This is a genomic window from Rubrivirga litoralis (assembly GCF_031846415.1).
Classification (GTDB): Bacteria; Bacteroidota; Rhodothermia; order Rhodothermales; family Rubricoccaceae; genus Rubrivirga; species Rubrivirga litoralis.
In genome coordinates this window covers 57031-114535 of the sequence record NZ_JAVRHT010000004.1, presented here as the reverse complement: position 1 = coordinate 114535, position 57505 = coordinate 57031, and the positions used below count along the sequence as shown (strand labels likewise).

The following is a 57505-nucleotide window of genomic DNA, read 5'->3' as shown; positions in this document are numbered from 1 at the left end:
ACGCCGAACCCGTCCCGCCGTCGGTCCCCCCGGTGACGGGCGGCTCGAGCGCGCGGACCGGCCCCGTGCCCGGCGCCCCCGCCCTCTTCGCCGACGACGCCCTGTTCGTCGGCGACGTCCTCATCGTGGACTCCGTGAAGGTGGCCTCCGACAGCTGGGTCGTGGTGCACCCCGAGGCCGCCGGGGGCGGGGCGGACATCTCGCGCGTCGTCGGCCGCTCGTTCGTCCAACACGGGACGACCGAGCGCGTCCCGGTCGACCTCGACGCCGCCCCGCCCGGCCCGCTCTACGTCATGCTCCACGACGACTCCGGCGAGATCGGCCGGTTCGAGTTCCAGGGCGCTGGGTCGCCGGACCAGCCGGTTGTGCGCGGGGGGAACCCGGTTGCGGTCGAGATCCTCGTCCGGTAGCCCCAGGTCGGGGAGAGCGTGGTGTTCCAGGCCCTCCCCGTTCCGCCGCAACGGGTCAGACGGCGGTCCGCCTCCACCGTATAGCCACCTTGTCGACGGACCCGGCGAGCGGGCTACGCCGCTGCGCCCTGGGGCATCGCCTGGAGGAGCGACCGGCAGGCGTCGGAGCACTCGCGGCAGCACTCCATGCACACGCGGCAGTGGTCGTGCACGTCGGCGTGCTTTTCGCACTCGTCGGCGCAGGCGTCGCACGCGATCCGGCACGCCTCGAGCTGAGCGCGGAGAAGCTGCACGTTGGGCTGGGTCTGGCGCGAGAGCGCGCGGCCGGTCGTGGCGCAGATGTCGGCGCAGTCGAGGTTGGTGCGGATGCAGTACCGGAGGTCCATGTCGCCGTCCTCGTTGAGGCAGGCGTCGGCGCACGACGTGCAGCACTGCTCACAGGCAAAGGCCGAGTTGACGAGCGCGACGATCTGGTCGAGGTTCTGGGACGGATTGGGGTGCTTGGAGAGGATGTCCTGGGTGCGCATGGAAGCGTAGGGGTGGGTTGGAAAGGCTTCCGTCTCACAAGCGCCCGGGCCGATGGTTCGGCGGGGAGCCCTTAAAACCCACTCAGGTTCGAGCGGGCAGCGGGCAGCGACGATGGCCGCCCCGCCCACGCCATGGGCGGGGCGGTGTCGTGTAGGCGGCGTCGCATGGAACGCCGGCGGGCCGCAGCGTCCGGGCGGGGCGGCGGCGGGCCACCGAGTTGGCGGAGGCCGACGCGCGCCGCCCTGCCCCCGAGGCCGCCCCGCCCCTAGCGCGCCTTACGGTCGGTAACGCCGCGACTCCTCCCGCCCCGCCCGAACGCCGACAGGACGATCATTGCGAAAGCCGTCGAGAGGCGCGAGCGGCCCACGCCGGGCCTCTGGCGCGGCCAGACCCAACGGTCACGGCGGCGCCGGAGGGGAGGGCGGGGAGGTCCGTAGACGAGAGGGGCCGGACCCGGCCGCCGTGCGGGACGGCGGGGTCCCACCCAGGAGGAGCCTAACGTGCCGAGGACCAGTGGACGGCCGAGATCCGCCAGCCCTCGGGCGTCTGCTTCATCACGAGGAGCTCGGCTATCCGGGCGTCGCCGACCTGCTGCGCCGAGGCGACCCACGCCGACTCGGTGGCGACGGTCGTCCGGCGGAACAGGGGCTCGGGCGGGGCGCCGGCGAGGAGGGCCGCGTCGCGGGCAAAGCGGCCGCCGAGGTACTCGTTCCGGGCCTCGGCCTGACCGCCCCCGAGGACCACGGCGTCGGGGAGCAGGAGGACCCTGACCGCCTCGCGGTCCCCGGCCGCGAGCGCGGCGTGGAAGCGGTCGGCAGTCGCGGAGGCGTCGAACGCTTCCGGCCCGACGGTCGGCGTGGCGGGGCGCTCGTCGTCGTTGCGGAGGGCGCCGGCGTTCCGCCGCTGCATGGCGACGCCCGCGGCGTGGTCCGCGCCCGCGTGGCCCGTGCCCGGCATCTGGTCGTGATTCATGCCCTCCATCGAGCCGTGGTCCATCCCGTCGTGGTCCATCGAACCCTGGTCCGCCCCGCCCATGCCCGGCATCCCGCCCGGCATGTCCTCCATCATCCGGCGCAGCTCGGGGTCGGCCATCGCGCGCATGTGGACGGCGGGGCTGGCGAGGAGGCGCCGGTGCGAGGCCTCCATCTGGGCCATGAACGCGGCGTGCTCGTCGGGCGACAGCGCCGCCATCCGCTCGCGCATCCGGTCCATCGCGGCGGCGCGGGCGTCGGCGTTCATCGGCGTCGTGTGGTCCATGCCTCCGTGGTCCGTCGCCGACATCGCCCCGGCCATGAGCGCCCGCATCTCGGGATCGGCCTGCATGGCAGCGTGAATCTCGGGGTCAGCCATCATGCGCATGTGGAGCGCCATGAGCGCGTCGTGATCCATCGAGCCGTGATCCATCCCCTGCATCTGGGAATGGTCCATCTGGCTGTGGTCCATTTGCGAGTGGTCCATGTCGCCGTGCTGCTGGGCGAGGGCGGCGGGCGCGGCGAGAAGGGCGGCGCCTAGGAAGAGCGTGCGGGTCATCGGCAGGGGAGTCGAGTGGGAAACGTGGTCGGTTGGGGGGGCGCTCGCTACCGCCAGAGGCGGAGGCCGAACACGACAAAGGCCTCCGACGTGGGCTCGCCCTCGGCCCGGGCGATGTCGTGGGCCTCGCCAAAGCGGTTCAGCCAGCTCACGCCGACGTAGGGGGCCACCTCGCGCTGGATCTCGTAGCGGAGCCGGAGCCCGACCTCGATGTCGTTCAGGCCGGTCCCGACGCCCCAGTCCTCGACGCGCTGGACGGCCAGGTTCACCTCGGCCTCGGGCTGGAGCACGAGTCGCTGGGTCAGGAGGAGGTCGTACGAGCCTTCGAGGCGGGCGGACACGTCGCCCTTGTACGAGACGAAGAGCGCGGGTTCGACCTCGAAAAAGTAGGGCGCCAGCCCCTCCAGGCCGACGGCGAGCTGGGGGCGAGCGCGCACGTCGCCGTCGCCGAACTCGGTGTCGAGGCGGAGCCCGGCCTGGGCCTCGAAGTACTCCGTGACGAGCCGGCTGTAGAGGACCTGCGCCTCCACCCCGCCCTCGCCCTCGGCGACCAGCCCCTCGCCCTCGGCCTTGAGGTAGACCTTGTTGTAGTCGGTCCCGATCCGGTAGAACCCCTCGACGCGGGCCGGGACGCCCGCGCCGGCCGGCGCCACCTCGAACAGGTCGAGGAGCGCGAGGCTGTACAGCTTCTGGTCGGCCGCGGCGACGGCGCCGGGCCGGAAGTCGGGGTACTCGGGGAACGGCGGCGCGTTGGCTTCGCCGTCCCCCTCGGGGGTCTGGGCCGCCGCGAGCGGGGCGGCGGCGAGGAGGGCGGCGAGGGCGAGGCGTCGGGGCATGGAGCGTCGGGTCTCCCGCCCCGCCCTCGGGGGGCGGCCGGGCGGGGCGGGCGGGGCGGCTAGTGGCCCGGGCGGGGTGGTCGGGCGGGGCGGCTAGCCCTGAGGCGTGTACGAGGCGGCGAGCGCCTCGGGCGGCACCTCGCCGGGCCGCTGGACCATGGCCACCCTGAACATGCCGAGGTCCATGTGATAGAGGATGTGGCAGTGGAAGGCCCACGGCCCGAGCGCGTCCACGTCGATGAGGAGCGAGAGCCGCTCGGCCGGCTTCACGACGACGGTGTGGACGCGCGGGATCACGTCGCCGTGGCCGTTCTCGAGCTCCATCCACATGCCGTGGAGGTGCATCGGGTGGTTCATCATGGTGTCGTTCACCATCGTCAGGCGCAGGCGCTCGCCGTAGACCATCGGGATGAGCGGCTCCTCGGCGTACGTCTTCCCGTTGATCCCCCACATGTAGCGCTCCATGTTGCCCGTCAGGTGGAGCTCGACCTCGCGGTCGGGCGCCCGGCGCGGCTCGGGGTAGAGCGCCCTCAAGTCGGTGTAGACGAGCACGCGGCGGCCGTCGTCGCCCAGCCCGACGCCGGGCTCGTGGAGCCGGCTCCGCGTCTGGTCCGGGGCCATCGCGTTCGCGCCGCCGTGGTCGTCCGGGCCGTGCGGCGTGACCTCGGGGAGCGTGCCCGGCGGGCGGAGCCCGGTGCGGTCGACGCCGGGCTCGGCCACGTCGCCCGCGGCCACCGCGCCCGCCGCCGCCCCGCCCATCGCCGCCCCACCCATCGCCATCGCGCCGTGGCCGGCGGCGCCGTGGTCCATGCCCGCGTGCGCCGCCCCGCCCGCCCCGCCCGCGGCGGCGCCCTCGTGGCCCATCGCGCCGTGGTCCATGCCGCCCATCGACCCGTGGTCCATCCCCATGTCCATCATCGTGAGCGAGGGCCGCTCGCGCCGCTCGGGGACCGGCGCCGTCATGCCCGGGCGGGGCGCGAGCGTGCCGCGGGCGTAGCCCGAGCGGTCCATGGACTCGGCGAACACGGTGTAGGCCCGGTCGCCCGGCGTGACGACGACGTCGTACGTCTCGGCGATCCCCATGCGGAACTCCTCGACCGTGACCGGCTGCACGTGCTGGCCGCTCACCTGGACGACGGTGAGGTCGAGGCCCGGGATGCGGACGTCGTAGAACGTGCCCGCGCTCGCGTTGATAAAGCGGAGGCGGACCCGCTCGCCGGGCCGGAACTGGCCCGACCACCCCGGGTCGGGGGCCTGCCCGTTCATGAGGAACGTGTACGTCGCCCCGGTGATGTCGGCGATGTCGGTCGGGTCCATCCGCATCCGGTCCCAGTCCAGCCGGGCGCCCGGGTCCATGCCCTCCCCGGCCACGAGGCCGGCGACGGTCTGGCGCTGGAAGTTGTAGTAGTTCGCCCGCTTCTTGAGCGTGGCGAGCACGTCGTGGGGGTCCTCGAACGTCCAGTCCGACAGGACCACGATCAGCTCGCGGTCGAAGGCGTAGGGCTCCGGCCCGGCCGGGTCGATGACGAGCGGGGCGTAGTGCCCCTGCTGCTCCTGGAACGCCGAGTGGCTGTGACACCAGTACGTCCCGAACTGGCGGATCGGGAAGCGGTACTCGAACGTCGAGCGGGCCTCGATGCCGGGGAAGTTCACCTTCGGCACGCCGTCCATGGCGTTCGGGAGGATGAGCCCGTGCCAGTGGACCGACGTCTGCTCGTCGAGCCGGTTGTGGACGCGGATCACGGCCTCGTCGCCCTCGGTGAACCGCAGCAGCGGGCCGGGCACGCTCCCGTTCATGGTCACCGCCGAGCCGGTCCGCCCGTTGAACGTGACCGGCGTCCGGTCGATCGTCAGGTCGTACTCGACCAGCCCGCCCGCGCGCCGCGTGGGCGCGAGGCCGGCGGCGCGGGCCGGACCCGCCGCGAGCGCCGGGCGCGCCCAGGCCGGCGTGAGGGCGCTCAGGCCGGCGAGCGCGCCGACGGCGGAGGCGTTGCGGAGGAAGAGGCGGCGGTCCATGCGGGCGGGGCGGGTGCGGTCCTTCCAACGGGCGCGGCACGACGGCGTGCGGCGAAAGGCCTTAAAAGGCGCTAAGGTGGACGTCCAAGACTCGGTGAAGGCGCCCACCGTGTCCTGCGGGCGGGGCGGGGCGGCCGACCGCCCGGGGACGCCGGCGGAACGGTGGTAAGGTGCCCGACCGCCCCGCCCCCAGTTCACGCCGCCCCAGACCACCCCGCCCATGTGGATCCTGCTCATCGAAGACGAGGCCCGCCTGGCGGGCGCCGTCCAGCGCGGGCTGGAGGAGGAGGGCTACCGCGTGGACCTCGCCGCCGACGCCGAGGCCGGCGAGCGGCTCGCGCTCGCCAACGCCTACGACGCCTTCGTCGTCGACTGGCGGCTGCCCCGCGGCGACGGCAAGACGCTCGTCGAGCGCGTCCGGGCCGCGGGCAAGGACCAGCCGGTCCTCATGCTGACGGCGCTCGCCGACGTCGAGCACCGGGTGGCCGGCCTCGACGCCGGCGCCGACGACTACCTCCCCAAGCCGTTCGCTTTCGAGGAGCTCGTGGCCCGGCTCCGCGCGCTGCTCCGCCGCCCGCCGCTCTCGGACGTCGAGCGGACCGTCTCGGTCGGCCCGCTCACGCTCGACGCCGAGCGCCGCCGCGCGACGATGGACGGACCGGGCGGCGAGGCCGTCCTCACGCTCCGCCCCAAGGAGTACGCCCTGCTCGAGGTGCTCCTGCGCAGCGCCGGCGACGCGCTCTCGCGGACGGTCCTCGCCGAACGCGTCTGGGGCGACGCGCTCTACGTGACCGACAACGCCCTCGACGTGACCGTCAGCGGGCTCCGCCAGCGCCTCGCCGACGCCGAGGGCGCCTCGCGCGCCTCGCACCCGCCGCGCGTCGAGACGATCCGCGGCGTGGGCTACCGGCTCGCGCCCGCCGAGGGCGGGGCGGAGCCGGCGCCCTAGCTCCGCCCCAGAACCGCCCCCAAGCGCCGCCCCGCCCCGTGACCCGACTCTCCGCGCTCCCGATCTCGGCCCGGCTCGCGCTGTGGTACGCGCTGACGCTGTTCCTGCTGCTCAGCGCGTTCGCCGTGTTCTGCTACGTCGGGTTCCACGCCGCCGCGCACCGCTCGTTCGACCGCCACCTCGACCACGAGCTGGAGGCCGTCACCCCGCTCCTGCGCGTCGGGGCCGACGGCGTGGACGCGAGCGCCTTGGGCGGGGCGGCGCCCGTCGCCACGCGGCTGGAGGGGCCGAACGCCACGTTCGTCCGCGTGCTGACGCCGGGCGGGGCGGTCGCGCAGGCGTCGGCGAACGTGGCCGCGATGCCGCCCCTGGGCGTCGAGCTTCCCTCGGCGGGCGGGCCGCTCCGGCTCAGCCGCGAGTGGGCGGGCGAGCCGGTCCGCTCGCTCGTAGCGCCGCTCCGGGCGCCGGACGGGGCGGTCGTGGGCTACGCCGAGGTCTCGGGCGTCGAGTGGAGCCGGCACCGCGAGCTCCGCGACCTGGGGCGGACGCTGGCGCTGGGCGTCGCTCTCAGCGTGCTGTTCGCGCTCGGGGCGGGGTGGTGGCTCGCGCGCCGGGCGCTCCGGCCCGTCGCCGTGCTCACCGACGCGGCCGGGCGGCTCGCGGCCGACGGCGCGCGGCTGGGCGGCCGGCTCCCGTCCGACTTCGAGACGCGCGACGAGCTGACGGCGCTGGCCCAGACGTTCAACGGGCTCCTCGCGCGGCTGGAGGCGTCGGTCGAGCGCGAGCGGCGGTTCACGTCGAACGCGGCCCACGAGCTGCTCACGCCGCTGGCCACGCTGCGGAGCGAGGCCGAGGTCGCGCTCCGCCGCGACCGCGAGCCCGAGGCGTACCGCGAGACGCTGGGCCGCGTGGTCGAGGACGTGGCCGAGATGACGGGGACGGTCCGCGGGCTCCTCCAACTCGCACGCGCCGAGTCGCTGCCGCAGCCGCCGGGCGATCGCCTCGACCTGGGCGAACTCGTGGCGCGGCGGGCGGGGCGGGCGCGCGACGAGGCCGAGGCGAAGGGCGTCGCGCTGTCGGTCGACGCGGCCGCCGGCGTCCGCGTGCGCGCCGAGGCCGCCCCGCTCGCCGACGTCGTCGACAACCTGGTGGGGAACGCGGTCAAGTACACGCCGCCGGGCGGGCGCGTCGCGGTCCGCCTGAGCCACGCGGGCGGCGCGGCGCGGCTGGAGGTCGAGGACACCGGGGCCGGGTTCGACGGCCCAACGTGCGAGCGGCTGTTCGACCGCTTTTTCCGGGCCGACGCGCCCGAGGTCCAGGCCGAACCGGGCAGCGGGCTCGGGCTCGCCATCGTCAAGGCCATCGTCGAGGGCTACGGCGGCACGGTCGGGTGCGCGAGCGACGGCCCGGGGCGGGGCGCGACGTTCTGGGCCGTGCTCCCGTGCCTCGGCGGCGAGTAACGGCCCGCCCGCGACCGCTCCGCCCAGAACGCCACCGCCCCGCCCGAAGGTGCGGGCGGGGCGGCCTCGACGGGTGGACCCGAGGGACGGAGCGGTCCGCCCTCATGGACGGACCCACCGGCCTACGCCTCCACCGCCCGGAGCACCGCGAGCGCGTTCGGCCCGACGGTCGCCACCCCGCCCGGCGCGAAGCGGCCGCCCTCGGGCGGGGCGGCCAGGGCCTCGTCGAACGGGGCCGCGGCGACCCACGCGGCCGGGTCGCCGGCCTCGGCCGTGGGGAGCGTGACGTCGACCGCCGCGCCCCCGCGGTTGAACACGACGAGGAGCGTGTCGTCGTGGCGGGGCCGGCCGCGGGCGTCGACCTCGTCGATCCGGTCGCCGCGGAGGAGGAGGCCGAACCCGTGGAGGTCCTCGTCGCCCCAGTCGTCGCCCGTCATCTCGTGGCCGGCGGGGTGCCACCAGAAGGCGCCCTTGACGCCCTCGGCGTCGGGCTCGCTCGTCAGGAACTCGCGGCGGCGGAAGAGCGGGTGGGCCTCGCGGAAGGCGAGCGCCTCGCGGACGAAGTCGAGGAACTCCGTCTCGCGCGCGTCCAGGTCCCAGTCGTAGTAGTTGACGTCGTTGTCCTGGGCGTAGGCGTTGTTGTTGCCGCCCTGCGTCTTCGAGAGCTCGTCGCCGCCGAGAAGCATGGGCACGCCCTGCGACAGGATGAGCGTCCCGGCGATCGCCCGCTTGAGGCGCTCGCGGCGGGCGAGCACGTCGGGGTCCTCGGTCGGCCCCTCGACGCCGGAGTTGGTCGAGTGGTTGGGCTCGTGGCCGTCGCGGTTGTCCTCGCCGTTGGCCTCATTGTGCTTGCGCTCGTAGCTCACGAGGTCTTCCAGCGTGAACCCGTCGTGGGCCGTCACGAAGTTGATCGACGCAAACGGCCGCCGGCCCGACCGCTCGTAGAGGTCGGAGGAGCCCGTGAACCGCGTCGCGAGCTCGCCGCGGTGGCCCGAGTCGCCGGCCCAGAACTGGCGCGCCACGTCGCGGTAGCGCCCGTTCCACTCGGTCCACTGCCACGGGAAGCTGCCCACCTGGTACCCCCCCGGGCCGACGTCCCACGGCTCGGCGATCAGCTTGACCTGGTTGAGAACCGGGTCCTGCTGGATGATCTGGAAAAACGACGCGAGCATGTTCACGTCGTAGAGCTCGCGGGCCAGCACGCTCGCGAGGTCGAACCGGAAACCGTCGACGTGCATCTCGGTCGTCCAGTACCGGAGGCTGTCCATGACCTGCTGGAGCACGTGCGGGTTGCCGGCGTCGAGCGTGTTGCCGGTCCCCGTGTAGTCCATGTAGTAGCGGGTGTCGTCGGGGCTCGTCTTGTAGTAGGCGAGGTTGTCGATGCCGCGCCACGACAGCGTCGGCCCCTTCTCGCTCCCCTCGCACGTGTGGTTGTAGACCACGTCGATGACCACTTCGAGGCCGGCCTCGTGGAGCGCGCGGACCATCATCTTAAAGTCGCGGGCAGCCACGACGGGGCCGCTCGCAGCGTACTCGGGCTCGGGCGCGAAAAAGCTCAGCGTGTTGTAGCCCCAGTAGTTGGCCAGCCCGCGCTCGACGAGGTGCCGGTCCTGGAGCTTCGCGTGGACCGGGAGCAGCTGGACCGTCGTGACGCCGAGCGCCTTGAGGTGCTCGACGACGGGTTCGGACGAGACGCCGAGGTAGGTCCCCCGGAGCGCCTCGGGCACGTCGGGGTGCGACATGGTGAGCCCCTTCACGTGCGTCTCGTAGATGACCGTGTCCTCCCACGGCACCTTCGGCGGGCGGTCGGCGCCCCACTCGAACCCGCTCTCGATGACGGCCCCGAGCGGGGCGAACGGGGCGCTGTCGGCGTGGGAAAAGGAGAGGTCGTCCTCGCCGATCACGTAGCCGAACAGCGAGTCGTCCCACCGGAGCGGGCGGCCGATGGCGCGGGCGTAGGGGTCGAGGAGGACCTTGTTCGGGTTGAAGCGGTGGCCCCGCTCGGGGTCGTACGGCCCGTGCACGCGGTACCCGTAGAGCTGGCCCGGGCGGAGGCCCGGCACGAACCCGTGCCACACCGGCCCCGTCCGCTCGCGGAGCCACAGCGACGCCGCCGGCGCCGGGTCGTCGGCGCTCTCGAACAGGACGAGCTCGACGGCCTCGGCGTGGGCGCTGTAGAGCGCGAAGTTGACGCCGACGCCGTCCCACGTGGCCCCGAGCGGGTACGGCCGTCCGGGGACCGTGCGGAGGTGGCCATCGACGGACGTGGCGGGCGCGAGCGCTCGGGACGGGGCAGTCTGCATACGGGCGGGGTGTGGGGGGCGGGGCGGCTCCACCCCGCCCCGACTCGGAGGCACCCCGAGGGCAGAGCGGGGGGCTCCGGCCCTCTCCACCCCGCCCGGAGCGTCCGGGTTCGCCGCCCCGCCCGCTTTTCGCCGGCTCTCGACGCAGACGGCCGCCTCGGGCGGACCCTTGCGGGCCGGCGCCGATAAGAACAAGGCGCCCCTCCCCCACCCGCCCCTCTCGCCGATGCCGCCCGCTGCCGACCCCGCCCCGCCCGCCCAAGCCGGCGCGACGGCCGAGCCCTCGCTCGCGTGGAGCCCGCCGAGCCCCGAGCCCGAGGCGTGGACGCGCGTGGCGCTCGAAACGCTGTCGCCCCGCGTCGACGGCGGCCGGTTCCCCGTAGCCCGGGCGCAGGGCGAGCGCGTCGAGGTCGTGGCCGGCGTGGTCGTGGACGGACACGAAAAGGTGGCGGCGGTCCTGGAGTGGGCCTACGACGGGCACGCGGACGCCGCAGGCGGGGCGGTGCAAACGGCGCCCATGCGGCTCCGCTACAACGACGAGTACGTGGCCGACTTCGCCTGCACCGAGCTCGGCGCCTACCGCTACCGCGTCCGCGCGTGGCTGGACACGTTCGGGACCTGGCAGGACCAGTTCCGCCGCCGCGTCGAGGGCGGGGCGGGGCGGGCGGAGCTGGAGTCCGAGCTGCTGGACGGGGCGGCGCTGCTCGACGCCCGGAACGAGGGCGGGGCGCTGGACGGCGTCATCAAGCGGTTCAAGGGCGGAGAGGTCGAGGCGGCGCTGGAGCCCGAGGTCCTGCGGCTCGCCGCCGAGCACGACCCGGCCGTCGGCGCGGTCGAGAGCGACTGGCTGGGCGTCCGCGTGGACCCCGAGTGGGCGCGGTTCGCGGCGTGGTACGAGTTCTTCCCGCGCTCGGCGGCCGACCCCGGGCCGGACGGCGAGCCCGTCCACGGGACGCTGGACGACGCAGCCGAGCGCCTGCCGCTGATCGCGGAGCGCGGGTTCGACGTGGTCTACCTCCCCCCCATCTCGCCCATCGGCGAGACGTTCCGCAAGGGGAAGGACAACGCGCCCACGGCCGAGCCCGGCGAGGTCGGCAGCCCGTGGGCCGTGGGCGGGGCGGACGGCGGCCACAAAAGCGTGCTCGCCGAACTGGGCGGCCTCGACGCGTTCCGCCGGTTCGTAAAGAAGGCGGAGGCGCTGGACCTGAAGGTCGCGCTCGACATCGCCTTCCAGACCTCGCCCGACCACCCCTACGTGACCGAGCACCCGGAGTGGTTCCGTCACCGGCCCGACGGGACGATCCGCTACGCCGAGAACCCGCCCAAAAAGTACCAGGACATCTACCCCATCGACTTCGAGTCCGATGACTGGCGCGCGCTCTGGGCCGAGCTCCGGTCCGTGTTCGAGTTCTGGATCGGCGAGGGCGTCCGCGTCTTCCGCGTGGACAACCCGCACACGAAGCCGCTCGCGTTCTGGGAGTGGTGCCTGGGCACGCTCCGCCACGAGCACCCGGACCTCGTGTTCTTGGCCGAGGCGTTCACGAAGCCGAAGACGATGTATGGGCTCGCCAAGCGCGGCTTCAACAACTCCTACACCTACTTCACGTGGCGGACGACGAAGGAGGAGCTCGTCGAGTACGGTCGCGAGCTGTTCCAGACGGACGTCGCCGAGGTCTACCGCCCGAACGTCTGGCCCAACACGCCGGACATCTTGACGGACGAGTTGCGCGACGGCGGCCGCCCCGCCCACACCGCGCGGCTGGTGTTGGCCGCCACGTTCTCGTCGGCCTACGGCGTCTACGGCCCGCCCTTCGAGCACGTCGACGGTCGCCAGCACCCGGACCGCGAGGAGTACCTCGACAGCGAGAAGTACGAGGTGCGGACGTGGGACTGGAACGATGCGTCGAGCCTCCAGCCGCTCATGAAGCGGATCAACCGGATCCGCCGCGAGAACCCGGCGCTCCAGCACATGCGGAACGTCCGGTTCCACGAGACCGACAACGCGCACCTGCTGGCGTTCTCGAAGCAGGCGCCGTTCCAGGTCGAGGACCGCGGAGACGCGCCCGCACCCGACGCGGGCGGGGCGGGCGACGGCGCCACCCCGCCCCCGGACAACCTCATCCTGACGGTCGTCAACCTGGACTACCGCGACGCGCAGGCGGGGTGGGTGACGCTCGACCTGGAGGCGCTGGGGCTGCCGGCCGACCGGCCGTTCCGCGTCCGTGATCTTCTCGGGGGGCAGTCGTTTACGTGGCAGGGCGCGGCGAACTTCGTCGAGCTCCGCCCGCACGAACAGCCCGCCCACATTTTCCGCGTGGAGACGCTGGAGTAGGGCGGGGCGGGGCGGCCAGCCGCCGACCGCCGTTCTTTCCGGCGACCGCCCCGCCCTTTCCCTCCGCCCCACCCAGACAGCCAGACGGCGTTGCGTACAGCGCCGCTACGCCGCCCCGCCCGAACGAGCGGGGGCGGGGTGGCCGACCGCCCTCCGCCCCGCTGACCGACCGACTCACCGACCCACTGCCCGTGCCCTCCGACTTCCTCACCGACCCCTCCTGGTACCGCGACGCCGTCATCTACGAGCTCCACGTCCGGTCCTTTTTCGACTCGAACGACGACGGCTACGGCGACTTCGCGGGGCTGAGGGAGAAGCTCCCGTACCTCGAACGGCTGGGCGTCAACACGCTCTGGCTGCTGCCCTTTTTGCAGAGCCCGCTCCGCGACGACGGCTACGACACGGCCGACTACTTCACGGTTCTCCCGGTGCACGGGGATCTCGACGACTTTAAGGCGTTCCTGGACGACGCACACGGGCGGGGCATGCGCGTCGTGACGGAGCTGGTGCTGAACCACACGTCCGATCAGCACCCGTGGTTCCAGGAGGCGCGGGACCCGAACAGCGACAAGCATGACTGGTACGTCTGGAGCGACACGACGGACAAGTACAGCGAGGCGCGGATCATCTTCACCGACACCGAGGTCTCGAACTGGACCTGGGACGCGAAGGCGGGCAAGTATTTTTGGCACCGCTTTTTCTCGCACCAGCCGGACCTCAACTACGACAACCCGGCGGTCCGCGAGGAGATGAAGGAGGTCATGGCCTTCTGGTTCGACCTCGGGGTCGACGGGCTCCGGCTCGACGCCGTGCCGTACCTGTTCGAGCGCGAGGGGACGAGCTGCGAGAACCTGCCCGAGACCATCGACTACATCGTCGAGCTGCGGCAGGCCATCGAGGAGCGGTTCGGGCCGGGCAAGGTCCTGCTCGCCGAGGCCAACCAGTGGCCCGAGGACACGCTCCCCTACTTCGCGGGCGGGCGGGGCGTGCAGATGTCGTTCAACTTCCCCATCATGCCGCGAATGTACATGGCGCTCCGCCGCGAGAGCCGCCGGCCGCTCGTCGAGATGCTCGAGCTCACGGCCGACATCCCCGAGGGCGCGCAGTGGGCCACGTTCCTCCGCAACCACGACGAGCTCACGCTCGAGATGGTGACGGACGAGGAGCGCGACTACATGAACCACGAGTACGCGGCCGACGCCCGGTTCCGCATCAACGTCGGCATCCGGCGGCGGCTCGCCCCGCTCCTGGGCGGCGACCGCCGGCAGATCGAACTGCTCAACGCGCTGCTCCTGTCGCTCCCCGGCAGCCCCGTCCTCTACTACGGCGACGAGATCGGGATGGGCGACGACCCGTTCCTGGGCGACCGCAACGGGGTCCGCACGCCGATGCAGTGGAGCCCGGACAAGAACGGCGGCTTTAGCCGGGCGCCGCACCACCGGCTCTTTATGCCGGCCATCGACCGCGGGCCGTACTCCTACGAGTTCGTGAACGCCGAGGACGCCGAGGCCGACCCGCACTCGCTCCTCCACGTGATGCGGCGGCTCCTGGCCGTGCGCAGCCAGCACGGCAAGACGTTCGGGCGGGGTGGGTTCCGCGTGCTCGACGTCGAGAACCAGGCGGTGCTCGCGTTCGAGCGCGAGTGGGAGGGCGAGCGCGTCCTGGTCGTCGCCAACCTGTCGCGGTTCGCGCAGTCGGCGATGCTGCCGCCCGACGCGGACTGGGCGGGGCTGGAGCCCGTCGAGCTGTTTAGCCGGTCGCGCTTCCCGGTCGTCGGCGACCAGCCGTACCACCTCCCGCTCGGGCCGTACGGCTTCTTCTGGTTCGCCCTCACACCGGCCGAGACCACCCCGCCCGCGACCGAGCGCGAGAACCGCCAGGTCGGCGCAGCCAGCGGGGCGGCGCCCGACGACCTCCCCACGCTCCGCGTGGCCGAGGGCGTCGAGAACCTGCTCGTGCGGACGATGTCGGACAAGCGGGCCGTCGAGGTGCTGGAAGGCCGGCTCGCCGACTTTCTCCAGGGCCAGCGGTGGTTCGGGTCGAAGGGCGAGCGGACGGGCGCCGCGCGCGTCGAGGACGCCGTGCGCATGGCCCGCGCGTCGGGCGGGGCGGGCCACGACGTGACCTACCTCGCGCTCGTCCAGATCGCCGTCGGCGGCGAGGGCGGGGCGCACCGCGAGCGCTACCTGCTCCCGCTGTCGACGGTCTCGGGCGACGCGGCCCAGCGCGTGCTCGACGAGCGGCCCCGGGCGGCCGTCGCCTGGGTCGAGGGGCCGAAGGGCCGCGCCCTCCTCTACGACGCGACCGTCGGGCCGGACTTCTGGCGCGACCTGGTCACGTGGCTCGGGCGGGGCGGCAAGGGCCGCTCGCTCCTGGGCCTCTACGCCGGCGAAGTGGCCGACGAGCTGAAGAACGCCAAGGCCGTCGAGGCCACGCCGCTGACGGGCGAGCAGTCCAACTCGGCCGCGATCGTGACGACCGACCGCGGCGACGCGCTGTTCGTCAAGCTGTACCGGCGGCTGGAGTCGGGGACGAACCCCGAGGTCGAGCTGCTCACAGAGCTCAGCCGAACCGGCGTCCGGTTCGTGCCGCGCGTGCTCGGCACGGCGACGTACCAGGGCGCGGGGGCGCAGCCGGCGGCGATGGCGATCGTCCAGGAGGCCGTTGCGCCGGCCGAGGACGGGTTCGCCTACGCCGTCGACAAGGCCGGGCAGACGCTCGGCCGCCTCGCCGGGACCGCCCCGCCCCCAGCCGACGACGCCGGCGCGTGGGCGGCGTGGTTCGACGATACGGCGCCGGAGCTCTTGGAGGCGGCCCGGACGCTGGGCGTCCGCACGGCCGAGCTCCACGAGGCGCTCGCAAGCGGCGAGGGCGCCGACGTCGCGCCCCGCCCCGCCCAGGCCGAGGACGCCCAGCGGTTCGTGGACCGCACGCGGACGGAACTGGCGCAGACGCGCGAGTTGCTCGACGCTTCAGACGCCGACCTCGACCGCCCCGCCCCCGACGATTGGAACCGCGCCGCCGGGCGCCTGGGCGGGGCGGGCGACCCGGCGCGGCGTGGCGAGCAGATCCGCGTCCACGGCGACTACCACCTGGGCCAGACGCTGCGCGCGGCCGACGAGTTCTACGTCCTCGACTTCGAGGGCGAGCCGGCCCGGCTCCTCGCCGAGCGCCGCCGCCGCGACGACGCACTCCGCGACGTGGCCGGCATGCTCCGCTCGTTCGGCTACGCCGTGCAGACGGCGCTCCGCCGCCGCGACGACGACGCGGACACGGCCGCCGAGGTCACCGTCTGGGCCGACGCGCTCACGCAGGCCGCCGAACGCACCTTCCTCGACGCCTACGACCACGCCGCCGGCGACGCCGCCTTCCGCCCGCCGGCGGCAGCGCGGGCCGACCTGCTGTGGGCGTACCTCGTCCAGAAGGCGGCCTACGAGGTCCGCTACGAGCTCAACAACCGCCCCGACTGGGCGCCCGTCCCGCTCGCCGGTTTCCGCCGGCTGCTCGCGGACCCGGGCGCTTAGCCGCCCCGCCCCGCCCGCCGGATCCGCCCGAGCGGGGCGGGGTGGCCCCGCTCTTTTCCTCTGCCGCCGCGCCCGTCCGCCGGTCGCCCCTACGGTGCCGCGCCTGGGCGGGGTGGCAGCACCCCTCGCCCACCCCGCCCGTACGGACACCATGCATGGTGTCCCTACCCGATGGCCGCCGAGGGCGGGGCGGTTGCCAGGACCATCGCCCCGCCCGCTGGACTGGCCCACTGACTGACCGACTTACCGACCCACTGCCCCGCCCATGCCCAAGCTCACCAAAGACGACGTCGCCCGCTGGGACAGCGGCCGGATGTCCGACGCCCAGACCCGCCTCGGCGCCCACCCCAACAAGACCGGGACGTGGTTCGCGACCTGGGCGCCCCACGCCGACTACGTCGCCGTCGTGGGCGAGTTCAACGATTGGGACCCCGGCGCCCACCCGCTCAAGGAGGTCGGCGGCGGGCTGTGGAGCGCGTTCGTGCGCGGCGCCAAGCCGGGCGCCCGCTACAAGTACCGCGTCGCGCGCGAGGGCTACGTGGCCGACAAGACGGACCCGTACGCCTTCGCCCTGGAGCCGCCGGCCGACGGCGGGAGCGGGGTGGCCGGGCTCGCGTCGGTCGTGACGACGCTGGACTTCGACTGGTCGGACGACGAGTGGATGCGCACGCGGAAGGGGCCGGAGACGCTGAACGAGCCCGTCTCGATCTACGAGGTCCACCTCGGGTCATGGCAGCACAAGGCGCACGGCGAGAGCCTGGGCTACCGCGAGATCGCGGAGCCGCTGGCCGACCACGTCGAGCGGCTGGGCTTTACGCACGTCGAGCTGATGCCCGTCATGGAGCACCCGTACTACGGGTCGTGGGGCTACCAAGTGGCCGGCTTTTTCGCGCCCACGTTCCGCTACGGCTCGCCCGAGGATTTCGCAACCCTCGTCGACACGCTGCACCGGCGCGGGATCGGCGTGCTGCTGGACTGGGTGCCGGCCCACTTTGCGGCCGACCCGCAGAGCCTCGTCCACTTCGACGGGACGCCGCTCTACGAGTACGGCGACGAGCGGATGCGCGTGCACCCGGACTGGGGGACGTACGTGTTCGACTACGCCAAGCCCGGCGTCCGCAACTTTCTGCTGTCGTCGGCGCGGCACTGGGTCGAGGCGTACCACATCGACGGGCTCCGCTTCGACGCCGTGGCGTCCATGCTCTACCGCGACTACTCGCGGACCGAGTGGACGCCGAACGCGCACGGGGGCCGCGAAAACTTCGAGGCCATCGACTTTCTCAAGACGGTCAACGAGGAGGTGTTCGCCCACAACCCGACGGCCATGACCGTCGCCGAGGAGTCGACGGCGTGGCCCGGCGTCTCGCAGCCCACGTTCAACGGCGGGCTCGGCTTCCTCTACAAGTGGAACATGGGCTGGATGCACGACACGCTGGCCTACTTCGAGGAGGACCCGGTCAACCGGACGTACCACCACCACAACCTGACCTTCCCGCTCGTCTACGCCCACGCCGAGCACTACGCGCTCCCGCTCTCGCACGACGAGGTCGTCCACGGCAAGGGCTCGCTGTGGGGGAAGATGCCCGGCGACGACTGGCAGAAGGCGGCCAACCTCCGCCTCCTCTACGGCCACCAGGTTGGGCACCCGGGCAAAAAGCTCCTGTTCATGGGCCAGGAGTGGGGCCAGCGCGGCGAGTGGAGCCACGACCACGCCCTCGACTGGTCCCAGTCTGAGCAGCCGCTCCACGCCGGCGTCCAGCGCTGGGTCGAGGACGCGTTCGCGCTCTACCGCGACCACCCCGCCCTCTGGCAGGACGAGCCCGGCGGGTTCGAGTGGGTCGACTTCGGCGACCGCGAGAACAGCGTCGTGAGCTACCTGCGTACGGGGCGGGGCGGCGAGCAACTCCTGTTCGTCCTCAACGCGACGCCGGTCCCCCGCGACAACTACCGGATCGGCGTGCCGGAGGAAGGGCGCTGGACCGAGCGCCTGAACTCGGACGCCGAGACCTACGGCGGCGGCGGGGTGGGCAACCTGGGCGGCGTCGAGTCGACGCCCGTCCCGGCGCACGGGCGCCCGGCGTCGGTTGTCCTCACGCTGCCGCCGCTGGGCGTCCTCGTGCTGGAGCACGAGGGGGCGGGGCGGACGGCGGCGGCGACGTCGGCCTAGAACACCGCCCTGCCGGAGGCGACGGCGAAGAGGGCGGCGCGGGCGCGTGAGAAGAGGACGCACGGCTAGCCGCCCCGCCCTCGGTGGGTGCCATCCTGTAGCGCCGTAGCATGCTATGGCGCTACACCGCGCGGGCCGCCCCGCCCCGCTCCCCCCGTCCGAGCGCCCATCGCCTCGGCTCAGCGGGCGCTCGGACTGTCCCTGAGCACAGCGATGGGCAGGGAGCGGGGGGAGCCCCGGGCGGGGTGGTGCATCTTGCACCGACCACCCCGCCCCGCCCCCTGGGTCCGCCCATGCACGTCTGCCTCCTCACCAACGAGTACCCGCCCCACGTCTACGGCGGCGCCGGCGTCCACGTCGAGTACCTGGCGCGCGAGCTGGCGCGGCTGGACGACAGCGCGCACCGCGTCGACGTTCTCGCGTTCGGCGAGCAGGACGTCGACGATGGGAGCCTCCACGTCCGCGGCGTAGCCGCCCCGCCCGGCCTCGGGGGCGGGGCGGCGGGCGGGGCGGGGCGGCACGGCAAGCTGTTCGACGCGCTCGGCCGCGACCTCGTGATGGCGGGGCGCGTGCCCGAGGGCGCCGACGTGGTCCACGCGCACACGTGGTACGCGCACCTCGCCGGGTGCCTCGCCGCCCCGCTCGTGGGCGCGAAGCTGGTGCTGACCACGCACTCGTTCGAGCCACACCGGCCGTGGAAGCGCGAGCAGCTGGGGTCGGCCTACGACGTGTCGTCGTGGATCGAGCGCGCGGCCTACGCCGCGGCCGACGGCGTGATCGCGGTTTCGGACGCCATGAAGGCCGACGTGGAAAGCCTGTACGACGTGGGCGGGGCGGCCGTCGAGACGATCCCTAACGGGATCGACCCGGACGAGTACCGGCCGGTCCACCGCCCCGCCCTGCTCCGCGAGCACGGGGTCGACCCGGAGCGGCCGTACGTGCTGTTCGTCGGGCGCGTGACGCGGCAGAAGGGGATCGTCCACCTCGTCCGCGCGCTCCGGCACCTGCCGAGCGACACGCAGGTCGTGCTCGCGGCCGGGGCGCCGGATACGCCCGAGATCGGCGCCGAGATGGCGGCGGCCGTCGAGGCGGCGCGCGCGCACGTGCCGGACGTCGTCTGGATCGACCAGATGCTCCCGCGCGAGACGACGATCGCCCTCTACGCCGGGGCCGCCGTGTTCGTGTGCCCGTCGGTCTACGAGCCGTTCGGGATCATCAACCTGGAGGCCATGGCGTGCGAGACAGCCGTCGTGGCCTCGGCCGTGGGCGGCATCCCCGGCATCGTGGTCGACGGCGAGACCGGCGTGCTCGTGCCCCTCGACGCCCACGCCGACAGCGCCGAGCCGCGCGACCCCGACCGCTTTGCCCGCGACCTCGCCGCGGCCATCCGCGACCTCCTCGCCCACCCCGCCCGCGCCGAGGCGATGGGCCGGGCGGGGCGGCAGCGCGTGGTCGAGCACTTTTCGTGGGCCGCCGTCGCGCGGCGCACGCTGGATTTCTACGAGCGGCTGGTCGCGGGCGGGGCGGGGCGGCCGTAAGCCGGAGGCGCCACGCGCGCGGGCGGGGCGGTTACAGAAGGAACACCCAGTTGGGGCGGCGGAACGCGCGCGCTGTGAGTAGGCTTGGGCCTCTCTCCCACCCCGCCCCCGCGTCCGCCCATGCGCCTGGCTCCTCTCGCTCGCCTCCTCCTCCTCGCCGGCACGCTCGGCCTCGGCTCTGCCCAGGCGCAGGCCGTGTTCATCAACGAGATCCACTACGACAACGCCAGCACCGACGTCGGCGAGACGATCGAGGTCGCCGGCCCGGCCGGGACCAACCTCGCCGGGTGGACGCTCGTCCTCTACAATGGCTCGAACAGCTCGGCCTACTCGACGACCGTCGTCGGCGGCGCCATCCCGAACGAGCGCGACGGGGCGGGAGTCGTCGCCGTCGAGTACGGGTCGAACGGGATCCAGAACGGGGCGCCCGACGCGATCGCGCTCGTCGACGCGGACGGCGCGGTCGTCCAGTTTCTGTCCTACGAGGGCACGTTGACCGCCGCGGACGGGCCGGCGGCGGGCCTCACGAGCACGGACATCGGCGTGTCCGAGGCGCCGTCGACGCCCATCGGCGAGAGCCTCCAGCTCATCGGGACGGGCTCGACCTACGGCGACTTCGCCTGGGTCGGCCCGACCGCGTCGTCGTTCGGGTCGCTCAACGAGGGCCAGGTGCTCCTCGGCGGCGACGGCCCGCCGCCCCCGTCGGGCGAGCCGCGTCTCGTCGTTAACGAGGTCGACTACGACCAGCCGGGGACCGACGCCGCCGAGTACGTCGAGCTGTTCAACGGCGGCGCGGCCGCCGCGAGCCTGGGCGCCTACGAGCTCGTCCTCGTCAACGGCAACGACGGCGGCGCGGCGGTCTACAAGACGATTGGGCTGCCCGCCACGGACCTCCTCCCGGGCGAGTTTTTCGTCGTCTGCGCCAACGCGGAGACCGTCGCCAACTGCGACCTCGACGTCGACCCGAGCACGAACCTGATCCAGAACGGGGCGCCCGACGCCGTCGCCCTCCGGCTCGCCGGGGGCGGGGCGGTCGTCGACGCGCTCAGCTACGAGGGCTCGGTCCCCGGCTTTACCGAGGGGAGCGGGGCGGGGACGGACCCGGGCGACGCCGACTTCGTGGCCCTTTCGCGGCTCCCCGACGGCGCCGACACCGACGACAACGCGGCCGACTTCGCGCCGCGCTGCGGGTCGCCCGGCGCGGCCAACGCCGAGGACGCCACGAACTGCCCGTCGACGGCCCCGGGCGCCATCCTCCTCACGTTCATCCACGACGTCCAGGGGAGCGGGGCGGCGACGCCGCTCGACGGGCGGACGGTGACGGTCGAGGCGGTCGTCGTGGGCGACTTCCAGCCCGACGACGGCGACGCCTTCGACCTGGGCGGGTTCTACCTCCAAGAGGAGGACGCCGACGCCGACAGCGACCCGGCCACGTCCGAGGGCCTGTTCGTCTTTACCGGCGACGCCTCGGTGCCGGTCCCCGACGTCTCGGCCGGCGACGTGGTCCGCGTGACGGGCACGGCCGGCGAGTTTTTCGAGCTCACCCAGGTCGGGTCCGTGACCGAGGTCGCCGTCGTCGGGACGGCGGCCCAGCCGACGCCGGCGGCCGTTACGCTCCCGCTCGCGGGCGGGGCGGCGCTCGAACGGTTCGAGGGGATGGGCGCGGTGCTCCCGCAGGAGCTCGCCATCTCGGACTACTTCAACTTCGACCGCTTTGGCGAGGTTGTGCTCGCGCTGCCGCGCGACGGCCGCGACCGGCTCTTCCAGCCGACGGCCTTCCTCGACCCCGGTCCCGAGGCCGCCGAGGTCGACGCCGAGAACGCGCTCCGCGTGATCACGCTCGACGACGGCCGTGCGATCCAGAACGCCGATGTGCCGCGCCACCCCAACGGGCAGCCGTTCACGCTTACGAACCGCTTCCGCGGTGGCGACATCGTCCAGGACGCGGCCGGCGTGATCGACTTCCGGTTCGGGCTCTACCGCCTCCAGCCGACGGCGCCGGCCGGGTTCACGGTGACGAACCCGCGCCCGGAGCAGCCCGAGAGCGTGGGCGGGGCGGTCCGCGTGGCCTCGTTCAACGTGCTCAACTACTTCAACGGCGACGGCCAGGGCGGCGGCTTCCCCACGTCGCGCGGGGCCGACAACCCCGAAGAGCTCGCGCGCCAGACGGCCAAGATCGTGGCCGCCATCCGCGGGCTCGACGCCGCCGTCGTGGGCGTCATCGAGGTCGAGAACGACGAGGCCGGCGAGCTCTCGGCGCTCGACGACCTCGTCGACGCGCTCAACGCCGCCGAGGGCGGGGAGGCCTACGCCTACGTCGAGACGGGCGTAACGGGGACCGACTTTATCCGGTCGGGCATCGTCTACCGCCCCGCCCGCGTGACGCCCATCGGCGACGTGGCCGTCCTCGACGACCCGGCGTTCACCAAGCCGCCGGGCGGGTCGGAGAACCAGAAGAACCGGCCGGTCGTGGCCCAGACGTTCACCGACGCGGACGGCGTGTTCACGGTCGCCGTGGTCCACCTCCGCTCGAAGGGCGGCTCGTGCGGGGCCGGCAACGACGACCCGCTCCAGGGCGCCTGCAACGGGACGCGGACGGTCGCGGCCCGCGAGCTCGCCCGGTGGCTGGCCGGCGACCCGACGGGCTCCGGCGACGCCGACGTCCTCATCGTGGGCGACTTCAACGCCTACGACGAGGAGGACCCGATCGACGCCCTCCGCGCCGGCGCCGACGGCGAGCTCGGGACGGCCGACGACTACGTCGACCTCGTCGAGCGCGCCCAGGGCGAGTTCGCCTACTCGTACCTGTTCGGGGCCGAGTTCGGGACCCTCGACTACGCCTTCGCCTCGCTCCCGCTCGCGGAGCAGGTGACGGGCGCGACGGTCTGGCACATCAACGCCGACGAGCCCGACCTCCTCGACTACGACACGGACTTCAACGACCCGCGCTTTTACGAGCCGACCCCGTTCCGGGCGTCGGACCACGACCCGGTGCTCGTCGGCCTCGCCCTCGGCGGCGGCGCGCAGGCCGCGGCCTGCTCGGTCTCCTCCCCGCTCGGGTTCGGCGACTTCGACGCCGACGGGACGGACGCGACGTTCGGCGAGTTCGCAGAGCTCCTGAGCGGGGCGGACGAGCCGGTCGACCTCTCGACGTGCTCGTTCGTGACGTTCAACCCGTTCACCGAGACCGTGACGTACTCGACGAGCCCGGACGCCACGGTCGACGAGCGGCTGGTCTTCGCGACCCAGAACGGCGACGTCGACCTTCCGGCGGGCGTGATCCCGGACGGTCCGGGCGCGATCGCGCTCGTCGAAGGCGCGGCCCCGGTCGGCACGCCGGTCGCGGGCGTCCTGGGCCGCGTGGTCTCGGCGGTCGTCTACGTCAGCGAGGACCAGGTCTTTGGGCGCACGGGCTACAGCCCGAACGCTCGCACGGCCGGGGGCGACCTCGCCGCGCTCCTCGCCGCCGTCCGCGCCGACCTCCCGGCGGAGGTCGAGCTGACGCTTGCCGGGGCCAATCCGGTCGGCACAGGCGGGGCGGTGGCCTTCGCGCTCCCCGAGGGCGGGGCGGTCACGGTGTCCGTGTTCGACCTGCTCGGCCGCGAGGTCTCGCAGCTCGTCGACGCGACGCTCGCGCCGGGCCGCCACCGGGCGGCGCTCAACGCGGGCGCGCTCCCGAGCGGCGTCTACGTCGTCCGCCTCGTGGCGGGCGGGGAGGTCCACACGCAGCGCGTGACGGTGGCGCGCTAGCCACCCCGCCCCGACGGTGTGGAGCCGGCGGCCTTCGGGTCGCCGGCTCCTCTGCGTTTGGTGTCCTCGCCGGGCGGGGCGGTCGCCGCCCCGCTCAACGCGGCACGCCCCACACCATGAGCCCGCCGAGGTGCGCCGTGTACGCGACCAGCGCGGCCGCCACGACAGCTGGGACCGCACCCAGCACGCGCCCCCACAGCGGCTCGCGCCGCGGACGACGAGCCTGCCGGTCGCCGCCCCGCTCCGGCCACCACCGGCGGCGGGGCGGGGCGGCCTCGTCGTCGGGCGGGGCGGGCGCCCGGCGCAGGACGGCGGCGACCGAGAGCGCGGCGAACACGGCCGCCGCGAGCGCCGACGTCCACACGGTCCACGCGGCCGCGTTCTGGTGGTGGCCGACGATGGCCTCGACGACGGGGTCGCCCTCGACGGCGTCGTAGAGCGCGTGCCCCGTCTCGGCGGCGGCCCACGCCGAGCCGGCGCCGAGCACGAAGAGTGCGAGCGCCGCGCGGCGCCACACGCCGCGCCCGAGGAGCAGGTACAGCCCAGCCGCCGCCCCGCCCAGGAGCACGAGGACGAGCGGGAAGTGCACGAGGAGCGGGTGCAGGAACGGGATCTCGTAGTCGGCGACGGGCACGGGGAACGGGGAGAGAGGGACGGGCAGACGCCGCCCCGCCCGTCGTGCGCGGCCGTCGGGCGGGGTGGCGCGAGACGGGCGGGGCGGCCCGCAGGTTGCGCATGCCGGGGCGGGGCGGTCCTCAGGTCGCGCGGGGCGGCGGCGGGGCGGGGTGGCGCCGGCTGGAAAACGGAGCGGCTGACTCCACCGTCCCGCCCCCAACGACCACCCCGCCCGCCGCGGGCGAGGGCGGGGCGGCGCACGCTCTTGCCGCTTCCCCCTTGCCCCTTCCCCGGGCCGCTACGCCCCCTCCCCCACCAGCGACGTCCCCGTCATGGCCGGCGGCGCCTCGACGCCCATGAGGTCGAGGATCGTCGGGGCCACGTCGCCCAGCTTGCCGGGGCGGATCGGGCCGTCGAAGCCGGAGCGCAGGATGAGGTGCGGGACGAGCGCCGTCGTGTGCGCCGTGTTGGGCGAGCCGTCCGCGTTGCGCATCTTGTCCGCGTTGCCGTGGTCGGCGATAATCTCGACCGTGTAGCCGCGCTCGGCGGCCGCCTCGACGACCACGCGCGCCGCGGCGTCGGCGGCCTCGACGGCGGCGACGGCGGCCTCGAACACGCCCGTGTGGCCGACCATGTCGGGGTTGGCAAAGTTGAGGACCACGAGGTCCGGCGCCTCGTCGCGGATCGCGGCGGCCACGCGCTCGGACAGCTCGGGCGCGCTCATCTCGGGCTGGAGATCGTACGTCGCCACCTTCGGGCTGGGGACCAGGATCCGGCTCTCGCCGTCGTATTGGACCTCGCGGCCGCCGTTGAAGAAGAACGTGACGTGCGGGTACTTCTCGGTCTCGGCCGCGCGGAGCTGCGTGAGGCCGGCGCGCGAGACGACCTCGCCCAACGTGTCCGCGAGGTTCGCCTTCTCGAACGCGACCGGCACGCCGAAGTCGGCGCTGTACGCCGTCATCGTGGCGACGTGGAGGTCGAGGCGCGGGCCGCGGTCGAACCCGTCGAAGTCGGGGTCGGTGAGCGCCTGCGTGAGTTGGCGCCCGCGGTCGGACCGGAAGTTGAAGTAGACGACGGCGTCGCCGCTCTCGATGCGCGTGCCCGCCCCGGCGGTCTGCGCCCCGCCCCGCCCGTCGGGACCCGCGAGCGCGCCCGGCTCGACGAACTCGTCCGTGACGCCGTCGGCGTAGCTCCGCTCGAGGTACGCCACGGGGTCGGCGTAGGCTGCGCCCGCGCCCTCGGTCAGCAGGCGGTACGCCTTCTCCGTCCGCTCCCAGCGTTTGTCGCGGTCCATCGCCCAGTACCGCCCCACGACCGACCCGACGACGCCGACGCCGGCTGACGCGATGCCGTCCTGGATCTGGCGGACGTACCCCGCCCCGCCCTCGGGGTCCGTGTCGCGCCCGTCCGTGAACGCGTGGACGACGACGCACTCCGGCTTCAGCCCCTCCTTCGCCGCCAGGTCGAGGAGCGCGAGCAGGTGCGCGAGGTGCGAGTGGACCCCGCCCGTCGAGACGAGCCCCATCAGGTGGAGCTTGGTCCCGTTCGCGAGCGCGTGCTGGACAGCCGCGCGGAGCACGGCGTTCTCGGCCAGCGACCCGTCCTCGACGGCCTTGTCGATCCGCGTGATGTCCTGGTCCACGACGCGCCCGGCCCCCAGGTTCATGTGGCCGACCTCAGAGTTCCCCATCTGCCCCGGCGGCAGCCCGACGGCCCGGCCGCTCGCTTCGAGCGTCGAGTGCGGCGCGCGCGCGAAGAGGTCGTCCAGGAACGGCGTCTCGGCGGCGTCGACGGCGGAGACGGACGGGTCCTCGGCGATGCCGTAGCCGTCGAGGATGAGGAGCAGGTGTTTGTTCGGCACGGGCGGTACGGGGTACGGGGTACGGGGTACGGGGTACGGGGTACGGGGTACGGGCGAAGATGACGGCGGGCGGGGCGGGGAGCCACGGGGCGGGGCGGAAAACGGCCGGAACTTTTCGAGGGCCGCCCCGCCCGCGCGATCCCTCATCCCTCATCCCTCATCCCTCATCCCTCATCCCCCGTCACGCCGCCCCGCCCGCGCCGGCGGGGAGGACCGCGGCGTCGGGCGTGAGCGGGCCGCCGTCCGTGCCCAGGAACGACGTGCAGTTGGGGCACCGGCTGGCCTGGTACGGCACGTTCTCGCGGCAGTACGCGCACTTCTTGGTGTCCGGCGTGTCCGGCGTGTCGGGCTCGCCGAACTCGTCCTCGACCGCGTCGCCCGCCCGCTTCACGAGGCGGACGAGCACGAACACGGCGACGGCCACGACGAGGAACGTGAGCAGGCTCGTCAGGAACGCGCCGTAGTTGAACGTGACCGCGCCGGCGGCCTGAGCCGCCTCCAGCGTCTCGTACGGGGGCGGGGCGGCCTCGCCGGCACGGAGCAGGAGGTAGTAGTCCGAAAAGTCGGTGTTGCCCAGGATCAGGCCCAGCGGCGGCATGATGAGGTCGTCGACCAGCGACTCGGCGACGGTCGTGAACGCGGCGCCGACCGTGAACCCGATGGCGAGGTCGACGAGGTTGCCGCGGAGCGCGAACGCCTTGAAGTCGGAGAGGAGGGACACGGCGGAAGGCGGAAGGCGGAAGGCGGAAGGCGGAAGGCGGAAGGCGGAAGGCGGAAGATGCCCACCCCGCCCGTCCAGAACCGGCGAGCGGCGAGCGGCGAGCGGCGAGCGGCGAGCGGCAAGATCCGACCGCCCCGCCCCGGTAGCGCCGTTGCATGCAACGGCGTGGCCTGACGCCGAGCGGGGCGGTGGTTCGACCCGTCTCGCCACCCACGACCACCCCGCCCGCCGTCGGGCGGGGCGGCGGCGGGCGGGGCGGCGCTGTTCAGGACTGCCCTGCTCGTGTCATCCACCACCCCTAGCCCCTCTTGGCTGCGCCGACGCTGCGCGGTGTCCAGGAGGGCGACTGCCGCCGCTTCCAGTCGACGGCGGCCTTGCTCTTACCGCCCCGCCCACGCCTGAAAGGGGCGGGGCGGAACAAATCTGGCGCACCCAGTCCGCTTCACTCTTCACCCTCTCAAACCCGGTAGTCCTTGACGCGCTTCGTCGTCCGGCCCGTCTTCGTGTCGAACACGCTCATCGAGCCCGTCCACGGGTCAGCGATTTGTTCGACGCCGGCGCGGTCGGTTTTTGTGGCCGGCTCGTCGAAGTAGCGGCGGGCCGTCTTTGAGTAGTAGCGGCCGCGCTTCGGGTCAAGGCCGTCGAGCGGGGCGGGGAGGCGCTCCAGCGCGGCGTAGTAGTCGCAGAGGTCGGGGCCGTCGGGTTGGCCGACGAGCGGGCAGCGGCCGCACTTGGGCGCGCGCGCCTCGCAGGTGTAGCGGCCGTGCAGGATGAGGAGGTGGTGGGCCTCGCCCCACGCGTCGCGCGGGATCACCCGGCGGAGCCCCTTCTCGACAGCCAGCGGCGTCGGCCGGTCCTTGACGAGCCCGATCCGGTTCGAGACCCGGAACACGTGCGTATCGACGGCAATCGCCGGCTCGTCGAAGGCGACGGCCACGACCACGTTCGCCGTCTTCCGCCCGACGCCGGCCAGCTTGACCAGCTCGGCGTGCTCGCGCGGGACCTCGCCGCCGTAGTCGTCGCGGAGCATCCGGGCCGTCTTGGCGAGCGCCTTCGCCTTGTTGTTCGGGTACGACACCGACCGGATGTAGGGGAAGATCTCGTCGGCCTCGGCCTCGGCCATCGCCGCGGCGTCGGGGTAGGCCTCGAACAGGGCCGGCGTGACGAGGTTGACGCGTTTGTCCGTGCACTGCGCGGAGAGGATCACGGCGACCAGGAGCTCGAACTCGGTCCGGTACCGGAGCTCCGTCTCGGGCGCCGGGATGTCGGCGCGGAGGCGGTCGAGGACGGCGGCGGCTTTCTCGCGGCGGGTCATGGGCGGGGCGGGGAGCGGCGGCAAGCTACCGGGCGGGCGGCCCGGCCACCCCGCCCGCCGGGTCCGCCCCGCGCGGTGGGCGGGCGGAGGCTCAGGAATGTCCTGTCGTCGTCCTCTTCCTGCGGCGGATCGGACACGAGCCGGAACCAATAGGCACTAGGTCTCTAAGGAGATGGGCACGTTCTCCATACGTTCATGACAGACTCCCTCGCCACCTGGGCCGACGCCCACCGCGGGCGCGCCCTCGACGTCGTCCGCGTGTACCTCGGCGCCGGCCTCTTCGTCCGCGGCGTCGTGTTCCTCGCGGACCCGAGCGCGTACCTCAGCCTCGTGCCCGGGCCGAGCCAGGAGACGCTGGGGTCGCTCGTGGTCCTCAACTACGTCGGCCTCGCCCACGTCTGCGGCGGCCTCCTGCTGGCGGCCGGCCTGCTGACGCGGCTCGCCGCGCTCGTCCAGATCCCGGTCCTCGCCGGCGCCGCGCTCCTCCACCTCCCGTCGGGCGTGGCGGACCAGTCGTTCGCGTTCGCGGCGCTCGTGCTGGCGCTCCTCGCCGTGTTCGCCGTGTGGGGCGGCGGACCGTGGTCGCTCGACCAGGCCGTGGCCTTGTGGACCGCGCGCGACGACGAGGCCGAAGGGCGGCAGGCGGCCGAGGCGGTCCGCCGGCTCCGGGTCCGCGAGCGCGAGCGGGCGCCGGCCCCACCCCGCCCCGCCCTCGCGGCGAGCGGGAGCGCGTGTGGGTGCGGCCACGACCGCGAGCACCCGCGCGTCGAGGCCGAGCGGCTCTACGGGGCGCTCGGCGCCATGCGCTTTGCGACCGGAACGCACCCGCGGCCCTCGGCCGTCGTCTTCCGCTGCCGCGACTGCGGCGGGGCGGTCGAGACGGTCGACGCGCCGGAGGACCTGGAGGCCTTCCGCTACGAGCGGTCGACGCGGGGCGCCCGCACCGCACGGCCGGGCGCCTGAGGGCGGGGCGGCGGCGAGGCACGCGGTAGCTTGGCGCCATGCGTCCCCCCGCCCGTCTCGCCGGCCTCGTGGCCCTCGTGCTCGTGCTCGCCGCCCCGCTCGGCGCGCAGCCCGCCGCCCCGCCCGCGGCCGTCCCGTACGGCGTGGCGCCGGCGCCGTCCGCGTTCGCGCCCGGGCTCTCGGACTCGGTCCAGGTCTCGATGCTGACCATGCTCCCCGGGCGCCAGGTCTACAGCCTGTTCGGGCACAGCGCGCTCCGCATCCGCGACGACGCGGCCGGCATCGACCAGACGTACAACTTTGGGACGTTCGACTTTGAGCAGTCGTTTTTCGTCCTCCGCTTTCTCGGCGGCCGGCTCGACTACGTGCTCGACACGGCCCCGTTCTGGGCGGTGCTCCAGCAGTACCAGCTCGAAGAACGTCCGATCATCGAGCAGCGGCTGCGGCTTTCGCCCGAGGCCGCGCGTGCGCTCTACGCTCGCCTAGAAGAGAACGCGCTGCCCCAGAACCGGGCGTACCGCTACGACTTTTTCTGGGACAACTGCTCGACGCGGCTCCTCGACAACGTCGACTCGGCCCTCGTCGCGGCCGGGACGCCTGGGCTCGCGCTGCCGCCGGCCGAGCGGCCGCAGACGTTCCGCGCGCTCCTCCGCCCCTACTGGGCCGGCGCGCCCACGGTGGGGACCGGCGCGAACTTCGGGCTCGGGCTGCCGACCGATCAGGTCGCCTCGGCCCGCGAGGAGGCGTTCCTGCCCCTCGAACTGGCCGCACAGCTCGACCGCGCGACGGTCGGGGGCCGCCCGCTCGTGGCCTCGCGCGACACGCTGTTCTGGGTGCCCGGCGCCGGCCTCCCCCGCCCCGCCCCGCCCGTGCCGACGTGGGCGGGGTGGGGCGTCCTCGCGCTCGGGCTGGGCGCGACGGCCGTCGGCGGGTGGCGCGCGCACGGCCGGGCGGGGCGGTGGGGCGACACGGTGCTCTTCGGAGCCGTCGGCTTCGCCGGCCTCGTAGGGTTCCTCCTGTGGACCGCCACGGACCACCAGGTGACGGGGCCGAACCTCAACGTGCTCTGGGCGTGGCCGACGCACCTCCTGGCCGCCGTGGCGCTCGCGGTGGGCGGGGCGGGGCGGAGAGCGTGGCGCGTCTACTTTGGCGCCGCGGCGGCCGTGACGGTGCTCGTGGTCCTGGCGTGGACGGGCCTGCCGCAGACCCTCCCCGCCCCGTTCTTCCCCGTCGCCCTGCTCTTGGCTGTCCGGGCCGGTGTACGGGCGGCCACTACGACGGCCTAGGCGACGGCCTGAGCGGGGGCAGGGGGGGACTCTCGGCGGGGGCGCCTCGTTAAGCTCGCATGCACGCCCTCCTATACCGCTCGCTCGAACGTCCCGGCCTCCTCGCCTCCGGCCTCAACGATATCATCGAGGCCGCGCAGCGCCGGAACCGGCGGCTCGACGTGACGGGCCTCCTGCTGCGGGGACACATGGAGGTCATCCCCGGCGCGCCGGGCGAGTTCGTGCAGTGGCTGGAGGGGCCGGAGGAGGCGCTCGGCACGCTGCTCCAGCTGATCGACGGCGACCCGCGTCACACCGAAGTCGAGGTCCTCGCGCGCGGTCCCCTCGCCGACGTCGTCGGCGCCTCGCACGTCGAGGTGGGTCCGGGCCGCCTGTTCCCCTCGTGGTCGATGGGCCTCGTGCGCCTGGCCGAGCTGCCGGCGACGCTGGACGGGTTCCTCCGGTTCGCGGCCGACTGGAACGGCGAGGTGCACTCGCTCGCGGCCTGAGCCGCCCCGCCCCTCTGCCCCCGCCGGCGGCGCGGGGTACCGCGTACGGGATTTGAACCCGTGTGACCACCGTGAAAGGGTGGCATCCTAGACCCCTAGATGAACGCGGCGGGGTGCCCGCAGAGGGCAGCGGCACAGGCCGCGGGGCGACTAGTGGGAATTGAACCCACGACCTCCTGGACCACAACCAGGCGCTCTAACCAACTGAGCTATAGCCGCCGTGTCCGTGCAGGCACGGGGAGCCCAAACTACGCGCGCCGGAACGGGGCGCCAGACGCGGGCGGTTGAAAATGGTTGAAGGCCCGCCCCGCCCGGCTCCCCCACCCCGCCCGCAGAGCGGACCCAGCGGGCGGGGCGGCTACCGGATGACGGCCACCTTGCCGTAGACCGTCTCCCCGTCTTCGGCGGCCGCCGCCACGAGGTAGACGCCCGACGGGGCCGGCCGGCCCGTCCGCTGGTCGCGGCCGTCCCAGCGGAACGCCCCGCCCGAGACCTCGCCGGCCCACACCACGTCGCCGGCCACGGTCATCACGCGGACGTCCGACGTGGCGCCGGCCAAGCCCGTCACGAGGACGCCGTCGGCGGACTGGGCGGGGCGGAACGGGTTCGGCGAGGCGCGGAGGCCGTCCGAGTTGGGGACCGGGAGCGTCGCGTCGCCGGCGACGCTGAACAGGCCCTCGGCCGTGGTCATGAACACGCGGCCCGAGCGGGGGTCGACGGCGATGGCGAGGACGTCGTCGGAGGGGAGCGGGCTCGCGGCCGCCGTCACCTCGCGGGCCACGTCGTTGCCGGCCTCGTTGACCAGGAAGGCCCCGGACGTCGTCGCGATCCACACCCGGCCGGAGGGGTCGACTTCGAGGTCGTTGACGGCCACGTCGCGGAGGAAGAAGTCGGCGCCGTCGGCGATGACGAGCCGCGAGAGGCCGGGGTCGCCCCCGAAGGCGGCGTCGGGGAAGGCCACCGTCGCCACGCCGCGCTCGGTCCCGACCCAAACGCGGCCGCGGCCGTCGACGGCCACGTCGGTGACGGTCGGGGCGGGGAGGTCGCTGGTCGCCGGCGTGTAGCGCACGGCCCGGTCGTCGCGCGGGTCGGCCGGGTCGGCGCCCGTGTCCCAGACGGCGAGGCCGCTCCCGCCCAGGGCCAGCCACTTGTACCCGCTCTGGTCGACCGCGAGGCGGACCGGGAACGCCGACGACGGGATGCCGGCCGGGTACGGCAGCCCCGCCCACGCGCCGTCGGCGGCGAACAGGTGGAGTGGGCGGGGCGTGAACTGGTTGAGGACCCACCGGCGGTCGCCCTCGAACGCGACGTCGGGGACCACGAGGTAGCCCGGCGCCCCGGTCGCCGCCAGGAGCGACGAGTTGCCCTCGCGGTACGTCGTCGGCACGCCGTCCTCGGTGAACACGGTGAGGCCGTCGCCCTCGGCGCCGGCGTAGAACGCGCCGTCCGGCCCCACGGACGCAGCGCGGAAGTCGGTCCGGGCGATGTCGAGGGCGGGGTCGCGCGTGAGGTAATCCGTCCACACCCCGCCCTCCAGCCGGCTGACGGCCGCCGTGTTGGCCGCCGCGAGCCGCGCCGTCGACGCCCACAGCACGCCGCCCCGCCCCACGTCGATGCCCGTGATGTTGTTCGTGAACGGACCGGGCGGGAGCACGCGCTGGGGCTCGTAGGCCACGATCCCGTCGCCCTCGGCGAGCGGGACGCGGAACAGGCCGAGCGCGGCGTCGCCGGCCCACGCCCCGCCCTCGGGGCCGACCGCGACGGCGCGGAGCGCCGTCACCTCGGGGGCCGCGTAGCGGCGCGTCGGGAGCCCGGGCTGGACGACGTAGAGGAACGCCGGCGACACGGCGAGGAGGCGGCCGCCGTCGGCGGCCAGGTCGCCCACGGGGTTGTCCACGAACAGGAGCCGCTCCCACGGGCCGGACGCCGTCGCGCGGTACAGGTCGCGCGCGCCGGCCGGTCCGCCGCCGGCGTAGAGCGCGCCGTCGAGGAGCGCGAGCGAGAGCGCCTCGCCCTCGAACCCATCGGCCCGCGCCCACGCCCCCGGCGCCTGGAGGTTGGGGCCGGTCCGGTCGGCGTAGAACGCCCCGCCCTCGGCGGCCACCCACAGCCCCGGTCCGCCGTCCGGGCGGGGCGCCTCGACCACGTCGTTGACCGGCGTCCCCGCGCCGAGCGTCCCGATCCGGTCGTACGTGCTGAGGACGCGGCCGGCGGCGGCGTCGAACACGACGACGCCAAAGTCGGTGGCGAGGTAGAGCACGTCGCCGGCCACGCGGATCTGGCGGACGCCCCGCGCGGCGTACTGGTCGGCCCGCGTGAGGTCGAAAAACGAGGCAACGTCGCCGGTCTCGGCGTCCAGCCGTTCGAGGAGGCCGTCCTCGTAGCCCACCCACAGCGCGCCCCGCCCGGCGTCGTAGGCGAGAGCCCCGAGCGGGCCGCCGCGGAGCGCCCCAACCGGCGTGTACGTCGCGATCTCGCCGTCGGGGACGCCGTAGAAGAACACGCCGGCCGACGTCCCGGCCCACACGCCGTCGGGCGCCGAGGCCACGGCCGTCACCTCGTTGAAGGCGGGGTAGGCGCGCCAGCCGTCCTGGGCGGCGGCCGAGGACACGAGGGCGAGGACGGCGAGCGCGAACGCGAGCGGGAGCCGCATGGGCGGGGCGGGGCGGGGTCGCGTAGCGGTCGGCGGGCGCGGCGGGGGCTCAGGCGTCCGGGCCGGCGGCGATGCGCGACCGGAGCGAGACCATCTCGATGGCGGCGGCGGCGGCCTCGGCCCCCTTGTTGCCGGCCTTCGTGCCGGCCCGCTCCCACGCCTGCTCGATGGTGTCGACGGTAAGCACGCCGAACAGGACGGGTACGCCGGTGTCGAGCGCCACCTGCTGGCACCCGCTGGCCGCCCCGCCCGCGACAAAGTCGAAGTGGGCCGTAGCGCCGCGGATCACGGCGCCGAGGCACACGACGGCGTCGTACCGCTCGGTCTCGGCCAGCGCCTGGGCCACGAGCGGGATCTCGTAGGCGCCCGGGCACCACGCGACGTCGACGGCGTCGGGGTCGGCCCCGTGGCGGGCGAAGGCGTCGAGGGCGCCGTCGAGCAGGCGCCGCGTGATGGCGTCGTTGAACCGGCCGGCGGCGATCGCGTAGCGGGCGCCGGACGGCGAGACGAGGGAGCCTTCGTAAACGGCGGACATGGAGCGGGCGCGGGGGGCGAGCGTCCGGTCAAACTACGGGTGCCGGCGGCGGGCGCCGAGCCCCACGGGCGTGCCCTCCGAGGCCGCCGCGCTCTCCCCCTCCGTCACCCCGGCCGCGCAGCGGCGGCGAAGCCTGGGGCCTCAGCCGCGGTGGATCTTCCCGCTCTCTGGCCGGCCGCCCCGCCCGCGCTCCCGACGTTCAGAGCGGGGCGGGGCGGGGCATGGAGCGAAGAGGACGTGGAACGTTTCCCAGGACCGCCCCGCCCGCGCGATCCCTCATCCCTCATCCCTCACTCCTCGTCCGCCGGCAGGCGGCCGCCGGCGGCGATCGCGCGGACGATCCGGTCCTGGGCAGCCGCGATCTGGCCGCCCCGCGTCGTGTAGTTGTTCGCCATGAGGACGAACACGTAGGGCGTCCCGTCGGGGCCGTCGACGTAGCCGGCCAGGCAGCGGACGGCCTGGAGAGAGCCGGTCTTGGCGCGGACCCCCACCCCGCCCAGCCGGTTGCGGAGCGTCGAGCCCGACCCGCCGCCCTCGGGGAGCGAGCGGAGAAAGGCGCGCTGGGCGGGGTGGGAGCGCATGGCCCGGAGCACGGCGGCGAGCGCGTCCGGCGTCACGAGGTCCTTGCGCGAGAGGCCCGAGCCGTCGGCGATCGAGAGGGCGTCGCCGTCGGCCCCGGCCTCGGTCACGAACGCCTGCACGCGGTCCTCGGCGGCGCGGACGGTGCCGCCGCCGAGCGTGCGGAAGACTTGCTCGGCGTAGAGGTTGTCGCTCTCGCGGTTGATCTGCTCGACGATCTCGCGGAGCGGCGGCGAGACCGACACCCGGAGCGGCTCGGCGTCGCCGTAGTCGAGGCCGCCGTCGAGGTCGTCGACGTCGACGAGGTCGGCGGCGGAGACGTCGACGCCGGCCTCGCGGAGCCGGTCGGCGAGGCCGTAGACGGCGTAGAGCGTGGGGTTGGCGACGGGCACCTGGAGCGTGCCGCGGTACCCGGTCGGGACGACGCCGCGGAGCACGAACTCGTCGGTCCCCAGCGTCCGCTCGACGTCCATGCGGCCGCGGCCGCCCGTCCGCACGTCGCCGCGGAGCGTGACGAACCCGGGCGGGTCGGACTCGAACCGGACCGGCTGCCCGGCGGACGTCCCCGCGATCTGGATGCCGACGAGGTTGTCGTTCCACACGAGCCCGCCGGCCGCCGGGGCGTAGCTCTCGGTCGCGATGTGCGTGACGTCCCAACCCTCGCCGTAGCGGGCGTCCTCGAACGCGTCGTCGTCGCCGACGATGCGGCCGGTCACGCGGCGGACGCCGGCCTCGGCGAGCGCCTCGGCCCAGTCCTCGAGCGGGTCGCCGCGGCCGTCGCTCCCGAACGTGGGGTCGCCGGAGCCGCGGACAACGAGGTCGCCGGCTAGCGTGCCGTCCTCGGAGACCGTGCCCAGGTGGTAGAGCCGCGTCGTGTAGCGGTGGTCCGGCCCGAGCGCGTCGAGGGCCGTGGCCGTGGTCAGGATCTTGAGGTTGGAGGCCGGGAGGAACCGCTTCTCGGCGTTCCGGCTGAGGACGATGCGGCCCGTCCGTGCGTCGCGCACGACGACGCCCCAGAAGGCCGTCGGGAGGTCGGGGTCGGCGAGGACCTCGTCGATCGCGCTGCGGATCTGGGCCTCCTGGCCGTCGGCGTCGGCGAGGCTGGGGCGGGGCACGAGCCACACGCCGGCCACGGCGAGGACGAGCACGGCGAGCAGGCGGGCGGGGCGGAGGAGCGGCGTCGGCATGAGCGGTCTCGGGGGCGGACCCCGGGCGGGGAGCCCCGGGCGGGGCGGGGGGAGCGCGGGCGAAGCTAGACCGGCGGCGAGCGGGCGCGGGTCCTCCCCGCTCGGCGGAGCGGCAGAACGGGCCGCCCCGCCCGGGCCGTGCACGGGCGGGGCGGGTGCACGCCTTTTTGCGTCGCCGCCCAGAGCGCGTGCCACGCGGCGAGCCGGCCGCCCCGCCCTGGGCGGACGCGAGCGGGCGGGGCGGGCCGTTACCTTCGGGCTCCACCCCGCCCCACCCGCATGCCCCAGCGCCCCGCCCGCCGGTCCCCGCGCCGCTCCGCGCCCCGCGCTGAGCGCCCCACGCGCGGCGTGACGACGATGCCATTCGACCGGGTGAACTACGTGCTGCTGCTGGGCGCGGTCGGGCTGATCCTGCTCGGCTACGTGCTCATGCTCGTCGACAACGCGACGAACCCCGACGCCGTCGACAGCACGCTCTCGCTCGTCGTGGCCCCCCTCCTGCTCCTGGGTGGCTACCTCGGGGTCGCCGCGGCCGTGCTCTGGGGCGTGCCCCGCGACGCCGGCCCGGACGCGCCGCCGGCCGCCGCGCCCGAGAGCCGGCGGGCCGCCCCGATCCCCGACGCCTGAGGCCGTGCCGACGCGTCGGTTCCGCCCCGCCCTGCTCCTGGCGGCCCTCGTTGGGCTCGCCGCGTGCGGGTCGGACGCCGAGGGCGTCGCCGTGACTGAGGCCGAGCCCGGCGCGCTCCGCGCCCCGACGCCGAGCGCCCGGGTCGACACGCTCGGCCCAGACCGCCCCGCCCCGCTCGACACGGTCTACGCCGACTCCGCGCTCGACGCCGGCCCGCCGCCGGACAGCCTCCGCGCCGCGCCCGACTCGGCGGACGCACCGGCCGCCCCGCCCGACTTCCGCGCGTTCTGGCCCCGGTTCCAAGCGTCCGCCCGGGCGGGGCGGGGCGGGCTCGACTCGCTCGCCGGAGCGGGCGGGGCGGCGGCGCTCGACACGCGCGGGGCCGTCGTTTTTGGCGAGCCGTTCCTCGACGGCGTCCTCGCCCTCACGGCCCGCGACTTCCGCCGCGACGGGGCCGCCCGCGAGGCGACGGTGCGCGTGGGCTACGACCGAGCCGGCCGAGTCGTCCCCGAGGACGAGGCCGCGCGCGAGGCGACGGCGACGCTCCGCTTCGACGTGGTCGACGGGGCGTACCGGCTGGTCGGCCTGGACACGGCGGGCGTGTGAGTGCGCCGCCCCGCCCGTGGTGCGGGCGGGGTGGGCGACCGGGTGGAGGGCGGCCGCCGGCCGCCCCTACGGGTAGAGCCGGTACGGCTCGGCGCGGGCCTCGAAGGCCGACGCCTCGTCCGCCCACGACGCGGCGATCCGGGCGGGGTCGTCGCCGCGCACGAGCGCCGCGCGGAGCCGGTCGGTGCCGGCCAGCTTCGCCAGCCAGTCGGCCTTGAAAAACGAGCGGCGCGGGCGGGGCGGCGCCTGCCGGTACACGGCCTCGACGGCGTGGACGCCCGCCGCCACGGGCCGGAACGCGGCCGGGTCGGTCACGACGAGGCGGACGCCGCCGACGCGCTCGCCCTCGTGCTTCGGGTCCGTCGCCTGGCCGGGGAGGTCGACGGGCGTGAACGCCGCGGGCTCAAACCGGACGCCCGCCAGCCCGCGCGCGTTGAGCGTCGCCGCGAGCGCGTCGGCGTCGACCCAGGGCGCCCCGACGTGCGTGAACGGGACGCGCGTGCCACGACCCTCGCTGGCGGTCGTGCCCTCGAAAAAGCCCGTGCCCGGGTAGACGCGGGCGGTCTCGACGTCGGGCACGTTGGGCGAGGGCGGGGTCCACGCCAGCCCGGTCTGCTCCCACGGCATCCCGCGCCGGTAGCCGCCCATCTCGACGACGCGGAGGTCGAGGCCGTCGAGGCCGGGCAGCCAGCCCTCGCCCGCGACCATCCGCGCCAGCTCGCCGACCGTCAGCCCGTGCGTGACGGGGACCGGGTAGAGGCCGACGAACGACGTGTGGCGCGGCCCCATGACCCAGCCCTCCGCCCCGCCCCCGATCGGGTTGGGCCGGTCGAGGACGACGAACGGGATGCCGGCCTCGGCCGCCGCCTGCATGGCGTAGCCCATCGTCGATATGTAGGTGTAGAACCGGGCGCCCACGTCCTGCATGTCGAACACGAGCGCGTCGACGCCGCGGAGCTGGGCCTGCGTCGGCTTCCGCGACGCGCCGTAGAGGCTGTAGACCGGGGTGCCCGTCGCCCTGTCCGCCCCGCCCGAGACGCCGGCGCCGGCCTCGGCCGTCCCGCGGAGCCCGTGCTCGGGGCCGAAGAGCGCGGCGAGCGCGACGTCCGGGGCCGCCGCGAGCCGGTCGATCAGGTGGGCCGGTCCGCCGTCCGCCGTGTCCACGCGCGCCGTGTGGTTCGTGACGAGCCCGACGCGGACCGCCCCGCCCCGCCCGAGCACCGCGAGCGGGGCGAAGCCCTCGTCCACGAGCCGCTGGGCGCCGGTCGTGACCGACGGCGGCGGGGCGGGCGGGGCGGCGGAGGTCGCCCCGGCGGCGTCTGCCTGGAAGCCCAGGAGCGTGAGCAGGACGAGCAGGGCGGACAGCGGCATCGGGCGGGGCGGGCGGAGTAGAGAGCGGATGCGAGGGCGGAACGAAAGATCCCGCCGTCCCGCGCCTCCCGCCCCCGTTTCTCCGCCGCCCCGCCCTTTGGGTCCGCCCACGCGCTGCCGGACCCAAGGGGCGGGGCGGTCACAAAAAACGCCGGCGCTCGGGAGAGCGCCGGCGTCCCAGCGGGCGGAGCCGAGGGGCGGACCCAAAGGGCGGACCCAAAGGGCGGGGCGGCCTAGGCGTCGATCACGGCGGCGCCGTTCTGCACGATCTCGCTCTCGGGGAAGAAGTAGCGGCCCTCCTTCACGCCGTTCTCGGCCGAGTCCGAGCCGTGGACGGCGTTCTCGCCCACCGACGTCGCGAACTGCTTGCGGATCGTGCCCTCGGCGGCGTCGGCCGGGTTCGTGGCGCCGATCACCTCGCGCCACGTCGAGACGGCGTCCTCGCGCTCGAGCACGAGCGGGACGCACGGGCCGGACGCCATGAACTCGGTGAGCTCGCCGAAGAACGGGCGCTCGGCGTGGACGGCGTAGAAGCCCTCGGCCTGGGCCTGCGTCAGCGTGACCAGCTTCATCGCGCGGACGGCGAAGCCTTCGGCGAGGATGCGGTCGAGGATCTTGCCGGCGTGCCCGTTCTGGACGGCGTCGGGCTTGATGATGGCGAGCGTGCGCTCCATGTCGGTGGGGGCGGGGTGGTGAGTGCGTGCGGCCAATCAACCGCCCCGCCCCGCCCTGGACCGCGAAAGGAATGCGGAATGTGGAATGCGGGAACGACATCGGCCCGACCGCGAACGGCGCGGTGGGCCAGTGCCATCTTGTGCTTTCCACCTCGCCCCGCTCCTGCACGCGCGGGCGGGGTGGGTTCTCCTTCAGCGTTCGCCGTTCACCGTTCGTCGTTCAACATGCGCCTCGCCCTCGTCCAGCAGCCCGCCACCGCCGACCTCGCGGCCAACCTCGCGCGCGGGCTCGACGCCTTCGACCGGGCCGCCGAGGCCGGCGCCGACCTCGTGGCCTACGCCGAGCTCGCGTTCCACCCGTTCTGGCCGCAGCGCCACGCCACACCCGAGGCGCTCGCGCACGCCGAGCCCGTGCCCGGCCCGACCGTCGAGGCGTTCCAGGAGCGGGCGGCCCGGCACGGCGTCGTCGCGGTCCTCAACGTGTTCGAGCGCGACGGCGACCGGACGTTCGACACGTCGCCCGTCATCGACGCCGACGGCACGCTGCTCGGGCGGACGCGGATGGTCCACATCACGGACTACGAGGGCTTCCACGAGCAGGGCTACTACGCGCCGGGCGACGCGGGCCTCCCGGTCTACGACACGGCCGCCGGCCGCGTGGGCGTCGCCATCTGCTACGACCGGCACTACCCCGAGGTCATGCGCGCGCTCGCCCTCGGCGGGCCGCAAACCGGCGGAGCGGACGTCGTCGTGGTGCCCCAGGCCGGCGCCGTGGGCGAGTGGCCGGCCGGGCTCTACGAGGCCGAGATGCAGGTGGCCGCCTTCCAGAACGGCTACTTCACGGCCCTCGCCAACCGCGTCGGCGCCGAGGACCGGCTGACGTTCGCCGGCGAGAGCTTCGTCTGCGCCCCCGACGGCCGCGTCGTGGCGCGCGCGGGCGGGGCGGCCGAGACGCTGCTCTGCGACGTCGACCTGAGCGAGGTCGAGCGCTCGCACGCGCGGCGCCTGTTCCTCCGCGACCGCCGCCCCGCCCTCTACGCCGACTGGCTGGGGGAGAGCGCGGGGTGAGGAACGCGGAAGGGTGAACCGGGCGGGGCGCTCTGCCGCAAGCCCGTCCGCGGAGGCCACCCCGCCCCCAGGCAACTCCGGGCGGGGCGGGCGCCCGTGCGCGTTCGTCCTTCCGCGTTCAACTCACCATTCCCACGAGCCCGCCCCGCCCTTGAACGGGCCGGCCACGCGCGGCGTGACCCACCCGCCGTAGAACCCGCCCGGCTGCGGCTCGACGCGGTCGTCGCCGATCCAGCAGGCGTCCATCGCGGCGGGGTAGAACGCGACGTGGTCCACGAGCGCCGCGTAGGGCGCGAGCGGCTCGGGGTAGGCCCATGCCGCCTTCTCGGCGACCGCCCCGGCGGGTTGCGCCCCGGCGGCCTGCGCCCCGCCCGCGACGACGTCGAAGTAGACGGCCCGCCCCTTCCACTCGCACCCCGACGTCTCGGGCCGCGCCCGGAGCACGCCGGCCGCCACATCCTCGGGCGGCACGTAGACCGTCGGCGGGTGGCTCGTCTCCTTGACCTGGAGCGCCCGCGTGCTCCGCGCGATCTCGCGGCCGCCGAACTCGACGCGGACCGTCTCGCCGACGGGCTCCAGGAGCGGCGGGCGGGGGTAGTCCCAGACGGACTCCTGGCCGGGTCCGGGCGGCGTAGGGGCGGGGCGGGGCATGGCAGCGTGGGGAGCGGGGCGGGAAAGACGCGCCACCCCGCCCCGCGTTCACGCGCCGCCCAGGAGCTCGCGGATCGCGCGCTGACGGTACCCGAAGATCCGCGCGAGCTGGGCGCGGACGAGCGGGTAGGCCAACTCGCCGGCGGGCGAGAGTGGGAGCTCCCACAGGACCTCGTCGTCCATCCGCGTGGCCACCCCGCCCGGCCCGTCCGTCTCCACGAACGAGTGCGTGTGGTGCCACCGCCGGTACGGCCCGCGGACCTGCTGGTCGATGAAGCGGTACGGCGGCTCCCAGCGGACGATCTCGGTCCGCCACCCGAACCGGACGCCGAACAGGCCGAGGCGGTAGTCGATGAGCGCGCCCTCGCCGATCTGGATGGGGCGCGGCGTCGTGATCTCGAAGTCGAGTTCGGGCGGGGTGATCCGCTCCAGGTTCTCGGCATCTGAGAAGAAATCAAAAACTTCCGAGCGCGGGAGAGCGAGCCGCGTCGTCGTGTGGAGGCGGTGTGTGAGGGCCACAGGCTCGTGTAGGAGAACGGAGACGGCCCCCTGACGTCTGGAGCAGGTGCCAGGTTCGGTTGCGGGACAGCCCGACGATCCCGAATTCCGCGGCGGCTTAGGGGAGAATATGATGAGGCCTGCGGGTTCGTGAGGTAACCTGTTCGAGAACCGATGGGTCCCCCTAGGGCCGTCGGGGACGTCTCACTCTCTCCCGGCGTAACCGCCACTAGAACATGAAGCAGTACAACACCCCCGCCCTCGCCGATCTCGGCGACGTCCGCGCGATCACGGCCGCCGACCAGCGGACGACGCAGACGGACCAGATCTTCAACAACGGCGAGTCGATTGGCACGTCGACCGGCTCGCTCGACGCGTGCGTCTCGCCGGCTGACAACCCGCAGCCCGGTGACATGTGCACCTGAGTTGACGCGCCTTAAGGCGATTGGGGAGCCCCGTTCCTGGGGCTCCCCTTTTTTTGTGCTCGCGCGCCGGCCGAGCGGGGTGGCCGCCCCAGATGCCGCGCCCGCGAACAGAGCCGTGGGCCATTGCGGGAGGGAGCCCCGGCCCACCCCGCCCGCCGTTGACAACGTGCGGAGCGGCCGCCCCGCCCCGAGCCGTACGTTTCGTGCGCCTGCCCACCCCGCCCCCATGTTCGCTCCCACCACCTACGCCACCCGCCGCGCCGCGCTCGCCGAAGCCGTCGGCACCGGCCTCATCGTCCTGCCCGGCAACGACGCGGCGCCGATGAACTACGCCGGCAACGTGTACGCCTTCCGCCAGGACGGCGCGTTCCGGTACTACGCCGGCCTCGACGCGCCGGGCCTCGCGCTCGCGCTCGACGCCGAGACCGGCGAGGCGAAGCTCTACGGCCACGACCCGACGCTCGACGACGTGGTGTGGGAGGGGCCGCTCGACTCGCTCGCTGACCGCGCGGCGTCGGTCGGCGTCGAGCGCACCGCCCCGCCCGACGCGCTTGCCGACGACGTCCGCGCGGCGCGGCGGGCGGGGCGGACCGTCCACACGCTGCCGCCGTACCGCGGGGCGGGGCGGCTCAAGCTGGCCGCGCTCCTGGGCGTGGCGCCGGACGCCGTCGAGCCCTCTAGCGCGCTCGTGGACGCCGTCGTCGCGCAGCGGCTCGTCAAGACGGACGAGGAGGTGGCCCAGATCGAGCGGGCGCTCGACGTGGCCGCCGACATGCACCGGCTGGCGATGCGCCTCGCGCAGCCCGGGCGGACCGAGCAGGAGGTGGCCGGGCAGATGGAGGGGCTGGCGATCGGGCGGGGCTCGCACCCCAGCTTCCCCATCATCCTCACGCGGCACGGCGAGGTCCTCCACGGGCACCCGGGCGGGGCGGCCCTGGAGGCCGGCGACCTCATGCTGGCCGACGCCGGAGCCGTCGCGCCGGGCTCGGGCTACGCCGCCGACGTCACGCGCGTGGCGCCCGTGGGCGGGGCGTTCTCGGACCGACAGCGGGCCGTGGTCGAGGTCGTCCTCGGAGCGCAGGAGGTGGGCATCGACGGGTGCCGAGCGGGCGCGCTGTTCCGCGACGTCCACCACCGCGCGTCCGTCCGCATCGCCGAGGGGTTGGGCGCGCTCGGGCTCATGGCGGGCGACCCCGAGGAGGCGGTCGAGGCCGGCGCCCACGCCCTGTTCTTCCCGCACGGCCTGGGCCACCCGATGGGCCTCGACGTCCACGACATGGAGGGGCTGGGCGAGGACCGCGTGGGGTACGACGACGAGGTCCGTCGGAGCGAGCAGTTCGGGACGAGCTTCCTCCGCTACGGCCGCCGGATCGACACGGGCCATGTGATGACGGTCGAGCCCGGCGTCTACTTGATCGACGCCCTCATCGACGCCTGGAAGGCCGAGGGCCGGCACGCCGAGTTCCTGCGCTACGACGAGATCGACCGCTGGCGCGGGCTGGGCGGGGTCCGCATCGAGGACGACGTGCTCGTCACCGACGGGGCGCCGCGCGTGCTCGGGCCAGGCATCCCGAAGCGGCCCGACGAGGTCGAGGCCGTCGTCCGCTCGGGGGCGTGACCACGGTCGTCCTGGTCGGCCTCCGCGCCGGCGCGCTCGACGCGGCCGAGCGGCTGGGGCTCGGCGCCGTGGCCGTGACCGAGGCGCCGCCGGGGCCGCGCCGGGCGGCTCGCCTCGCCGGCCACGTCCAGGCCTCCTTTGCCGCCCCGCCCGACGCGTGGCGGCGCGTGGCGCGGTCGCTGCGGGCGCACCGCCCCGCCGCCATCGTGGCGCTCACCGAGCGGTCCGTGCTCCCGGCCGCCCACCTCCGCGCCGTGCTCGGCCTGGACGGGCTGACGGTCGAGGCGGCCCACGCGTGCACCGACAAGCGGGCGATGAAGCGGGCCGCCCGCGCCGCCGGCCTCGCCTGCGCCGACGTTGTCGAGGCCGAGGAGGGCCTGAGCGCCGACGCGCTCGTCGAGCGGCTGGGCCTCCCGCTCGTCGTCAAGCCGGCCGTCGGGTCGGGCGGGCGGGGCGCCACGGTCTGCCGCACGCGCGCCGACGTGCCGGACGCGCTCGATCCGGGGTGGATGGCCGAGTCGTTCGTGGACGGCGTCGAGATGAGCGCCGAGACACTCGGCGGCAGCGAGACCGGCGCGGGCGGGTCGGTCTGGACCAACGCGACGCGCTACGTCGTGCCCACGTGGGCCAGCCTCCTCCCCGCCCCGCCCGAGACGGACGGCCTGGACGCCGTCCGGGCGCTGGCCGAGGCCGCGCGGCGCGCGCTGGGCGTCGACCGCGGCATGACGCACCTCGAAGCGTTCCAGACCGCGGGCGGCCCCGTGTTCGGGGAGATGGCCGCGCGTCCGCCGGGCGGGCACCTGATGGCGCTCGTCCGCCTCGCCTACGGCGTCGACCCGTGGGAGGCCGTGCTCCGGGCGGAGTTGGGCGACAACCCTGGCCTCCCCGCCCACGCCGCGCGCTCGGCGGCAGCGTGGATCGTCCACCCGGGGGCGGGGCGGGTGACGAGGGCCGAGGGCGCCGAGGCGTGCCGCGCGCTCCCGGGCGTCGAGGAGGTCGTCCTCCGCGTGGCGCCGGGCGACGTGGTCGGCCCGCGGACGGGGTCGGGCGAAGAGGTCGGCCACGTCCTGGTGACGGGCGCGACAGCGGCCGAGGCGGAGGCCCGGCTGCGCGCCGCGCGCGACGCGCTCCGTGTGGAGGTGGCATAGGCTCAGCCCGCCCCTCACCCTGGCTGCGCCCCCGGATCGGCGCCCGGGGCCGGCTCTGCTGCGCGCCGCCCCTCTCCCAGCGGGAACGGGGACGTCGCAGAGGCCGCTCGGGCGGAGGACCCGGGGCGGGCCGCGCGGGCGGGGCGGCGTAGTCGGGGTTTCTCCCAACCCGCCCCGCCCGCGGACCGGCCGCGCGCGAGCGGCGTGAGACCGCCCCTCCCCACCCCGCCCGCATGAACCCGACCACCCTCAGCCGCCAGCTCCGCACGGCCCAGACCGACGACCTCAAGCGCCGTCGCGCCGTCGTCGCCCTCTCGAACGTCGGCGCGCTCGCCGGCGTCGTCGTCTCGCTCTACCAGACCGGCGTGATCCGGCACCTCCCCGACCTGCCGGGGAAGATCTGGAACTCGGACAAGGTCGACGCCTCCGACTACGCCTACAAGCGCTACGACACGCCCGACGCCCTCATGATGACCGTGAGCTACGGGATCACGGCGCTCCTCGCCGGGGCCGGCGGGAAGGACCGCGCCGAGCGCACGCCGTGGCTGCCGGTCGCGCTCGCGGCCAAAGTCCTCGGCGACGCCGCGTTCGCGCTCACGCTGGGCCGCGAGGAGTGGGCCGAGAACAAGGCGCTCTGCTGGTACTGCCAGTCGGCCACGCTCGCGTCGCTGGCCTCGGTCCCGCTCGTGCTCCCCGAGGCGGCCAAGGGGCTGAAGCGGCTGTTCGGTCGGTAGCGGACTCTGGCACAGTTCTTCCAGGGCGGCCCACCCCGACCCCGTGCCCCCCTATGCCCGACGACCACTCCTCCGACGACGACCACTCGTCGATCGACCGGACCCTCCTCCGCCAGGCGCTCGTCGGGGGCGGGGTGGCCGCCCTCGTCATGGGCGTCGGCGTGGTGACGGTCGGGCTCAGCGGCCTCAGCGGCGACAACGCCCGCTCGCTCCTCGAAGCCGTCCTGCCGACGGCCCGGTCGCTGTTCTCGACGGCCATGATCGCGAGCTCGACGACGCTCACGCTCATGCTCACCATGCTGGGCATGACGTCCGACGAGCCGATCAAGAGCCAGTTCTACGGCCAGATCCGCCAGGCGGCCACGATCGCCGTCTCCGTGTTCAGCGCGGCCACCGTCGTCCTCCTCGTCCTCGCCATCCCGTTCCAGGAGGGCGGGGTGAGCGACACGGTGTACACCGTCCTCTACTACGTGATCGCCGGGGCCGGGGCACTCGTGGGCGGGGCGCTCGTAGCCGTCATGATCACGATCCACGGGGCGATCAAGAACCTTATCGGACTCGTCGACGGCGAGGCCGACGCCGACATCGCGGCCGACGGAGACGACGGAGACGGAGACGACGGCGATGGGGACGACGACGACGCATAGCGGGGCCGCCCCGCCCGCCTAGCCGGTGAGGAGCGTCTTCCCCCACCGCCCGCGCTCCTGCGCCGCGCGCGCGGCCTCGGCGCCGTCGGCGAGGTCGAACGCCGCCTCGACCGGCAGCGAGAACGCGCCCTCGGCGGCCAGCCGGGCGAGGTCCGAGAGCGCCGAGCGGACCTCGCTGCGCGGCGCCCGCGACGCCCACTGCGTCCGCCACACGCCCTGCACCGTCACGCCACGGTAGATGAGCGCGGCCGGCGACACCGCCAGCGGCTCGCCCGAGAGCGCCCCGTAGACGACGTGCGTGCCGCCCTCGCGGAGCGCGCCCAGCGCGAGCGTGCCCGCCCCGCCCGCGACCGGGTCGAACACGGCCGCCGCCCCGCCCTCGCCGACGGCCTCCGCGAGCGCGCTCCGCGCCTCGTCCGTGTCGCCGTCGGCCACGACCACGGCGGCGCCGAGCGCCCGGAGCCGGTCGGCGTGCCGGTCGCTGCGCACGACGGCGACCGCGCGCACGCCGCGGCGTGTCACCAGTTCCGTCACCACGCGGGCCACGGTCGAGGCCCCGGCCGTCTGCACGAGCACGTCGCCGGCCGCGAGCGGGGCGGCGTCGAGCAGGAGCCGCGCCGTCAGCGGGTTGACGAAGAGCTGCGCCGCGTCCTCGTCCGAGAGCGCGTCGGGGACGGGCAGCGCGTCCTCGGCGGCGACCACGACGGCCTCCTGCCACGTCGGCGCCTCGCCCAGCTTCACCACGCGGTCGCCGACCGCGAGCCCGTCCACGCCCGGCCCGACGGCCTCGACCCGCCCCGCCCCCTCGTTCCCGCCGACGGCGGGGAGCCCGCGCGAGCGCCCGTACGTCCCCCGCACGAGCGAGAGGTCGGACGGGTTGATCGGCCGGTGCGTCAGGCGAATGCGGACCTCGCCCGGCCCGGGCTCGGGGCGCGGGACGTCGTCGAGGCGGAGGACGTCGGCGGGACGGCCGTGTTCGTGGAACCGGAGGGCGCGCATGAGGGGAAAGAGGAACTGGGGACTGGGGATAGGAACTGGGGAATGCGCTCGACCCGCCCGCGGCTCCGCCAGGAGCGCGACCGCCCCGCCCCAGGACCCGAGGGCGGGGCGGGAGGTATTCCTCTTCCTCGCGACGGCCCCGCTGCTCTCGGGCGGGGCGGTCCCTCGAAACGCCTCTGCCCGGTCCTATTTCCCATTTCCCCGTTCCTATTCCCCCTACCCTCCCAGCCAGTAGCTCAGCTTGAGGAGGAACACGTTCGCGACCGGGTCCGAGAACACCCCGCCCACGTCGCGGCCGAACCGGAGGGCGCCGTCGGGCTCGAAGCCGGATCGCTGCTGCTGCCACACCAGGAAGAGCGCCGAGCCCGGCCGGTACTCCCACCGGAGGACCGCGTTGCCCTGGAGCGCACGGCTCGTAAAGTTCTCGGCCACGTCGAACGCCGCGCCACCGTCGCCGGGCGTCACCGTGATCGAGCCGTCGCCGTTCTCGGCCGCCGCCCCGCCCGCGTCCTCGCCGAAGACGGGGAGCCGGAGCTGGCCGGGCTCGCCGAGCGTCTGGACGCGGGAGTAGCGGCCGGTCGAGACGAAGGGGCGGGCGTAGAGCTGGAGCGTGAGGTCGGGCGTGAACGTCCAGTTGAGGCGGGCCTGCAGCGAGAGCGTCGCCTGGTCGAGCCGGGCGAACACGTAGCGGCGGCCGAACGTGGCCGCGGCGGCCGGCTCGTCGAACGCCGTCACGTACTGGCGCGCGTTGCGGCCGACCGAGACGCTCGGGCCGACCTCGAACGAGACGGCCGGGGCGGGGCGGACCTCGACCTCGGGGTCCACGCTGAGACGCCACCCGCCGAGCTCGTCGCGGAACCCGTAGACGAAGCCCGACACCGCGACCGGCCGCCGGTCGTCGGAGTAGGCGTAGACGCTGCCCTCGGCCGCCGCCGGGCTCGTCGCGAGCGGGCCGCCGCGCGTGAGCCGGTCGTCGTCGGTCCGCGCGCCGACGAACGAGTTGAGGTTGGCGCCCCAGAAGCCCTTCGTCTGGAAGCTCCCTTCGAGGCCGCCGAACGTGGCCGTCCGGTCGCCGCCGAAGGTGCCGCCGAGGCCCAGGAAGGCGTTCGCGTTCCACCGGTTGAGGCCCCCGCCCGGCTCGTTGTCCTGGTAGACGACCACGAGGCCCAGGTTGGCGAAGTCGGCCCGGGACTGGAACCCGAGCTCGTTGGCGTCGAAGCCGGGAGACGTCGCGCCCGCGTGGAGCCCGCCGAGCCAGTGCTCGCCGCCCGCCTTCAGCACGTTGACCTCGCCCGTGAAGCCGGCCAGCGACCTAGCCGCCGGGTCCAGCGAGAGGTGATCGGCGTCGGGCCGCTGGTAGAGGCGCGGGAACGCCCGCTGCACGCGGGCGACGGCGTCGGCGCTGCCCGTCACCAGACTCCCCGCGAGCTGGCCGTTCACGAGCCACTCGTCGCCCAGCCGGTGCTCGACGTCGGCGCCGGCGACGGTCGCCATCGTCGGGAGGAGCGCGCCGAGCGCCGGGTCGCCCGTGTCGCGGACGACCGACGTGAGGAGGCCGCCGGCGATCGTCTGCCCGAACGTGCCGCGCGCGCGGCCGACGAGGTAGTTCGCGAGCGGCTCGACGAGCACGCGGTCGTCGCCCCCGACCGCCCCGCCCGCGCCGTCGAACGCCTGGTAGCGCCCGTACTCGTTCCCGGTCGTCGCGTTGAGGACGCCGACCGAGAACCGGCCGACGCGGCCCGAGAGCTTGGCCGCGCCGAGGATCGTCGACTGCTGCGGGGCGTCGGTGTAGACGGCGCCGCCGTCGGTGGCGGCGTCGGAGACCGAGGCCGGCACGAACTGGCGGCGCTGCGGAGCGCGCCCGATCCGCCGGGTGTAAAGCAGGTTAGGCCGGTTGTTCGAGAAAAAGCGCCGGGGCCGGAGGCTGAACACGTCCGTTCCCTCGACGAAGAACGGCCGGCGCTCTTGGAAAAAGAGCTCGAACCCGCCCAGGTTCACCTGCGCCGGGTCGGCCTCGACCTGGCCGAAGTCGGGGTTCACGGTCGCCGTCAGCGTGAGGTCCGACGTGATCCCGTACTTGACGTCGGCGCCGACGCGCGGCGTGGCCTCGGTGGCGCGGAAGAACGGGTCGGCCGCGTCGCCCGGCGCCCGCTCGACGGACGCGGCGAGGTAGGGGACGACCTCGAGCTGGCGGGGCGGGGCGAGGCCGCGGAGGTCGGCGAGCGTCCCGAACCGGCTCACGTAGCCCGGGTCGCTCGGGAGCACGGGCGCCCACAGGGACGTCTCGCCCGTGCGGAAGTGGACGCGCTGGACGTTGAGCCCCCACGTCTGGACCGCCGCCCCGCCCGCGAACCGGAGCTGCGAGAGCGGGATGCGGAACTCGGCCGTCCACCCGCCCTCGTCGCGCGACGTGGCCACGTCCCACACGGCGTCCCAGCTCTGGTCCTCGTTGACGTCGTCGAACAGGAGGCGGTCGACCTGGACGCCGGCCGGGTTGACCCTGAACATGAAGGCCGTCCGGTCGTCGTCGTACGAGTCGATCATGACGGTCGCCCAGTCGGTCTCGAGGAACGCGTCGCGGCGGCCGAGGCGGGCGTCGATCTGGGCGGGGCGGCTGTCGACCATCCGCATCCCGACGTAGACGGCCTTGGCGTCGTAGAGCACGCGGGCCTCGGTGGGCTCGGAAGGCGCCGCGCCCGGAGTCGGCCGCTGCTGCACGAACCCGCTCGCGACGGCCGCCCCGCCCCACGCGGCCTCGTCGAGCCGCCCGTCGAGGTCGACGGCCCCGGGCTCGACGGCCGCCGCGGCGATCTGGGGCCGGAGGTCGGGCGCCGCGCCCGAGTCGGCCGCTGTCTGGGCGGCCGCGGGGGGCGCCAGCAGGAGCGGGGCGGCGAGAGCGAGGAGGAGGGCGAGACGCATCGGGGCGGGGCGGGTGTGGCCGAGAGACGGAAGGGGCGGGGCGGGGGTTACAGGCAGATGCTAAAAAATTAGCACGTACATCCACAAAAATGATCTGCCTCCAAGAGGCTGCTTGGGGTTCCCCTCCCCCAGCGGGGGAGGGCCGGACCCAAAGGGCGGGGAGGGGGATCGGAATCGACGTGCGGGCGGGGCGGCCGACTCCGGTCCCCCCTGGCTGCGCCGACCTGACGGTTGGCTGCGCCGGCCTTGCGGCTCCCGGCCTCCCCCGCTGGGGGGAGGAGAATGTGGGGCCTCTACCAAACAGCCTCCACGCCTTCCACGATGACGTTATCGGGCGGCGCGGATGGAGATGCCGCCCCGCTGCGTGACGGCCGAGAGCGTCGGCCCGCCCGCCCCGATCTGCCCTGCGAGCCGGTCGCCGAACTGGCCGCGGTCCCGGCGCTCGGCGTCGAGCGCGACGCCCTCGGTCGAGATCTGGCCCATCTGTGTCGAGGCGACGACGTCGGCCGAGTAGCCCCGGGGGAGGGCGACGGAGATCCCGCCGTTCGCCGTTTCGAGGTCGAGCCCGGCGCCCACCCCGCCCCGCCCGCCGACGGCCACGTCGATGCCCCCGTTCATCGTCCGCGCGCGGACGGCGCCGGCCACGTCGCGGAGGCTGAGCCCGCCGTTCATCGTCTGCACGTCGAGGGCGCCGGCCATGCCCTCGACCGAGATGGCCCCGTTCATCGTCCGCAGCGAGAGGTTGGTCTGCCGGGGCGCGAACACCTCGTAGGCGACGACGTCGCCGTCGTTCGGGCGGCGCGGCGGCCGCTCGCGGACGGCGTCGCGGCCGACGTCGAGCCGGGCCGCGCGGAGGCGCCGGTCGGCCTCGGCCTGCGTCCGACCACGGGCGGAGACCCGGGCGCGGACGAGGACATCGGGGCGGTCCCACGGGCGGACCGTGATCGCTCCGTTGCGGCCCCCGACGGCGACGCTCCCCGCGGGGAGGATGACCTCGCGGACCTCGCAGGCGCCGAACCGCTCGTCGCGGTCCCCGCCCCACCCGCGTTCGACGTCGTCGCACCAGTCGTCGCCGGCGAGCGTCCGCGTCGGCTGCGCCGTGGCGCACGCGGCGGCGGTCAGGAAGAGGAGGGCCGGGAGGAGGCGGAGCATGGAATCGGGGTGCAAGGAGTGGAAGGAGCGGCCACAGGGAGTCCACCCCTTCCCCGTCTGCACACGGGGCGAGAGGCTCTTGGCGCGGGTCCAGGGGGCGAGCGGCGTCGCTCGGCTAGTAGCGGCGCTCGGCGGCGCGCCGGGCGCGGTCGACGTCCGCCCAGTCGACGGCGCCCGCCGACGCGGCGGGGCGGGGCGGCGGGCTCCGGTCCGGCGCCGCCGAGCGGGGCGGGCCGGGCGGACGAGCGCGGGCTTCGGCGCGGGCGCGCCGGAGCTCGTCCCGCGCTTCGCGGACCTCGGACCGCGCCTCCTCGAACGCCGCCTCCATCTCGGCCCGCCACTCCGCGTCCAGCTCCACGCCCTCGACACTGTCGAGCGCGTCGGCGACGACCTGGGCTACGTCCACGTCCGCGAGCGCGCGCTCGGCGGCGTCCAGGCTCATCGACTGGAGGTCGAGGGCCGCCCCGCCCGCGCCGCCAGAGCGCGAGGCGCGGAGGCGGTCCGACGCGGCGTGGAGGGTTTCCGACGCGCGGTCGAGCTGCGCCTCAGCCTCGTCGAGCGCGACCTCGGCGTCGTCGAGAGCGTCGAGCGTGTCGGCGAGCGCCTCCAGGACGGGCGGGGTGGGCACGGCGGGCGGGGCGGGAGCCGCCACGGGCGGGGCGGGCATCGGGACGTGGGCCGCCGCCCCGCCCGGGCGCTCCACCGGCTGCATGGCCGCGAGCGGCACGACGACGGCGAGCGCGAGCGCGACGGTCACCGCCAGCGACGCCCGGCCCAACCGCTTCCGCCGCCGCGTCGGGTCCAGGACCGAGCGGACGCGGGCTTCGAGGCCGGACCGCCGCGCCATCGGCGCGACGGCCGCGAGCGCCGCCCCGCCCCGCCGGAGCCCGCGCGCCACGCCGACCAGGTGCTCGGCGTAAGACGACGGCCGCGCCCCACCCCGGATCACGGCGTCGTCGCACGCCTCTTCGCGGGCGTCGAGGAACCGGCGGTAGGCGAACCACGCGCCCGGGTTCGGCCAGTGGACCGCGAGCGCGGCCTGCGCGAGCGCCTGCGTCCAGGCGTCGCGGCGGCGGAGGTGGGCCAGCTCGTGGAGCACGACGGCCTCGCGGCGGCCCTCGGCCCACCCGTCGGCCTGGGCCGGGAGCACGACCGCCCCGCCCCCCCAACCCCACGCGATCGGGACGGACAGGCGGTCGGACCGGAGCAGGCGGACCGTCGGGGGGAGGCCGGTCAGCCGCCGCGCCCGCTCGAACAGGACGGCCCACTCTTCGTCCGCTTCGGGCTCGGCCGCGGCCACGAGGCGGCGGGCGGCGAGAAACGCGACGGCCCACCCCAGCGCGACGGCGACCGCGCCGAGCGCCCAGGCGCCGGCCAGCCACCGCTCCCACCCCGCCCCGCCCCCGCCGGCGGGCGGGGCGGCGTCGGCCCACGCGCCGGCGGCCTCGGCGTCGAGGCGGGCCATCTCGGCGTCGAACGCCGCTACCTGGGCGTCGTGAGCGCGCATCTCCTCGTCAAACGCCGCGGCCCTGTACTCTCCCTCAGCGTGCGCTACGGGCGCGGCCCAGGTCGGCGGGGCGGGAGGCGGCGGCGGAACAGGAGGTGGGGGCGGCGGCGGCGGGGCGGGCAGAGGGGCCGGCGGCGGCGCGGGCGGGGCGGCCAGCCCGAACGCGGGCGGGGCGGCGGTGGGGAGCACGGGGAGCCGCCACGCCGGCCCGGCGGATTCGAGCACGGGCAGCGCCAGGAGCGCCGCGAGCGCCGCCGCCCACACGCCGTGCCGCGCCGCCGCGGGCGCGCGCCGCAACGAGAGCGACGCGAGCGCGGCGACGGCCAGCACGAGGACCCCTTTCCACAGGACGGAGACGAGGAGGGCGGTCATGGCGAGAGGGGGAGGCGTTTCGAGACGGTGCCCCGTGGGGCCAAGCGGGGTGGCGCCGTGAGCGGGTCGGGCGCTGGATCGGGCGGGAGGCGGACGGGCCTGTTTGCGGCCCCACCGACCGACCGGCTCAGCGGCCGTGCTCGCGGGCCTGGCGGATCAAAGCGTCCAGCCGGTCGAGCTCGGCGTCGGACAGGTCGGCGGCCGTCTCGTCGAGGAGGGCGGCGACGGCGCGGTCGGGGGCGTCGTCGAAGAACGTCCGCATCAGGTGGCGGAGGGCGCTCCGACCGGCGGCCTCGCGGGGGACCGTCGGGAGGTAGACGTAGCGCGGGCCGTCCTGCTCGTGGCGGACGTGGCCTTTCTCCTCCAGGATGCGGAGGTGCGTGCGGACGGCCGAGTCGCTGGGCGGGTCGGCGAGCGCCGCGCGGACGTCGGCGGCGCTGGCCCGGCCCAGCCGGTGGAGGACGTCGAGCACCTGGCGCTCGCGGCGGCTGAGGGAGGGGGGAGACATTGGATGTGTTAAAAACCTAGCACCAGAGTACGGCGGCGCGGCGGCCGGGTCAAGAGGAGCCGCTCATTTTTTAGCAGCCCCACCCCGCCCGGCGTCTGGGGCCGCAGGGGGAGGGACGCGGGGGGCGGGGCGGCTCCGTAGTTTGGCCCGCCCGCGCCGCCGTGCGATCTCGGCGGCTGGGGCGTTGACGAGACTCCACCCGCCCGGCCTGCCATGCCCCTCCCCGCCCAGACCTCCACCCTCCGCCGGGTCATCGTGGCCGTCGCCCTGCTCGGCGTCCTCGTCGTCGCCCACCTCGGGCTCCAGAAGGCGAACGGGTTCGTCCGCGGGTGCACCGGGTTCGAGGACGTGGCCTACTCGGTGAGCGCGCTCGGCGCGGCCCCGAGCGGGGCGGGGTCCGGGTGCGCGACCGTCACCGAGGGCGAGTACGCCTCGTTCGCCGGCGTCTCGAACATCACGTGGGGCCTCCTCTTCTACGTCCTCGTCGTCGGGCTCCGGCTGGCCTACGCCGCGACCGGGTCGGACCGGCTCCGGCTGGCGAGCGCGGGCGTCGTCGGCGTGGGCCTCCTGTACACGGCGTACCTCGTCTACCTCCAGGCCGCCGTGATCGGCTCGTTCTGCGTGCTCTGCATGACGTCGGCGGCCCTCGTGCTGACGCTCTTCGTGCTCCACTTTGTCGAGCAGCGGCGGCTCCGGGCGGTCCCCGCCGAGGGCGCCGCCCCGCCCCGGCGCGCGCTCGCGGGCGGGTCGCCCTCGCTCCAGCCCTACATCCCGATCCTCGGCGTGTTCGCGCTGCTCCTGGCCGCCGACGTGGTCCTGGCCGGGCGCGTCCAGGCGAGCATCCCCACGCCGACGGCCGCGCCGGCCCCGAACATCGCGGCCGTGGCCGCCCAGAACCGGGCGGCCGCGCCCCCGCCCGACACCGGCGGCGCGTGCAGCTACGACCCCCAGTTCGCGCCCCTCACCGACCTCTCGACGTTCACGAGCAGCCCGTACAAGGGGAGCCCGGACGCGCCCGTGACCGTCGTCGAGGTGTTCGACCCGAACTGCCCCCACTGCAAGGCGCTCGCCGAGTCGATGGAGCCCGTCGTCGCCGAGCACGGCGACGAGGCCACGTTCTACTACGTGGCGTACCCGCTGCGGCAGTCGTCGCTGGCCCAGACGATCGCGCTGAAGGTGGCTGCGCGCGAGGGGCGCTTTTTCGAGCTCCTCGACGAGATGTTCGCGCGCCAGGACGCGACGTGGGGGATGTCCGTGCCCGAGATCGTGGCGTCCGTGAACGCGGCCGGAATGGACGGGGCTGCCTTCCAGGCCCTCCTCAACGACGAGGCGCGGGTCCAGCCGATCCTGGCCCAGATCGAGGTCGAGGCGAAGGCGGTGCAGGCCGCGTTCACGGCGCCGGACGGCGGCCTCAGCGTGCCCAAGCTGGCCATCAACGGCCGCGTCGTCCAGTCCGACTACGCCTCGTACAGCCCGCGCTGCCTGGGCGAGTTCATCACGGAGGCCGCGGCCGGGACGGCCGCCGAGTAGCGTGCCGCTCCAGACCGCCCCGCCCGCCGGCGACGCGGGCACCGCCCCTGCGGCCGCCCCGCCCGCGTCGTCGGGGAGCGCGGTGCTGGACGCGCTGCAAGGGCGGGGCGGGGCGGCGACGGACGGGGCGGGGCCGAGCGGGGCCGTGGAGGCCCCGGTCCGCACGGGCTCGACGCTGGGCGACCGCGTCGTGGGGGGGATGGCCGACCTGCTCAACGTGTCGCCGCAGACGGCGCTCAACCTGATCGAGACGGTCGCCGTCGTCGTGGTGCTGTGGGGGCTCCGGGCGCTCGTGCTCGCCGCCGTCCGCCGCCGCTCGCCCGACGACGCCCGCCGGCTGTACTCGTGGCGCAAGGGGACGACCTACGTCGTCGTCGCGCTCACCGCGCTCGTCCTGCTCAACGTGTGGCTCGAGGGGCTGGGCTCGTTGGGCACGTTCCTCGGTCTCCTCACGGCCGGCATCGCGATCGCGCTGCGCGACCCGCTCGTGAACCTGGCGGGGTGGGCCTTCATCCTGTGGCGGCGGCCGTTCTCGCCGGGCGACCGCGTGACGGTCCACCAGCACTCGGGCGACGTGATCGACCAGCGCCTGTTCCAGTTCACGCTGCTCCAGACGGGGACGGTGGCCGGCGCGGGGCAGTCGACCGGGCGGATCGTCCACGTCCCCAACGGGTGGGTCTTTACGCACCCCGTCGTCAACCACACGGGCGCGTTCGCCTACGTGTGGCACGAGGTCCCGGTCGTGGTCACGTTCGAGAGCGACTGGCGGGCGGCCAAGGCCGCCCTGCTCGACATCGCCCACACGGTCACCAACAGCCTCTCGCCCGACGCCGAGCGGACGCTCCGCCGGGCGGCCCGGGACTACTTCATCTTCTACTCGAAGCTGACCCCGACCGTCTACACGAGCGTCGTGGGCGAGGGCGTCCAGCTCACGATCCGGTTCCTCGTCGAGCCCCGCCGCGTGCGCGGGAGCGAGCAGGACGTGTGGGAGGCCATCCTCGACCGCTTCGCAGCCCGCGATGACATCGACCTGGCGTACCCGACGACGCGGATGTTCTTCAACCAGACCGAGGGGAAGCCGGGCGCCGGCGGCCCGCCCCGCCACGGGGCCGACGGCGCGCCCGGCGACGTGGGCCTCCCCGCCCCGCCCGCGGCCGGCCGGGCGGCGCCGGGCGGGGCGGGCGACGTGCTGTAAGGGGCGAGCTGGCGCGGGCGGGGCGGCCCGTCACCCGTTCGGCGGCCCCACCCCGCCCCTATCGCGCGTCCGCAGGTGCCACAGGAGGAAGGCGGGGACGCTGAAGGCGAGGCTCCCAGCGATCGACAGGGCCACGAACGCGAGCCACCCCGGGCGCCGCAGCCCGAGCCGCGCGATGCCCCACGCGCCGAACCCGACCAGGACGAACGCCTCGGCCATGAACACGAGGGCCACGGGGTTCTGCTGCGCGGCGGCGACCACGTCGGGGCGGAACAGCGCGTAGTAGAGGAACGGGCCGTTCAGCCCGACGAGGCCGACGAACGCGAGCGCCCACAGGGCGGGGCGGGCGGAGCGGAGGGCGACGACGATGGACATGAGCGCGGGGGCGGACCCAAAGAGCGCCCGACGGGCAAACCCAAGGGGCGGGGTGGAGCCCCACGCTACCCGGGCGGGGCGGCCCGCGCCTTGACGCGCGTCAAGAACGGCCAGAGCGGACGCGGCTCAGCGTCTCGGGCGACATTCCGAGGTAGGACGCCACGTGCTTCTGGGCCGCGAGTTGGAGGACGTGCGGGGCCTCGCGGAGCAGCCTCCGGTAGCGGTCCTCGGCCGAGAGCGTGAGCAGCTCCCGCTCCCGCTTGGCCCGCCCCGCCCCGGCCGCCGCGAACAGCTTCCACGCCCACCGCTCCAGTTCGCGGTGGCGGTCCAGGAGCGCCGCGACATCGCCGTGGTCGGCGGCGAGCACCTGCCCGTCGGTGAGCGCGTCGAGCGCGTAGGCCGACGGCGTCTGGAGGAAGAACGAGTCGGGCACGCCAGAGAGGTCGGGCGGGTAGACGAAGGCGACGGTGACTTCGCGGCCGTCGGCGAGGAACGAGAGCCGCTGGACGCCCTCGACCACGAGCGAGAGCGTGCGCTCGGTCTCGCCCGCGCGCGTGAGCACCTCGCCCCGCCGCACGGCGCGGAGCCGCCACGGCCGCCGCACGTCGGCCCACACGGAATCGGGGAGCGGGTCGAATCGCTCGAACGAGCGGCGGAGTTCGGCGAGCGCGGCGTCGAGGGTGGGCATGGGCGGCTTGGGGTCGGTGGGTCAAGGTGTCCGCCCCGCCCGCGTGGCGCAAGGGCGGGGTGGTCGGGCGGGGCGGCGGGTGCCGCGCGCGCTCCTCGGTTCGGCATCGGCGACTCCGGAGGACTCCGGCCGACGACGATTCCGAGAACCGCGACGGGCGGGGCGGGTCTGGAGAGCCCCCTCCCCCCGCACCCACCCCGCCCGTGGCCCTCTCCGCACTCCTCCTCGACCTCGACGGCACGCTCACCGACTCCAACGACGCCCACGCCGAAGGCTTCGTCCGCGCCGCCAAGGAGTTCGGGCTCGGGCTCCCCAAAGACCGCTTCGACTTGGTGATCGGGAAGGGAGCCGACCACGTGGTGCCCGACGTGTTCGGGCCGGGCGTCGAGGCCGAGCACGGCGAGGCGATGCGCGACGCCATCGGCCGGGCGTTCCGCGAGATCGCCGCGGAGCGGACGCTCCGCCTGCTCGACGGCGCCGAGCGCCTGATCGACGCCGCCCGCGAGCGGGGGCTGACGCTGGCGCTCGCCACGTCATCGGCCGAGGGCGACCTCGACGCCTTGTTCGAGAGCGTGGGCACGGACCTCCGCGACCGCTTCGACGTCGTCACCACGTCGTCGGACGTCGACGGGAGCAAGCCCGAGCC

General features: G+C 74.8%; 45 protein-coding genes and 2 tRNA genes (2 of these 47 running past the window's edge). 22 read left to right on the top strand and 25 right to left on the bottom strand.

The annotated features are described in order from the left end of the window. Nucleotides 1-410: the 3' end of a DUF305 domain-containing protein gene (locus RM540_RS16470; protein ID WP_311662095.1), read on the top strand. The gene continues 451 nt to the left of window position 1, outside the view; only the last 410 of its 861 coding nucleotides appear in the window; its start codon lies off the left edge, out of view; it ends in the stop codon at nt 408-410. A 113-nt stretch (nt 411-523) separates the two neighbouring features. On the opposite strand, the gene RM540_RS03295 is transcribed toward RM540_RS16470, so the two are convergent. The 4 genes from RM540_RS03295 to RM540_RS03280 form a co-directional block, all read right to left on the bottom strand. Next, the gene (locus tag RM540_RS03295; RefSeq protein WP_311662094.1) at nt 524-937 is read right to left on the bottom strand and encodes a four-helix bundle copper-binding protein; all 414 of its coding nucleotides are present in this window, start codon (nt 935-937) and stop codon (nt 524-526) included. Between the two features lie 496 nt (nt 938-1433). Next, nucleotides 1434-2468: a nuclear transport factor 2 family protein gene (locus tag RM540_RS03290; RefSeq protein WP_311662093.1), complete on the bottom strand. Its 1035-nt coding sequence runs from the start codon at nt 2466-2468 to the stop codon at nt 1434-1436. Between the two features lie 47 nt (nt 2469-2515). Next, the gene (locus RM540_RS03285; protein ID WP_311662092.1) at nt 2516-3304 is read right to left on the bottom strand and encodes a copper resistance protein B; all 789 of its coding nucleotides are present in this window, start codon (nt 3302-3304) and stop codon (nt 2516-2518) included. A 93-nt stretch (nt 3305-3397) separates the two neighbouring features. Then, entirely contained in the window at nt 3398-5320 is a 1923-nt protein-coding gene (locus RM540_RS03280; RefSeq protein WP_311662091.1) for a copper resistance system multicopper oxidase, read from the bottom strand. A 220-nt stretch (nt 5321-5540) separates the two neighbouring features. On the opposite strand from RM540_RS03280, the gene RM540_RS03275 reads away from it, so the two are divergent. Together RM540_RS03275 and RM540_RS03270 are read left to right on the top strand one after the other, a co-directional pair. Then, complete coding sequence (locus tag RM540_RS03275; RefSeq protein WP_311662090.1) at nt 5541-6269, top strand: response regulator transcription factor; 729 nt, start codon at nt 5541-5543, stop codon at nt 6267-6269. 38 nt (nt 6270-6307) lie between these two features. Further along, nucleotides 6308-7729 carry a sensor histidine kinase gene (locus RM540_RS03270; RefSeq protein WP_311662089.1) on the top strand — a complete coding sequence of 474 codons (1422 nt, stop codon included), beginning with the start codon at nt 6308-6310 and terminating at the stop codon, nt 7727-7729. A gap of 122 nt (nt 7730-7851) precedes the next feature. Here the strand turns inward: RM540_RS03270 and glgX are convergent, their stop codons facing one another. Then, the gene (glgX, locus tag RM540_RS03265) at nt 7852-10032 is read right to left on the bottom strand and encodes a glycogen debranching protein GlgX (protein ID WP_311662088.1); all 2181 of its coding nucleotides are present in this window, start codon (nt 10030-10032) and stop codon (nt 7852-7854) included. A gap of 226 nt (nt 10033-10258) precedes the next feature. On the opposite strand from glgX, the gene RM540_RS03260 reads away from it, so the two are divergent. From RM540_RS03260 to RM540_RS03240, 5 genes are all read left to right on the top strand, one after another. After that, nucleotides 10259-12364: a maltotransferase domain-containing protein gene (locus RM540_RS03260; protein ID WP_311662087.1), complete on the top strand. Its 2106-nt coding sequence runs from the start codon at nt 10259-10261 to the stop codon at nt 12362-12364. A gap of 191 nt (nt 12365-12555) precedes the next feature. Continuing rightward, nucleotides 12556-15888, top strand: a complete 3333-nt coding sequence (gene treS, locus RM540_RS03255; RefSeq protein ID WP_311662085.1) for a maltose alpha-D-glucosyltransferase — start codon at nt 12556-12558, stop codon at nt 15886-15888. Nucleotides 15889-16153: 265 nt separating this feature from the next. Beyond that, the gene (glgB, locus tag RM540_RS03250; RefSeq protein WP_311662083.1) at nt 16154-18055 is read left to right on the top strand and encodes a 1,4-alpha-glucan branching protein GlgB; all 1902 of its coding nucleotides are present in this window, start codon (nt 16154-16156) and stop codon (nt 18053-18055) included. A gap of 293 nt (nt 18056-18348) precedes the next feature. Continuing rightward, nucleotides 18349-19593 carry a glycogen synthase gene (gene glgA / locus RM540_RS03245; RefSeq protein WP_311662081.1) on the top strand — a complete coding sequence of 415 codons (1245 nt, stop codon included), beginning with the start codon at nt 18349-18351 and terminating at the stop codon, nt 19591-19593. 120 nt (nt 19594-19713) lie between these two features. Further along, nucleotides 19714-23343, top strand: coding sequence for an ExeM/NucH family extracellular endonuclease (locus tag RM540_RS03240; protein WP_311662079.1), 3630 nt, complete (start codon nt 19714-19716; stop codon nt 23341-23343). Nucleotides 23344-23437: 94 nt separating this feature from the next. Here the strand turns inward: RM540_RS03240 and RM540_RS03235 are convergent, their stop codons facing one another. The 4 genes from RM540_RS03235 to nth form a co-directional block, all read right to left on the bottom strand. Then, complete coding sequence (locus tag RM540_RS03235; RefSeq protein ID WP_311662077.1) at nt 23438-23977, bottom strand: DUF2231 domain-containing protein; 540 nt, start codon at nt 23975-23977, stop codon at nt 23438-23440. A gap of 279 nt (nt 23978-24256) precedes the next feature. Then, nucleotides 24257-25819: a 2,3-bisphosphoglycerate-independent phosphoglycerate mutase gene (gpmI, locus tag RM540_RS03230; RefSeq protein ID WP_311662075.1), complete on the bottom strand. Its 1563-nt coding sequence runs from the start codon at nt 25817-25819 to the stop codon at nt 24257-24259. 181 nt (nt 25820-26000) lie between these two features. Then, nucleotides 26001-26540 carry a large conductance mechanosensitive channel protein MscL gene (mscL, locus tag RM540_RS03225; RefSeq protein ID WP_311662073.1) on the bottom strand — a complete coding sequence of 180 codons (540 nt, stop codon included), beginning with the start codon at nt 26538-26540 and terminating at the stop codon, nt 26001-26003. A gap of 457 nt (nt 26541-26997) precedes the next feature. Beyond that, entirely contained in the window at nt 26998-27855 is an 858-nt protein-coding gene (gene nth, locus RM540_RS03220; protein WP_311662071.1) for an endonuclease III, read from the bottom strand. Nucleotides 27856-28050: 195 nt separating this feature from the next. Here nth and RM540_RS03215 point away from each other — a divergent pair, with 195 nt between their 5' ends. From RM540_RS03215 to RM540_RS03205, 3 genes are read left to right on the top strand one after another with little or no spacing between them, the layout of a single operon-like run. Then, nucleotides 28051-28818 carry a DoxX family membrane protein gene (locus RM540_RS03215; RefSeq protein ID WP_311662069.1) on the top strand — a complete coding sequence of 256 codons (768 nt, stop codon included), beginning with the start codon at nt 28051-28053 and terminating at the stop codon, nt 28816-28818. A 38-nt stretch (nt 28819-28856) separates the two neighbouring features. Continuing rightward, nucleotides 28857-30104 (top strand): Lnb N-terminal periplasmic domain-containing protein, encoded by a 1248-nt coding sequence (locus tag RM540_RS03210; protein ID WP_311662067.1) that lies wholly within the window; start codon nt 28857-28859, stop codon nt 30102-30104. Between the two features lie 59 nt (nt 30105-30163). Then, complete coding sequence (locus tag RM540_RS03205) at nt 30164-30592, top strand: BLUF domain-containing protein (RefSeq protein WP_311662065.1); 429 nt, start codon at nt 30164-30166, stop codon at nt 30590-30592. Between the two features lie 37 nt (nt 30593-30629). Here the strand turns inward: RM540_RS03205 and RM540_RS03200 are convergent. The 5 genes from RM540_RS03200 to dacB all read right to left on the bottom strand — a co-directional run bounded on the left by RM540_RS03200 (nt 30630) and on the right by dacB (nt 35546). Continuing rightward, nucleotides 30630-30702: transfer RNA gene (locus tag RM540_RS03200), tRNA-Glu, on the bottom strand. A 35-nt stretch (nt 30703-30737) separates the two neighbouring features. Further along, nucleotides 30738-30811 (bottom strand) — tRNA-His (locus RM540_RS03195). 139 nt (nt 30812-30950) lie between these two features. Then, nucleotides 30951-33245, bottom strand: coding sequence for a type IX secretion system anionic LPS delivery protein PorZ (porZ, locus tag RM540_RS03190; protein ID WP_311662063.1), 2295 nt, complete (start codon nt 33243-33245; stop codon nt 30951-30953). A gap of 49 nt (nt 33246-33294) precedes the next feature. After that, complete coding sequence (gene ribH / locus RM540_RS03185) at nt 33295-33780, bottom strand: 6,7-dimethyl-8-ribityllumazine synthase (protein WP_311662061.1); 486 nt, start codon at nt 33778-33780, stop codon at nt 33295-33297. A 290-nt stretch (nt 33781-34070) separates the two neighbouring features. Continuing rightward, nucleotides 34071-35546, bottom strand: coding sequence for a D-alanyl-D-alanine carboxypeptidase/D-alanyl-D-alanine endopeptidase (dacB, locus tag RM540_RS03180; protein ID WP_311662059.1), 1476 nt, complete (start codon nt 35544-35546; stop codon nt 34071-34073). 357 nt (nt 35547-35903) lie between these two features. On the opposite strand from dacB, the gene RM540_RS03175 reads away from it, so the two are divergent. After that, complete coding sequence (locus RM540_RS03175) at nt 35904-36173, top strand: DUF3098 domain-containing protein (RefSeq protein ID WP_311662124.1); 270 nt, start codon at nt 35904-35906, stop codon at nt 36171-36173. A 4-nt stretch (nt 36174-36177) separates the two neighbouring features. Continuing rightward, nucleotides 36178-36780: a hypothetical protein gene (locus RM540_RS03170; RefSeq protein ID WP_311662057.1), complete on the top strand. Its 603-nt coding sequence runs from the start codon at nt 36178-36180 to the stop codon at nt 36778-36780. 66 nt (nt 36781-36846) lie between these two features. Here the strand turns inward: RM540_RS03170 and RM540_RS03165 are convergent, their stop codons facing one another. Continuing rightward, entirely contained in the window at nt 36847-38151 is a 1305-nt protein-coding gene (locus RM540_RS03165) for an exo-beta-N-acetylmuramidase NamZ family protein (RefSeq protein ID WP_311662055.1), read from the bottom strand. 233 nt (nt 38152-38384) lie between these two features. Continuing rightward, the gene (gene ndk / locus RM540_RS03160; protein ID WP_311662053.1) at nt 38385-38825 is read right to left on the bottom strand and encodes a nucleoside-diphosphate kinase; all 441 of its coding nucleotides are present in this window, start codon (nt 38823-38825) and stop codon (nt 38385-38387) included. 225 nt (nt 38826-39050) lie between these two features. Between ndk and RM540_RS03155 the strand changes: the two genes are divergently transcribed. Continuing rightward, nucleotides 39051-39893, top strand: coding sequence for a carbon-nitrogen hydrolase family protein (locus tag RM540_RS03155; RefSeq protein WP_311662052.1), 843 nt, complete (start codon nt 39051-39053; stop codon nt 39891-39893). A gap of 123 nt (nt 39894-40016) precedes the next feature. Here RM540_RS03155 and RM540_RS03150 read toward each other — a convergent pair whose 3' ends face one another. Together RM540_RS03150 and RM540_RS03145 are read right to left on the bottom strand one after the other, a co-directional pair. Continuing rightward, nucleotides 40017-40544, bottom strand: a complete 528-nt coding sequence (locus RM540_RS03150; protein WP_311662050.1) for a DUF427 domain-containing protein — start codon at nt 40542-40544, stop codon at nt 40017-40019. A 48-nt stretch (nt 40545-40592) separates the two neighbouring features. Next, on the bottom strand, nt 40593-41063 hold the full coding sequence (locus RM540_RS03145) for an SRPBCC family protein (protein ID WP_311662048.1): 471 nt from the start codon (nt 41061-41063) through the stop codon (nt 40593-40595). 215 nt (nt 41064-41278) lie between these two features. Between RM540_RS03145 and RM540_RS03140 the strand changes: the two genes are divergently transcribed. The 5 genes from RM540_RS03140 to RM540_RS03120 all read left to right on the top strand — a co-directional run bounded on the left by RM540_RS03140 (nt 41279) and on the right by RM540_RS03120 (nt 45614). Then, nucleotides 41279-41467, top strand: a complete 189-nt coding sequence (locus RM540_RS03140; RefSeq protein WP_311662046.1) for a hypothetical protein — start codon at nt 41279-41281, stop codon at nt 41465-41467. 226 nt (nt 41468-41693) lie between these two features. Beyond that, nucleotides 41694-43085 carry an aminopeptidase P family protein gene (locus RM540_RS03135; RefSeq protein WP_311662044.1) on the top strand — a complete coding sequence of 464 codons (1392 nt, stop codon included), beginning with the start codon at nt 41694-41696 and terminating at the stop codon, nt 43083-43085. Next, nucleotides 43082-44233 (top strand): ATP-grasp domain-containing protein, encoded by a 1152-nt coding sequence (locus tag RM540_RS03130; protein WP_311662042.1) that lies wholly within the window; start codon nt 43082-43084, stop codon nt 44231-44233. The genes RM540_RS03135 and RM540_RS03130 overlap by 4 nt, the downstream gene beginning before the upstream one ends. Nucleotides 44234-44466: 233 nt before the next feature. After that, nucleotides 44467-44967: a vitamin K epoxide reductase family protein gene (locus tag RM540_RS03125; RefSeq protein ID WP_311662041.1), complete on the top strand. Its 501-nt coding sequence runs from the start codon at nt 44467-44469 to the stop codon at nt 44965-44967. Between the two features lie 53 nt (nt 44968-45020). Further along, nucleotides 45021-45614, top strand: a complete 594-nt coding sequence (locus tag RM540_RS03120) for a hypothetical protein (RefSeq protein WP_311662040.1) — start codon at nt 45021-45023, stop codon at nt 45612-45614. An 18-nt stretch (nt 45615-45632) separates the two neighbouring features. Here RM540_RS03120 and RM540_RS03115 read toward each other — a convergent pair whose 3' ends face one another. The 5 genes from RM540_RS03115 to RM540_RS03095 form a co-directional block, all read right to left on the bottom strand. Further along, on the bottom strand, nt 45633-46613 hold the full coding sequence (locus RM540_RS03115) for a zinc-dependent alcohol dehydrogenase family protein (RefSeq protein WP_311662039.1): 981 nt from the start codon (nt 46611-46613) through the stop codon (nt 45633-45635). A gap of 216 nt (nt 46614-46829) precedes the next feature. After that, a complete protein-coding gene (locus tag RM540_RS03110; RefSeq protein ID WP_311662037.1) occupies nt 46830-49532 on the bottom strand; it encodes a DUF5916 domain-containing protein in 2703 nt (900 codons plus the stop codon). A 327-nt stretch (nt 49533-49859) separates the two neighbouring features. Next, nucleotides 49860-50684 carry a DUF4097 family beta strand repeat-containing protein gene (locus RM540_RS03105; RefSeq protein WP_311662035.1) on the bottom strand — a complete coding sequence of 275 codons (825 nt, stop codon included), beginning with the start codon at nt 50682-50684 and terminating at the stop codon, nt 49860-49862. Nucleotides 50685-50799: 115 nt separating this feature from the next. Next, entirely contained in the window at nt 50800-52563 is a 1764-nt protein-coding gene (locus tag RM540_RS03100) for a M56 family metallopeptidase (RefSeq protein WP_311662033.1), read from the bottom strand. A 127-nt stretch (nt 52564-52690) separates the two neighbouring features. Continuing rightward, nucleotides 52691-53071, bottom strand: coding sequence for a BlaI/MecI/CopY family transcriptional regulator (locus RM540_RS03095; RefSeq protein ID WP_311662031.1), 381 nt, complete (start codon nt 53069-53071; stop codon nt 52691-52693). Between the two features lie 213 nt (nt 53072-53284). Here RM540_RS03095 and RM540_RS03090 point away from each other — a divergent pair, with 213 nt between their 5' ends. Next, nucleotides 53285-54601: a vitamin K epoxide reductase family protein gene (locus RM540_RS03090; RefSeq protein WP_311662029.1), complete on the top strand. Its 1317-nt coding sequence runs from the start codon at nt 53285-53287 to the stop codon at nt 54599-54601. Between the two features lies 1 nt (nt 54602). Further along, entirely contained in the window at nt 54603-55796 is a 1194-nt protein-coding gene (locus RM540_RS03085) for a mechanosensitive ion channel family protein (RefSeq protein WP_311662027.1), read from the top strand. Between the two features lie 30 nt (nt 55797-55826). Here the strand turns inward: RM540_RS03085 and RM540_RS03080 are convergent, their stop codons facing one another. Continuing rightward, the gene (locus RM540_RS03080) at nt 55827-56171 is read right to left on the bottom strand and encodes a hypothetical protein (RefSeq protein ID WP_311662024.1); all 345 of its coding nucleotides are present in this window, start codon (nt 56169-56171) and stop codon (nt 55827-55829) included. Between the two features lie 100 nt (nt 56172-56271). Beyond that, entirely contained in the window at nt 56272-56859 is a 588-nt protein-coding gene (locus RM540_RS03075) for a Crp/Fnr family transcriptional regulator (RefSeq protein ID WP_311662022.1), read from the bottom strand. Nucleotides 56860-57062: 203 nt separating this feature from the next. On the opposite strand from RM540_RS03075, the gene RM540_RS03070 reads away from it, so the two are divergent. After that, nucleotides 57063-57505 carry the beginning of an HAD-IA family hydrolase gene (locus tag RM540_RS03070; RefSeq protein ID WP_311662020.1) on the top strand. 730 nt of this gene lie beyond the right edge of the window, so only the first 443 of its 1173 coding nucleotides appear in the window; its start codon is at nt 57063-57065; the stop codon falls past the right edge of the window.

Bases quoted from the DNA above. Each gene is read 5' to 3' on its own strand.
- RM540_RS03075 (WP_311662022.1), bottom strand. From the start codon at position 56,859: ATGCCCACCCTCGACGCCGCGCTCGCCGAACTCCGCCGCTCGTTCGAG.
- glgA (WP_311662081.1), top strand. From the start codon at position 18,349: ATGCACGTCTGCCTCCTCACCAACGAGTACCCGCCCCACGTCTACGGC.
- RM540_RS03155 (WP_311662052.1), top strand. From the start codon at position 39,051: ATGCGCCTCGCCCTCGTCCAGCAGCCCGCCACCGCCGACCTCGCGGCC.
- RM540_RS03135 (WP_311662044.1), top strand. From the start codon at position 41,694: ATGTTCGCTCCCACCACCTACGCCACCCGCCGCGCCGCGCTCGCCGAA.
- RM540_RS03165 (WP_311662055.1), bottom strand. From the start codon at position 38,151: ATGCCGCTGTCCGCCCTGCTCGTCCTGCTCACGCTCCTGGGCTTCCAG.
- glgB (WP_311662083.1), top strand. From the start codon at position 16,154: ATGCCCAAGCTCACCAAAGACGACGTCGCCCGCTGGGACAGCGGCCGG.
- glgX (WP_311662088.1), bottom strand. From the start codon at position 10,032: ATGCAGACTGCCCCGTCCCGAGCGCTCGCGCCCGCCACGTCCGTCGAT.
- RM540_RS03275 (WP_311662090.1), top strand. From the start codon at position 5,541: ATGTGGATCCTGCTCATCGAAGACGAGGCCCGCCTGGCGGGCGCCGTC.
- RM540_RS03105 (WP_311662035.1), bottom strand. From the start codon at position 50,684: ATGCTCCGCCTCCTCCCGGCCCTCCTCTTCCTGACCGCCGCCGCGTGC.
- RM540_RS03260 (WP_311662087.1), top strand. From the start codon at position 10,259: ATGCCGCCCGCTGCCGACCCCGCCCCGCCCGCCCAAGCCGGCGCGACG.
- RM540_RS03215 (WP_311662069.1), top strand. From the start codon at position 28,051: ATGACAGACTCCCTCGCCACCTGGGCCGACGCCCACCGCGGGCGCGCC.
- RM540_RS03280 (WP_311662091.1), bottom strand. From the start codon at position 5,320: ATGGACCGCCGCCTCTTCCTCCGCAACGCCTCCGCCGTCGGCGCGCTC.
- RM540_RS03080 (WP_311662024.1), bottom strand. From the start codon at position 56,171: ATGTCCATCGTCGTCGCCCTCCGCTCCGCCCGCCCCGCCCTGTGGGCG.
- RM540_RS03090 (WP_311662029.1), top strand. From the start codon at position 53,285: ATGCCCCTCCCCGCCCAGACCTCCACCCTCCGCCGGGTCATCGTGGCC.
- RM540_RS03110 (WP_311662037.1), bottom strand. From the start codon at position 49,532: ATGCGTCTCGCCCTCCTCCTCGCTCTCGCCGCCCCGCTCCTGCTGGCG.
- ndk (WP_311662053.1), bottom strand. From the start codon at position 38,825: ATGGAGCGCACGCTCGCCATCATCAAGCCCGACGCCGTCCAGAACGGG.
- RM540_RS03125 (WP_311662041.1), top strand. From the start codon at position 44,467: ATGAACCCGACCACCCTCAGCCGCCAGCTCCGCACGGCCCAGACCGAC.
- RM540_RS03175 (WP_311662124.1), top strand. From the start codon at position 35,904: ATGCCATTCGACCGGGTGAACTACGTGCTGCTGCTGGGCGCGGTCGGG.
- porZ (WP_311662063.1), bottom strand. From the start codon at position 33,245: ATGCGGCTCCCGCTCGCGTTCGCGCTCGCCGTCCTCGCCCTCGTGTCC.
- RM540_RS03140 (WP_311662046.1), top strand. From the start codon at position 41,279: ATGAAGCAGTACAACACCCCCGCCCTCGCCGATCTCGGCGACGTCCGC.
- RM540_RS03205 (WP_311662065.1), top strand. From the start codon at position 30,164: ATGCACGCCCTCCTATACCGCTCGCTCGAACGTCCCGGCCTCCTCGCC.
- RM540_RS03120 (WP_311662040.1), top strand. From the start codon at position 45,021: ATGCCCGACGACCACTCCTCCGACGACGACCACTCGTCGATCGACCGG.
- RM540_RS03290 (WP_311662093.1), bottom strand. From the start codon at position 2,468: ATGACCCGCACGCTCTTCCTAGGCGCCGCCCTTCTCGCCGCGCCCGCC.
- RM540_RS03115 (WP_311662039.1), bottom strand. From the start codon at position 46,613: ATGCGCGCCCTCCGGTTCCACGAACACGGCCGTCCCGCCGACGTCCTC.
- RM540_RS03095 (WP_311662031.1), bottom strand. From the start codon at position 53,071: ATGTCTCCCCCCTCCCTCAGCCGCCGCGAGCGCCAGGTGCTCGACGTC.
- RM540_RS03285 (WP_311662092.1), bottom strand. From the start codon at position 3,304: ATGCCCCGACGCCTCGCCCTCGCCGCCCTCCTCGCCGCCGCCCCGCTC.
- dacB (WP_311662059.1), bottom strand. From the start codon at position 35,546: ATGCCGACGCCGCTCCTCCGCCCCGCCCGCCTGCTCGCCGTGCTCGTC.
- nth (WP_311662071.1), bottom strand. From the start codon at position 27,855: ATGACCCGCCGCGAGAAAGCCGCCGCCGTCCTCGACCGCCTCCGCGCC.
- ribH (WP_311662061.1), bottom strand. From the start codon at position 33,780: ATGTCCGCCGTTTACGAAGGCTCCCTCGTCTCGCCGTCCGGCGCCCGC.
- RM540_RS03240 (WP_311662079.1), top strand. From the start codon at position 19,714: ATGCGCCTGGCTCCTCTCGCTCGCCTCCTCCTCCTCGCCGGCACGCTC.
- RM540_RS03150 (WP_311662050.1), bottom strand. From the start codon at position 40,544: ATGCCCCGCCCCGCCCCTACGCCGCCCGGACCCGGCCAGGAGTCCGTC.
- RM540_RS03210 (WP_311662067.1), top strand. From the start codon at position 28,857: ATGCGTCCCCCCGCCCGTCTCGCCGGCCTCGTGGCCCTCGTGCTCGTG.
- RM540_RS03295 (WP_311662094.1), bottom strand. From the start codon at position 937: ATGCGCACCCAGGACATCCTCTCCAAGCACCCCAATCCGTCCCAGAAC.
- RM540_RS03100 (WP_311662033.1), bottom strand. From the start codon at position 52,563: ATGACCGCCCTCCTCGTCTCCGTCCTGTGGAAAGGGGTCCTCGTGCTG.